Source organism: Endozoicomonas numazuensis, from assembly GCF_000722635.1.
In the GTDB taxonomy this organism is placed as follows: Bacteria; Pseudomonadota; Gammaproteobacteria; order Pseudomonadales; family Endozoicomonadaceae; genus Endozoicomonas_A; species Endozoicomonas_A numazuensis.
Genome location: NZ_JOKH01000002.1, coordinates 999,482 through 1,043,069 on the forward strand (window position 1 = coordinate 999,482; position 43,588 = coordinate 1,043,069).

General features: G+C 46.7%; 32 protein-coding genes. 18 read left to right on the plus strand and 14 right to left on the minus strand.

Annotated features, from left to right (window positions below; translation table 11 throughout):
• Positions 1-300 (plus strand): RNA-guided endonuclease InsQ/TnpB family protein (locus tag GZ78_RS28315; protein WP_236631535.1); only part of this gene is annotated, 300 nt, incomplete at its 5' end.
• A 490-nt stretch (positions 301-790) separates the two neighbouring features.
• On the opposite strand, the gene GZ78_RS11745 is transcribed toward GZ78_RS28315, so the two are convergent.
• On the minus strand, positions 791-1,780 hold the full coding sequence (locus GZ78_RS11745; RefSeq protein ID WP_034835642.1) for a protein kinase domain-containing protein: 990 nt from the start codon (positions 1,778-1,780) through the stop codon (positions 791-793).
• Positions 1,781-2,170: 390 nt separating this feature from the next.
• On the opposite strand from GZ78_RS11745, the gene GZ78_RS11750 reads away from it, so the two are divergent.
• From GZ78_RS11750 to GZ78_RS11765, 4 genes are all read left to right on the plus strand, one after another.
• Positions 2,171-3,334: a phosphoglycerate kinase gene (locus GZ78_RS11750; protein ID WP_034835645.1), complete on the plus strand. Its 1,164-nt coding sequence runs from the start codon at positions 2,171-2,173 to the stop codon at positions 3,332-3,334.
• 122 nt (positions 3,335-3,456) lie between these two features.
• Complete coding sequence (modA, locus tag GZ78_RS11755) at positions 3,457-4,440, plus strand: molybdate ABC transporter substrate-binding protein (protein WP_034835648.1); 984 nt, start codon at positions 3,457-3,459, stop codon at positions 4,438-4,440.
• Positions 4,441-4,678: 238 nt separating this feature from the next.
• A complete protein-coding gene (locus GZ78_RS27425) occupies positions 4,679-5,323 on the plus strand; it encodes a transcription termination/antitermination NusG family protein (protein ID WP_051786080.1) in 645 nt (214 codons plus the stop codon).
• Complete coding sequence (locus tag GZ78_RS11765) at positions 5,323-6,360, plus strand: alpha/beta hydrolase (RefSeq protein WP_051786081.1); 1,038 nt, start codon at positions 5,323-5,325, stop codon at positions 6,358-6,360. The genes GZ78_RS27425 and GZ78_RS11765 overlap by 1 nt, the downstream gene beginning before the upstream one ends.
• Here GZ78_RS11765 and GZ78_RS11770 read toward each other — a convergent pair.
• A complete protein-coding gene (locus GZ78_RS11770; protein WP_201772704.1) occupies positions 6,352-6,915 on the minus strand; it encodes a flavodoxin family protein in 564 nt (187 codons plus the stop codon). The two genes, GZ78_RS11765 and GZ78_RS11770, sit on opposite strands and share 9 nt — an antisense overlap.
• Before the next feature lie 14 nt (positions 6,916-6,929).
• A complete protein-coding gene (locus GZ78_RS11775) occupies positions 6,930-7,340 on the minus strand; it encodes a VOC family protein (protein WP_034835652.1) in 411 nt (136 codons plus the stop codon).
• Between the two features lie 112 nt (positions 7,341-7,452).
• On the opposite strand from GZ78_RS11775, the gene GZ78_RS11780 reads away from it, so the two are divergent.
• On the plus strand, positions 7,453-8,082 hold the full coding sequence (locus tag GZ78_RS11780; protein ID WP_034835655.1) for a helix-turn-helix transcriptional regulator: 630 nt from the start codon (positions 7,453-7,455) through the stop codon (positions 8,080-8,082).
• On the opposite strand, the gene dsbB is transcribed toward GZ78_RS11780, so the two are convergent.
• On the minus strand, positions 8,066-8,620 hold the full coding sequence (gene dsbB, locus GZ78_RS11785) for a disulfide bond formation protein DsbB (protein ID WP_051786082.1): 555 nt from the start codon (positions 8,618-8,620) through the stop codon (positions 8,066-8,068). The genes GZ78_RS11780 and dsbB overlap by 17 nt on opposite strands.
• Positions 8,621-8,920: 300 nt before the next feature.
• Positions 8,921-9,529, minus strand: a complete 609-nt coding sequence (locus GZ78_RS11790) for a thioredoxin domain-containing protein (RefSeq protein ID WP_161787367.1) — start codon at positions 9,527-9,529, stop codon at positions 8,921-8,923.
• A gap of 146 nt (positions 9,530-9,675) precedes the next feature.
• Between GZ78_RS11790 and nfo the strand changes: the two genes are divergently transcribed.
• Entirely contained in the window at positions 9,676-10,515 is an 840-nt protein-coding gene (gene nfo / locus GZ78_RS11795; RefSeq protein WP_034835660.1) for a deoxyribonuclease IV, read from the plus strand.
• Positions 10,516-10,554: 39 nt separating this feature from the next.
• Here nfo and serA read toward each other — a convergent pair whose 3' ends face one another.
• Together serA and GZ78_RS11805 are read right to left on the minus strand one after the other, a co-directional pair.
• Complete coding sequence (serA, locus tag GZ78_RS11800; protein ID WP_034835663.1) at positions 10,555-11,784, minus strand: phosphoglycerate dehydrogenase; 1,230 nt, start codon at positions 11,782-11,784, stop codon at positions 10,555-10,557.
• Between the two features lie 445 nt (positions 11,785-12,229).
• The gene (locus GZ78_RS11805) at positions 12,230-12,490 is read right to left on the minus strand and encodes a DUF4404 family protein (RefSeq protein ID WP_034835666.1); all 261 of its coding nucleotides are present in this window, start codon (positions 12,488-12,490) and stop codon (positions 12,230-12,232) included.
• Positions 12,491-12,642: 152 nt separating this feature from the next.
• Between GZ78_RS11805 and GZ78_RS11810 the strand changes: the two genes are divergently transcribed.
• Together GZ78_RS11810 and GZ78_RS11815 are read left to right on the plus strand one after the other, a co-directional pair.
• On the plus strand, positions 12,643-13,305 hold the full coding sequence (locus GZ78_RS11810; RefSeq protein ID WP_034836560.1) for a fumarylacetoacetate hydrolase family protein: 663 nt from the start codon (positions 12,643-12,645) through the stop codon (positions 13,303-13,305).
• Positions 13,306-13,374: 69 nt separating this feature from the next.
• Positions 13,375-13,767, plus strand: a complete 393-nt coding sequence (locus tag GZ78_RS11815; protein ID WP_034835668.1) for a response regulator — start codon at positions 13,375-13,377, stop codon at positions 13,765-13,767.
• A gap of 10 nt (positions 13,768-13,777) precedes the next feature.
• Here GZ78_RS11815 and GZ78_RS11820 read toward each other — a convergent pair whose 3' ends face one another.
• The 3 genes from GZ78_RS11820 to GZ78_RS11830 form a co-directional block, all read right to left on the minus strand.
• Positions 13,778-14,176 carry an acyl-CoA thioesterase gene (locus GZ78_RS11820; protein ID WP_034836565.1) on the minus strand — a complete coding sequence of 133 codons (399 nt, stop codon included), beginning with the start codon at positions 14,174-14,176 and terminating at the stop codon, positions 13,778-13,780.
• A gap of 75 nt (positions 14,177-14,251) precedes the next feature.
• The gene (locus GZ78_RS11825) at positions 14,252-15,634 is read right to left on the minus strand and encodes a TRAP transporter large permease (RefSeq protein WP_034835671.1); all 1,383 of its coding nucleotides are present in this window, start codon (positions 15,632-15,634) and stop codon (positions 14,252-14,254) included.
• Positions 15,627-16,145 carry a TRAP transporter small permease subunit gene (locus GZ78_RS11830; protein WP_034836568.1) on the minus strand — a complete coding sequence of 173 codons (519 nt, stop codon included), beginning with the start codon at positions 16,143-16,145 and terminating at the stop codon, positions 15,627-15,629. Before GZ78_RS11830 ends, GZ78_RS11825 begins: the two co-directional genes overlap by 8 nt.
• Before the next feature lie 387 nt (positions 16,146-16,532).
• Here GZ78_RS11830 and GZ78_RS11835 point away from each other — a divergent pair, with 387 nt between their 5' ends.
• Complete coding sequence (locus GZ78_RS11835; RefSeq protein ID WP_407919775.1) at positions 16,533-17,453, plus strand: PstS family phosphate ABC transporter substrate-binding protein; 921 nt, start codon at positions 16,533-16,535, stop codon at positions 17,451-17,453.
• Positions 17,454-17,500: 47 nt separating this feature from the next.
• Here GZ78_RS11835 and GZ78_RS11840 read toward each other — a convergent pair whose 3' ends face one another.
• Both GZ78_RS11840 and GZ78_RS11845 read right to left on the minus strand, forming a co-directional pair.
• Positions 17,501-18,463: a hypothetical protein gene (locus tag GZ78_RS11840; protein ID WP_034835676.1), complete on the minus strand. Its 963-nt coding sequence runs from the start codon at positions 18,461-18,463 to the stop codon at positions 17,501-17,503.
• 298 nt (positions 18,464-18,761) lie between these two features.
• Entirely contained in the window at positions 18,762-20,084 is a 1,323-nt protein-coding gene (locus GZ78_RS11845; RefSeq protein ID WP_034835679.1) for a Na+/H+ antiporter family protein, read from the minus strand.
• Positions 20,085-20,314: 230 nt separating this feature from the next.
• Here GZ78_RS11845 and GZ78_RS28890 point away from each other — a divergent pair, with 230 nt between their 5' ends.
• The 5 genes from GZ78_RS28890 (at position 20,315) to phoU (ending at position 26,453) form a co-directional block, all read left to right on the plus strand.
• Positions 20,315-20,527: a hypothetical protein gene (locus GZ78_RS28890; protein ID WP_152558673.1), complete on the plus strand. Its 213-nt coding sequence runs from the start codon at positions 20,315-20,317 to the stop codon at positions 20,525-20,527.
• Between the two features lie 105 nt (positions 20,528-20,632).
• Entirely contained in the window at positions 20,633-22,906 is a 2,274-nt protein-coding gene (locus tag GZ78_RS11850) for an ABC transporter permease subunit (protein ID WP_034835682.1), read from the plus strand.
• 15 nt (positions 22,907-22,921) lie between these two features.
• The gene (gene pstA / locus GZ78_RS11855) at positions 22,922-24,586 is read left to right on the plus strand and encodes a phosphate ABC transporter permease PstA (RefSeq protein ID WP_034835684.1); all 1,665 of its coding nucleotides are present in this window, start codon (positions 22,922-22,924) and stop codon (positions 24,584-24,586) included.
• A gap of 210 nt (positions 24,587-24,796) precedes the next feature.
• On the plus strand, positions 24,797-25,693 hold the full coding sequence (pstB, locus tag GZ78_RS11865; protein WP_407919776.1) for a phosphate ABC transporter ATP-binding protein PstB: 897 nt from the start codon (positions 24,797-24,799) through the stop codon (positions 25,691-25,693).
• A gap of 34 nt (positions 25,694-25,727) precedes the next feature.
• Positions 25,728-26,453 carry a phosphate signaling complex protein PhoU gene (gene phoU, locus GZ78_RS11870; RefSeq protein ID WP_034835690.1) on the plus strand — a complete coding sequence of 242 codons (726 nt, stop codon included), beginning with the start codon at positions 25,728-25,730 and terminating at the stop codon, positions 26,451-26,453.
• On the opposite strand, the gene GZ78_RS11875 is transcribed toward phoU, so the two are convergent.
• Both GZ78_RS11875 and GZ78_RS11880 read right to left on the minus strand, forming a co-directional pair.
• Positions 26,454-27,275: a hypothetical protein gene (locus GZ78_RS11875; protein WP_034835692.1), complete on the minus strand. Its 822-nt coding sequence runs from the start codon at positions 27,273-27,275 to the stop codon at positions 26,454-26,456.
• 9 nt (positions 27,276-27,284) lie between these two features.
• Entirely contained in the window at positions 27,285-28,103 is an 819-nt protein-coding gene (locus GZ78_RS11880; RefSeq protein ID WP_034835695.1) for a hypothetical protein, read from the minus strand.
• Between the two features lie 204 nt (positions 28,104-28,307).
• Here GZ78_RS11880 and GZ78_RS11885 point away from each other — a divergent pair, with 204 nt between their 5' ends.
• The 3 genes from GZ78_RS11885 to GZ78_RS11895 form a co-directional block, all read left to right on the plus strand.
• Positions 28,308-30,485, plus strand: coding sequence for a type I secretion system permease/ATPase (locus tag GZ78_RS11885; RefSeq protein WP_051786085.1), 2,178 nt, complete (start codon positions 28,308-28,310; stop codon positions 30,483-30,485).
• An 87-nt stretch (positions 30,486-30,572) separates the two neighbouring features.
• Positions 30,573-32,123 carry an HlyD family type I secretion periplasmic adaptor subunit gene (locus GZ78_RS11890; RefSeq protein ID WP_081869805.1) on the plus strand — a complete coding sequence of 517 codons (1,551 nt, stop codon included), beginning with the start codon at positions 30,573-30,575 and terminating at the stop codon, positions 32,121-32,123.
• 293 nt (positions 32,124-32,416) lie between these two features.
• Positions 32,417-43,588: retention module-containing protein (locus tag GZ78_RS11895; RefSeq protein ID WP_034835697.1), on the plus strand; the 11,172-nt coding region annotated here is incomplete at its 3' end.

The window sequence follows — 43,588 nt, forward strand, 5'->3', positions numbered from 1 at the left end:
AATCACAAACTGGCCCGGGCTGTGAACGACGCAGGTTTCGGAATGTTGCGCCAGTTCATTGAATACAAGGCCGAATTACGGCAGCGCGAAGTGGTCATTGCTGACAGGTTCTTCCCGTCCAGCAAGACATGCAGTGGCTGTGGCCATAAAAATGATGCTGTGGTTCTTGGTGTCCAGTGGTGGGACTGCCCAAGCTGTAAAGCCCACCATAACCGAGACTTCAACGCCTCAGTTAATTTAGATAGATATGGTCGAGACACGTTACAGCTCGACCTTAAACCCTACACAAGAGTGGCGTAAGACATACTTCGGTATGCAGCCGTGTTGACGGTGTAGATAAACCCAGATAATCAGTGATTGTCGTAGGTTTTTAGTAGCGGTTCCAGTGGGCGTAAACTTTTCAAATACGGAGATCTGTTTAAACCGGAGGGCATCCAAAGGTCCCTTAAAAAGACGGGAATGTTATCACTGTTTGTTCCCGAACAATGCCGAAAGGGCACGTGCAAAAAGAACAGTGACCTTCCCTTCAGTTTTGTAATTCAAACCCACTGGAACTTCAAACCAACTTCTGATCTTGTAACCTTCGGATATGTTCACACTGGAATGAATGTCATCAAAAAGATTGAAAACATTGATACTCTGGAAGGAAGCAGGCTCAGTAAAAGCGTATTTGTTACTGATAGCGGTCTTTTAAGAGATATCACTCGAGAATAATTGACCAGGTCACTCTGATCGCCAAGAATAACCTAGATTGAAGAGTTAGCAGCAACTGATTAGAAACAGCCTGTAATTAAGGCAAATAGTTTTGTATCTCAGGGCGATCAACATTGAACCAGGGATGGGCTTTCAGGTAACCGGCAGGTGGTCTCTTACCCGGATCAATACTCAGAAGATTTAACAACAGGGTTTTGGCCTGAGGATCCGTGACATTACCCATAACTTTTCTAACGATTTCAAAATCGATCCAGCCAAGCAACTCGTTCTTATCCTCAAAGTAATAGGCTTGGACACCATCGTCCTCTTCCAGATACAAGGTCATGGGAAACTGGGTTTTATTGGCCAATTCAGGAAGGATGTCTTTACCGGTGAGTACGTGATACATCACACAACCGAAAGACCACATGTCAGAAGCAGGACTCCAGCCAGCACCGGTCCACTGATCAGGTGATCGATACTCAGGAGTATCACCGGCTTGATGAAAGATGTTCTCCTCCGTCAATTCCATTAACTCACCAAAATCACAGATGCGAGCTCTCAACTGAGCATCTACCAGGATATTCTGAGGTTTAATATCTCTGTGGATAAGATTTTGGTCGTGAAGATATTTAAGACCCTCTACAACCTGTTTAAGGAGCAATTTTTGTTTCTTCTTTCTAGATAATAAAGCCGCATCTTCATGAGAAGAGTTCAGCTTGGACCATCTGCCCAGATCAACACCGCCAAACTCCAGAATAATCGACTCACACCAACGTGCATCACCTGTGTGGCCAAGTTTGTTAATGATATTGGGATGACTGAGGTGACCCAATGCTTCAGCTTCACGCTTTAGCACCTGCATGTATCGGGGTCCAAGAAGCGTGTCGTTATGAGCTCTTTTTTCGACCAGCAATTGTCTGGTTTCAGGATCTATTTTCAAGATGGCTCGACCACAGCCTCCACGACCCAGAATCAAACCAGATGAATCATTCGAGCCCGATGAGACACCACTGGCCGCTGACAACCTACTGACAGAAAGAGGACTGATTGAATCCTTGCTTGAACTGATTTCACTGGCCAACATAAGCTCCCCCTCCCAGTTTTTCAGAAATGATTGCTGAGAAACTTATCAATCATTCCTGCCAGACTCCACTCGACCATGGTCTGTCCGACTTTGGTATACCTTCCTTTCAGCTCTGTTGATCAACGATTGTTCCATGAAACTCTTGTTGTTCTGCGTTCACTCCTGAAAACCCTATTGACTCACGTCATATTGCCCGAAAGGTACGTACCGACCGTCATATTTTTGTGCTATTGTCCGTCCGAATTCTACCCTTCAGTACTGCTGTTTATTCAAAACGGCAGTCGAGCTTCGTTGAACTGTGCTCGGAAGCTGAATGAGAACAGTGCTCAAACCTGAGTTCAGTTGAACTGAGCAATCCATTCTCTGTCAGCCTCCTATGGAGAGACTCTGATGAACGTATTGAAAATGACCGACCTGGATCTTGCTGGCAAACGTGTCCTGATCCGTGAAGACCTGAACGTTCCAGTCAAAGACGGCAAAGTCACCAGCGATGCCCGTATCCTTGCATCCCTGCCTACCATCAAACGTGCTCTGGAAGCCGGTGCCAAAGTCATGGCTACGTCTCACCTGGGTCGTCCTACTGAAGGAGAGTATGATGAACAGTTCTCCCTGAAGCCCGTTGCTGATTACATCGGCAACCTGCTGGGCAAAGACGTTCGTCTGGTCAAGGACTGGGTTGACGGTGACTTTGAGGTTACCGAAGGTGAACTGGTCATTCTTGAAAACGTCCGTTTCAACAAGGGTGAAAAGAAAGACGACGAAGCACTGTCCAGAAAAATGGCGGCACTGTGCGATATTTATGTCATGGATGCTTTCGGTACGGCTCACCGTGCTCAGGCCTCTACCCATGGTGTTGGTAAATTCGCCGAGATTGCCTGCGCCGGCCCTCTTCTCGCTGGTGAACTGGACGCTTTGGGCAAAGCACTGGGTAATCCTGAGCGCCCCATGTGCGCTATCGTGGGTGGCTCCAAGGTTTCCACCAAACTGACGGTTCTGGAGTCTCTGTCCGACATCTGCGACCAGCTGATTGTAGGTGGCGGTATCGCTAATACCTTCCTGGCCGCCGCGGGTTACAATGTCGGCAAGTCCCTGTATGAAGCAGACCTGATTTCCAATGCCAAGGCACTGATGGAAAAGGTGGACGTGCCTATGCCTGTAGACGTCTTGTGCGGCAAGCAGTTTGACGAGAATGAGCCCGCTATCATCAAGCTGGTATCTGAAGTAGAAGACGATGACATGATCTTCGACGTTGGCCCTGAAACCCAGAAGCTGTTCAACGAAGTTCTGAAATCCTCCAAAACCGTTCTGTGGAATGGCCCGGTGGGCGTCTTTGAATTTGACCAGTTTGGTGAAGGCACTCGCTCACTGTCTCTGGCCATTGCAGAATCTAACGCCTTCTCTATCGCAGGCGGTGGTGACACTCTGGCTGCCATCGACAAGTACGGCATTAAAGATCGTGTGTCTTATATTTCTACTGGCGGCGGTGCTTTCCTGGAGTTTGTTGAAGGCAAAAAACTGCCGGCTGTAGCTATGCTGGAAGAAGCCTGCAAATAGCCATAAGCCCAAACTAAATGCTCTTCGGGCAGTCAGATACCTTCTGACTGCCTTTCCTACAACCTTGTCCAGCCTGAACTAAGCTCTGTAACTCATTATTCATTGAGTTGTGGAGAAGAATCTTGTCTCACCTTCGCTTTTTTGAACCACTGAAACCTATCTCGGAATATAAAGCTATTTCTGGCTCATCCATTCTGGCGGGTATTTTCGGATGCCTGTTATTCCTCAGTACCCAAGCCAACGCAGACACTATAAAGGTGGCTGTCGCAGCAAACTTCCATCACGTACTGGAAAGCCTGAAAGAATCGTTCCAATCTCAGCACGGCCACACTCTGGATTTGCACTACGGGGCTTCAGGAGACCTGAAAAGCCAGATCAGTAACGACAATACCGCCCAACAATTTGACGTATTTCTTTCTGCTGATAACGTAAAAACGGCAGCACTGGAACAGGAAGGTAAGGTTTTAGAAAGCTCCCGAAAAATCTATGCACAGGGGTTGCTGGCATTCTGGCACGGTCAGGGGAGCTTCGTTAACCCTAACGAGATAAAAGCCTACATTACTGAAAACAGCCCTTCTGCTATTCACATCGCTGACCCTGAAGACGCCCCTTATGGCCATGCTGCTAAATCTGTTCTCCAACAATATGGCCTTTATCAATCACTCAAAGATCAGGAAAAGTTGATAGTCAGTGATCACGTCAGCGAAACATGGACAAATGTACAAAATTCTTCTGATGCGGGTTTTGTACCCGTTTCCCTTGTAATAGAAACGGATGAAAATGGCCAAGTGATCTTTTTTCCTGTCGGTGTAACGATCGTCCCACAATCACTCTATACACCGTTGCTTCAAGAGCTGGTCATTTTAAAGGCTACCGAGCATGAAGCTGCAGCAAAAACTCTGGTCGACTATCTGCTTTCTGATGAAATTCAGCGCTTTATTGCGGCCAATGGCTATCAAAAAGCACCTGTTGAAACAGAGGGCTCAGGCGACGTACCCAGCTCTTCAGCATCTGCCCATGATCACGAATCCTTCTTCATAGAAGTCATGGCTGTATTATGGCTAATTAAGGCAGGGGTTCTGGCAATCAACGCCTTTATTCTTTAAGCCTGACTTAACATAAAACCAAGTTTAAATAATGTTAATTCATGTTCTGAATGTTTAGCGGTGCATAGTTCGACCATGGGATTTATAATAAGGGTCTTTGAATTGAAATTGCGATGTAACTGCTCAAATCGTAGTCAATGATTCAGATAGTCCTCTACAAATGTGAAACCCAAAAGGTCTCGTCTTTGGCTATCACTACTTTTGTACTACGCAGCAGAAAAGCATTCAGGGAATATGTATGCAGAATGAAGAGTGCTTGCAAGAGGGATGGTACCTGCTCAAAACCAAGCCACGTCAGGAGCAGAGAGCCGAGGAAAACCTCGAAATTCAGGGATTTGATGTTTACTGCCCGTTCGTCAAAGTACGTAGCAAGGGCCTGTTAAAGGAAGAAGTTCTCTTTCCCAGCTATGTATTTCTCTATCTGGATCTCAAGGATCTGGATCGATACCACAAAATCCGCTCGACCCGGGGTGTGAATGAGATTGTTTACTTTAACCGCATCACCCGCCAGCTCCATAAAGACGGTCGCCTGAGCAAAAAACAGGAGCAGGATGTACAGGCTTTGTTACCCAAGCCTATCCCCAATGGTCATGAGGTGATCAAGGATATCCGGTTAATTGTCGAAACTCTCAATAGCAATGCTGAAGGCACAAGCACGGCCTCCGATAAAGTTGTCAGCTTCAACAGAGGGGATAAAGTGATCATGAACCATCCTCTCTATCAGGAGCTGGAGATGACCTTTATGGCAGACCTGGGTTCAAAGCGGGGCCTGATTCTGGTGCAATACATTAAGAAGCAGCGAAGCCCTGAAGGCGAGACAGTTTGTGAAGTCATTTCCCAGAAGGAAATGAAAGTCAGACTTGAGGATCTGGAAAAAGCCTGATGAGAGGCAAACCTGATTCTATGATGAAAAACAGCCTTGAGCCTAACGCTCGAACAGAGTCTCTTATGCTGAACCCCAAAAGCCTGAAGGAGCAGCTCCAACCTCTGGCATTTCCTCTGGAACACCAGGTCTCGACGACCTGCCAGAATGCCGACATCAAAGAATACCTGAGCTTCTATGGTATCGATTTTGAAACCGGATCAGATGATGTTCGCCATTTTATGGGCTCGATCGACAGCTGTGACTACAGGATTTCCTGTCATCTGTTTGAGAAGAAAAATGCCAAAGGCACTTTTTTTCTGCTGCATGGTTACTATGACCATGTTGGGCTCTATGCTCGCATTATCCGCTTTCTTCTGGATCAGGGTTTTAATGTTCTGGCCTATGATCTGCCTGGTCATGGGCTTTCTAGCGGTAAGCCAGCCACTATCCCTGATTTTTCTGTCTATACCCTGATTCTTGAAGACCTACTGGTGCATTGTGAAGGTCACTTACCCAAACCGTGGCATGCTTATGGCCAAAGTACAGGGTGTGCGATCCTTACAGACTGCCTCATCAATCGAGAAGCTCATCACAAGCCCAGCCCTTTCCAACAGGTTATCTTGTCTGCTCCTCTCGTCAGGCCCTGGATGTGGAATCTGGGGCGGTTGCAGCTGCAACTGGCAAAACTGTTTATTTCCAAGCTGCCTCGTAATTACACAGAAAACTCTCGGAAAAAATCTTTTCTAACGCTTTCACACAACGACCCGCTTTCACCCGACATCCTGCCCACACAATGGGTTCTGGCCATGGATCGCTGGATCAGGCGTATAGAGTCCAGCAAAGTCAAATCACCTGTCAGCCCACTGATTGTGCAAGGTACTTTCGACCGGACTGTCGATGCCAAACACAATATTCCTGTGCTTGAAAAGCTCTATAGCAAGCCCAGCGTTTATTATCTTGAGGACGCCCGACACCATTTGCCTAATGAGCTGGACGAAACCATTGAAGATTACCTCAGCTGGCTGACCAGCAAGCTGAATACCCAATCAGCTTGAGACCAGTTTTTCTGCCAGACTGGCAACACGAACTCCCAGTGCTTTACCCGTTTCATAATCAGCAACACTTAGCTCCCCCTGAACAGACTGGGTAATCAGACCACTGCTGGCCCCCAGTCTGTTGATATGCTCAGAACGCAGCGCATCAACCGCTACCCAGTGCATACCATGCTGAGCAGCCAGTGTCTGAATGTATTGAATAGTCGACATCTGTTCACCACTGGGACTACCCCCCACCGTAAATCCGGATGCTACTTTATCGAGCCACTCCCTTCTGTACCAAAGTTCACTGGTAGCGTCCGCAAAAGCCTTGAATTGTGCAGCCACACCACCCATGTAAGTAGGCGAACCAAACACAATGCCTCTGGATTCTGTTAACAAAGACATAACTTCATCATTTGTATAGCGACCTTCATGAATATCTTTGCCAGAGATTTTCACGGATACCGCATGTGCGCCTGCTACAGAGTCAACCCCTTCTGCAATAGCCCCTGCAAGCTGCTCAGTAGAACCTGAAGCAGAATAATAAATAACAGCTATTTGATTATTTTTCACAACTCTGCCCTGATTCAGTAATTATTTCTTTTAGCAACATCATCAGTTGTATATTCAATAAACTCCCATTCCATTCCGTTGCCATCGTAGTAGTAATGGCGTCTGCGGAATTCTCCTTCTTCCTGAAATTCCGGGATCAACTCATACCCTTCTTCCTTGAGCCTTTGATCCAACTCATCGAGCTGATCAACCACAAAGCCAATATGATTCACACCATAGTGGGTGTAGTTTGGCTTGCTGGCCTCACCTTCCGGGTATTCATTCAAAGCCATATAAGTTGTGTCATTGCCAAAATGCACCCAGCGGCGACCCCGAAACTCTCCTCCTCCTCTCACCCGAAAGTCAGGAAAGGCAGCACCAAGAATGCGAGTGGCTTCATCAATTGAGGGGACAGTGACATTGGCATGCTCAAGATAAGCGTTCATACCTTTCTCCAAATATATAAAGTTTTTTATTTACATATTTAGGCTATGGCAGACGCTTTGATTTGTAAAGCATTTTGTTTACTAATAAAAACAACCTCCTTATACTGAAGCCATGAAAAGTAAAAAAGCCCAAAACAGAATTCTCCAACTCCTCAAGACTGAAGGCGCAAAAACAGCAGTAGAGTTGGGCAAAACGCTAGACATCACCAGCATGGGTGCCAGGCAACATCTCGAACGAATGGAGAAAGAAGGCCTGATATCCAGTGAGGAAGTCAGTAAAGGGGTCGGTCGCCCCAAAAAACTCTGGCAGTTAACAGAAGAGGCTCAATCGCATTTTCCCGATCGTCATGATCAGCTCACCGTGGATATGCTAATTTCTATCAAGGATGTGTTTGGTGATCAGGGTCTGGATCAGCTGATAGAGCACCGGTCAAAAGAAACGTCCCGGCAGTATCATGAAACTCTCGACCGTCACATGGACCTGGAAGACAAGGTCAAAGCGTTGGTCAAAGTCCGCTCCAAAGAAGGGTACATGGCGGATTATGAAATCTCTGAGAATGGCTTCATCTTTTTTGAAAACCACTGCCCAATATGCTCAGCCGCTTCGGCTTGTCAGGGGTTTTGCCGATCAGAGTTGGAAATATTTGAAGAACTTTTTGCAGGAATGGCAAAGGTTGAGCGCCTGGAACATATACTCCAGGGCGCCCGGAGGTGTGCTTACTCGATTATTTCGATTTCCTGAAGAGACTGATCAGACAAAGCATGTAAGCCACAACGTAAACACCAAAGATAAATGTCATCCAATGGGCCATGTTCAAACCCAAAAACAGCCAACCATCCTGCCCACAAAAACCGGAAGGCAGAAACATTTGAGGCCACCACTCATACAGAGGCAAATCAAACGGGAAAGTAGGCAGTGCCTTACAAGTCATGAACAGATCTTCGGATGAGTAGTACCCCAGCATTTTTATCGAGGCATCCAGACCATAGGCAGCACCGGCAATCCAGATGATGTAACCCACTCCTCTTACCAGCTTGTTTCGTGGTGCCACCAGCATGACCAGAGCGGCCACACCAATCAGTAACACGGCCAGTCGCTGATAAACACAGAGCTCGCAGGGGTCCAGATACATCACATACTGAAAGTAAAAGGCCACTGACTCGAGAAATACAGCCGTCAACAGCATGATCAGCCAGGTAGTTCTGGCATTCTGCCAGTCACGAATAGCCCCTAGAGGGTCCGTTCTTATATCAGTCCAAAGGTGGGATAGTTTCGTCAAAACAGTGCTTCTCCAAAAGCCTGTATATTGTTCTAAATGTATCTTGAACTCTAGGAGCCTGACCAAGAATAGACAACCCGGCCTAAAGCCCAGAAAGAACGGCCATCTTTTCCACTTAATTCGATTAAATAGGTCAACTATTCGCACGAATTGAGTGAAAAAGCTGCCTCGTTCTTCTGAACTTTATGCTCGGACGCAATTCTCGGTCAGGCTCCTAGTCAGAGTCCGTCAGCTAAAGATACTGTATGCACCGAATGAGTGTAAGACAGATTACAAGAAGCTGACGGAGTTCAATCATGCTCACAGGGTCAGCAAGTAGTCTATCAGTGAATAGAACTGATCAAATGAACGAATACTGCTCATATTGACCAGATATTGGCCATTAACAACAAAACTGGGGACCGATGGCAAAGTTTCTTCATACATCTTCCAGTTCTTCAGCCGAGCCTGTACAACAGGGTCTTTTAATCGCTTCTGAAATTCTTCCCTGCTCAGACCACTTTGAGACAGTGTTTTAAAAAACGCTTCTTCATTTTCCCACTCGCCCGGGTTACCTTTCTGAACGGCTTCAAATAATCCATCTTTTACCAGCTCAGCATGGGCAGTGCCTTTTACAACGGCAAGGGCCTCGCTGGCTCGATCACCAAACTCTGCCACATAGGCAATATGCTTCTGTCTGAAGGAGACATCTTTCTTCTCCATTCGCTGCTTTACACTGTCGATCATTTCCTGATCCCAGCGATAGCAATTGTGGCAATAAACAGAAAAAACCTCGGCCAGAGTAGGCTGAGTGGATTTCTCAAAGGAAGCAGGTAAACGAGTAAAATCCTTTCCCTCTACAAAGTTTGTGGCAAAGACAGTCATAGGCATAGCCAGCAATAACAAAATCAGGGCTAATGGTTTTTTCACGAAGAGATTTCCTGTGCACTCAAAACTACCTGCGATCGACATCTCCCTGAGGTAAAATTGACCTTTCAACCCAGGCGATTGATTCACATATTCATCACCCATCCTCCATCAGTTTTCTCGATGGCTGTATAAGGACTTAGACCTAAATGAAATACATTGGCGCTCACGTGAGCGCAGCCGGCGGTGTAGAAAATGCGCCCCTGAATGCCCACAAGTTGGGTGCCACCGCTTTTGCGCTATTCACTAAAAATCAAAGACAGTGGAAAGCGAAGCCTCTAACCCAGAAAAGCATTAACCTTTTCAGGGAGCGCTGTGAAAAATACGGGTATAAGCCTGAGCAGATTCTTCCTCACGACAGCTACCTGATCAATCTGGGACATCCGGAACAGGAAGCCCTGCAGAAATCCCGTGACGCCTTCGTTGAGGAGATGCAGCGTTGCATGCAACTGGGCCTGGATAGACTTAACTTCCACCCGGGAAGTCACTTGAGAAAAATGGATATTTCAGAATGTCTGTCCTGCATTGCAGAATCGATCAACCTGGTTCTGGATCAAAGTGAAGGCGTTATTGCTGTTATCGAAAATACCGCTGGGCAGGGCAGTAATCTGGGCTGGCGCTTCGAAGAACTGGCAGAAATTATTGATCAGGTTGAAGACAAGCATCGAGTAGGGGTTTGCCTGGATACCTGCCACACTTTTGCCGCCGGATATGACTTGAGAACACAGGAAAGCTGTCAGAAAACCTTCACAGAATTTGAAAGCACAGTCGGCTTCCAATACCTGAAAGGTATGCACCTGAATGACTCCAAGTGTGAGCTGGGATCAAGAAAAGATCGGCATCATAGCTTGGGTCAAGGTGAAATTGGCTGGGAAGTTTTCCGTTATATCATGAAAGATGAGCGCTTCAATGGCATTCCCATGGTGTTGGAAACCATCGATGAAACAATCTGGCCGGACGAGATTGAAGCTTTGAAAATGATGCAGTAAAAACATACTGGCCGGACTGATGCCCGGCCAGTATCAGGATCAGTAAAGAATCCGGCAGCGAATAGTACCGTCAATTTCTTTAAGCTTCTCCAATGCAATCTCACTGTGATCGGCATCGACGTCAATGACCACATAACCTACAGACTCATTGGTTTGCAGGAACTGGCCGCTGATATTGATATTGTTTTCAGAAAAAACTCTGTTAACCGACCCCAGAACTCCCGGAATATTCTGGTGAATATGAAGGATACGATGCTTGTCTGGATGACCTGGCAAAGAGACTTCAGGAAAATTAACAGACGACAACGTAGTACCATTGTCGCTATACATGATGAACTTCTCGGCAACTTCACGACCGATATTTTCCTGAGCTTCCTGAGTACTTCCTCCCACATGCGGGGTCAGAATTACATTATCCAGGCCGCGCAGAGGGCTGATAAACTCATCGTTGTTCGAGCGAGGCTCTTCCGGGAAAACATCAATAGCAGCCCCCAGCAACTTGCCGGTTTCAATCATGGAAGCCAGGGATTGAATTTCGACAACCGTTCCGCGAGAAGCATTGATCAGAACACTGCCTTGTTTCATAGCTGCAAACTGTTCTTCACCAAACATCCATTTAGTTGCGGGTGTTTCCGGCACATGCAGACTGACCACGTCAGACATGGCTAGCAGATCATTCAGGCTGCCCACTTGCTTGGCATTACCTATGGAGAGCTTGGTCACCACATCGTAATAATAGACGTCCATCCCCAAGGATTCTGCTAGAACACTCAGCTGACTGCCAATGCTGCCATAACCTACAATACCCAGCTTTTTACCACGAATTTCATAGGAGTTGGCTGCACTCTTCTGCCAGCCACCACGGTGGGCTACCGCATTCTTTTCAGGAACCCCCCGCAGCAAGAGAATCGCTTCAGCCAGAACCAGCTCAGCAACTGAGCGAGTATTGGAATAAGGCGCATTAAAAACCGGAATACCCCGAGAAGTCGCTGCAATCAGTTCAACCTGGTTGGTACCGATACAAAAACAACCTACTGCAATGAGCTTTTCAGCCGCAGCGAAAATATCTTCTGTCAGTTGGGTTCGGGATCGAATGCCTACAAAGTGCGCTTCGGAAATCCGACGCTTCAGCTCGTCTTCCGGTAGGGACTTGGACACATAATCAATGTTGGTGTAACCGGAAGCTTCAAGCACTTCCACAGCAGACTGATGAACCCCCTCCAGAAGAAGGAATCGAATCTTACTCTTGTCCAGGGAAATAGAAGGCATAACAATAGCTCAGATGTCTTATTATCTACCGTGAAAAGTATTTAACCCAAAAGGAGGCAAAATACTTTTCCTGGCTTGGCTTGCTGAACAATCTTTTATCAACTGACTCGGATTGTTTCTCTCGCTCAAGGCCGACTTGCTCATGTAGCTCTCATGAGCTTCCATGACTTTTCTGCCGTACTGCATAGCTGGCAAAGTTGTTTTTTTTATTCACCATGAAGGCTCTTCACATCGATGCCTGAAAGAAACACCACCCATGGCTGAATACAACCGGAGTCACTCTATAGCGCTGGAATAGTTATAGTAGCTAGTTTTATAACCTACCGGGCTGGGGATAATAGCATACAAAAAAGAAACACCCTTACCTTAAACGGATAAACCCTGTATTTATTGTCTAATGACCACTACAGGGCTTAAACCTCGGGAATAGAGCAGTTATGATGTGTCAGACACCTATACTCGATAGCGTCGTCAGAATCTGTTTGATAGCTTGAGACAGCGCAGGATGCTCTTCAGAAAACTTGATCGCTTCCTGCTCAAGCTGCTCATTATAATCTTGCAGGGGAATGTCGCCCTCTGCCTGAGCCAGAGCCAGTTGCAGCTCATCAGTAATCTGCTTGAGACTACCTGCAGTACAATCATCCACAGGCTGACCTTCAAGCAGGTCATGCAGGTTCTGGATATTGATGTGGAGTTCTTCGGACATGGCGTGCTCCTGTGGTCAAGTAAGTCTGGAAGACGAATGTCTGTACTGTGAATGATAGCTGCAGCAGGAGCACCCGGCTGATAAATACTTATGATGTGTCAGGCCATGAGCAAAATACAAATACAAGAAAAAACAATCAAGAAGGAAGCCTTATGAAGTACAGGCACCATTGGCTAAGTGGCGACCGTATTGATCTGCCTACGGGAAAAGTCGTTTGCGTTGGTCGTAACTATGCTGAGCACATCAGGGAACTGAATAACCCTCTGCCCGATGACCCGGTTTTGTTTATCAAACCTTCAACATCACTGGCCTCACTGGAAACCCCCTTTGCTATTCCTGCTAACCGTGGTGAAGTTCATTATGAGACAGAAATTGCAATCCTGATTGATAGTCGTCTCCAGAATGCCAGCGAAAGTGAAAGCATCTGTGCAATCAAAGCTATGGGCCTGGCGCTTGATCTGACACTTCGTGATGTCCAGTCTCGCCTGAAAGCCAAGGGATTACCCTGGGAAGTAGCCAAAGCATTTGATGGCAGCTGCCCGGTTTCCGGCTTTATTGCAAAAGAGCACTTGCCTGACTTTGATGACATTCAGTTCAGTCTTAAAGTCAATGGTAAAACCCGTCAGGAAGACACTTCAGCCCATATGCTGACTTCTATCCCTGGCCTGATCAATTACATAAGCCGCCACTTTACATTGGAACCAGGAGACATAGTTCTCACTGGCACACCCGCTGGAGTAGGTCCCGTTAAGCAAGGAGATCAGCTGGAACTCTCTATTTCTGACCGATTTACTCTGACCACATCCTGTCTATAACTCTAAAGAACTCAGTATTTCTTCAGATATTGATAGTAGAGAAATCAGACCACAGGCAAGGGACAGCCAGTGTTAGCCAAGGAAGCTTACAACCTTCATATTCTGGTCGTTGAAGACAACAAAGTTAATCAGATGGTAGCCAGAAAGCTGCTGGAAAAGCTGGGATGTACCTGCAAGGTCGCCGAAAACGGTCTGGAAGCACTGGAAGTCCTGGAGACCTCCGAAGCCTTCGACCTGATTCTTATGGACTGTATGATGCCTGTCATGGATGGCCTGGAAGCCACTGAAAAAATCAGGGCTTCTGGTCAGAGTTATGCCAGTATTCCTATTGTCGCTTTCACCGCCAACGCCATGGAGTCCGATCAAATCGCCTGTAAGTCTGCTGGTATGAACGACTTTCTGGTCAAGCCGGTTACCCTGACTCTCTTATCAGAAAAACTGGCTCTCTGGATCAGGGATTAAAACGTCCTCCCTAATATTCGGCGCTCTGAATACGACGCGTTCTGCCTTGTGGGTCTATTGCCACAAAAACCATACTGGTTTCAGTCAGCTTGGCACTGCCCTGTTTATCTTCTACCCAGGCCTCTACGACCACTCGAATTGACGTTTTACCTACTTCTGTCACCCGGGTAAACAATGAAAGGATATCGCCCACTTTCACGGGGCGCATAAAACTCATACTGCCAATACTGACAGTAACTACACGACCTCGGGCAATCTTTCTGGCCATAATTTCTCCAGCCTGATCAACCTGCATGGCAACCCAGCCACCAAAAACATCACCTGTCGTATTAACTGACTGATAATCAGCCAGTACTTTCAGAGTCAGTTCGCCCTGAGGCCCGGGAGCGAGATCATTATCCAGTTCCATATTGCTCTCCAGCACTTATTGTTTTTATTGTTCTGCCTTTCAGGAGCCTGATATTCAATCAGACGTCTGGTATTTCTAACCGTATAGTTTTTCCGGAAGCCATGTAGCCAATTCCGGCCAGACTGCTAATGCACACAGTAAAAGCAGCTGAATCATCACAAAAGGCACAACGCCTTTATAAATATCTGTTGTCCTGACTTCAGGAGGAGCGACGCCTCTGAGATAAAAAAGCGCAAATCCAAAGGGTGGAGTCAGAAAAGATGTCTGCAAATTCACTGCAATCATGATGCCAAGCCAGACAGGATCGAGCCCCATAGCCAGTAGAACCGGCCCTACCATAGGAACAATCACAAACGTAATTTCAATAAAGTCCAGAATAAATCCCAGTAGGAACATCACAAGCATAACCACCAGCACGGCCGTAAATGTCCCGCCTGGCATGCTCGTGAAGAGTTCATGAATCAGCTCTTCTCCACCAAAACCTCTAAAGACCAGCGAGAAAACTGAAGCCCCGATTAAAATCAAAAACACCATACAGGTGACTTTTGTCGTATTAGAAAGGGTTTCTGACAACGTTTCGATATTAAGCTGTCGCTTAACTGCTGCCAGCAATAAAGCACCAATAGCCCCTACACCCGCAGCTTCTGTTGGTGTTGCAGCCCCTGCCAGAATCGATCCCAGAACCGCACCAATCAAGAGTAAAGGAGGTAACAAATTCATAAGCAGAGAGCCGTGGTCGCCCTCATCATAGGCCTGGATATCTTCATCGGACAGACCCGGTGCAGCCTCAGGGTTTCTCCAGGCTACGATCATCAGGTAAATGGAGTAAGCCGCTACCAACATCAGACCGGGAATAATTGCCCCCACAAAAAGGTCACCCACTGAAACCGTTTTTGGTGAGAATATGCCCATTTTCAGCTGAGCCTGTTGGTATGCAGTAGATAAAACATCACCCAGCAAAACCAGAGCAATAGATGGCGGAATAATTTGTCCCAGACTTCCGGTTGCACAGATGGTTCCAGTGGCCAGAGAAGTGGAATAACCTCGTTTCAGCATGGTCGGTAAAGACAGCAGCCCCATGGTCACAACCGTTGCTCCGACAATACCAGTACTCGCCGCCAGTAACATACCCACAAGTGTGACAGAAAGTCCGAGGCCACCTCTCATCTTGCCAAACAGACGAGTCATACTCTCCAAAAGGCCTTCGGCAACCCTGGACTTTTCCAGCATGCAACCCATGAAGACAAACAGAGGCACAGCCATCAGTGTCTGATTGGTGACGATACCAAACAAGCGGCTGGGTAATGCATTGAGAAAAGAAGGGTCAAAGAATCCGGTCAGTGCACCCACGCTGGCAAAAGCTAACGCCGTACCTGCAAGAGAAAAAGCTACAGGATAGCCTGCCAGCAAAACCAGGCAGACGGTCACAAACATAAAAATCGGGATGTACTCAGCCATTTTCCGGGGACTCCTTTCCAGACAGAATGAGTACTGATCTCAAAAACTCTGCCACCCCCTGCAACAGCATAGTGGCGACAAACACCAGTATCAGACTTTTCAAAAGATACACCAGCGGTAGTCCGCCTGGATCTGATGATGTTTCCATAATCTCCCAGGATCGGGAAACATAATCAAAGCTCATCACACCAATAAACAGGCAGACTGGAAACAGCAGAAACAGAGTACCCAGGCAATTTACCCACGCTCGCTGTCTGATATTCATGCGATTGTAAAGAACATCCACCCTGACATGGCTGCCCTGCTTAAGCGTGTAGCTGCTGGCCCCAAGAAAAATCAGCGCATGGAAATACATCGCCAGCTCCTGAAGCGCAATAGAGCCGGAGTTAAACCAGTAGCGAAGAAGAACTACGAGACAAACACTGACGACCAGCAGGAGGTTAACTCCACTCAGAAGACGCCCTAATTTCTCTGTTAATCCGTCAATACCGGCGACTGCTGTTATTATCATTTTCCAGCCGGTGGTCATTTCTATCCTGCCTGTTATATCGTTTTATTATTTTGTTGCGAAAAATCTTGCCATTTTTTGGCAAAAGATCTTTTCTTCAGAGGCTGTAGTGATGAATTATAACGACAGCTTGAAAACAGTTATACCCTGTTCTGATAATTCATCAGCTATCTTCAAACAGCCGATGAGCGGAAAACAAAGTATCCCATTACAGATATTACGGATAAACAGCTTTCATTGTCGTTCATATAATTGTCATATTTCCGCCTTATAGTTTTTGCCAGTAGACAAATGCCTATAGCAGCACAAAAAATAGCTAAAAGAATCCCTTCAGGAGATACATGGATGAAGCTTAAAGCTCTAATAACAACAATCGCTCTTGCTACTGGAATGCAGGCTGCCTCTGCCAGTCAGATTGACGCAGAGATCCCAACCTACAAGAAAGCCAGTGGCGTTTCAGGAAACCTGTCCAGTGTCGGTTCTGACACTCTAGCCAACCTGATGACGCTCTGGGCAGAAGATTTCAAGCGTGAATACCCTAACGTGAATGTTCAGATTCAGGCGGCAGGTTCTTCAACTGCACCACCTGCTCTGACTGAAGGAACATCTAACATCGGCCCCATGAGCCGCAAGATGAAAGACAAGGAACTGGAAGCTTTTGAGAAAAAGCATGGCTACAAGCCTACCCCTGTTCCTGTTGCCATTGACGCACTGGCTGTATTCGTTAACAAGGATAACCCTATTAAGGGTTTGACCATGGCTGACGTTGACGCAATTTTTTCTTCCACTCGTAAGTGCGGTGGCGACCAGAGCATCAACACTTGGGGCGGCACTGGCCTGGACGGAGCCTGGAAAAACCGTTCAATCCAGCTGTACGGTCGTAACTCTGTTTCCGGCACCTACGGTTACTTCAAGAAAAAAGCTCTGTGTAAAGGCGACTTTCGTAACAATGTAAATGAACAGCCCGGTTCTGCCTCTGTCGTTCAGTCTGTCAGTGCTTCCGTCAATGGTATTGGCTATTCTGGCATCGGTTACAAGACTTCCAGCGTTCGCACCGTACCTCTGGCCAAAAAGTCAGGTCAGCCATTTGTTGAAGCAACCCCAGCCAATGCTGTGAACAACACATACCCACTGGCTCGCTTCCTGTTCGTGTACGTAAACAAACAACCCAATAAGAAACTGCCTCCTCTGGAAGCTGAATTCCTGAAGATGGTTCTATCTCAGCAAGGTCAGGAAGTGGTTGTTAAAGACGGTTATATCCCACTGCCTTCCAAGGTTGTTGATAAGTATCTGTCAGAACTCGATCTGTAAGTACAGATTCAAGAGTCGATCGCACGGGGCCATTTGGCCCCGTTTTTTTATTTCTGATCCGGCCCCAACCTCTGCCTGAGATTCCTCGCAAAGTACCACCAGAGATCAAACGGTAATACATTGATTAAATGAGCAGCCAGATGCTCTGGTAAATGATCCGTTTGTTGCTGTGTGGCAGCAGTAAGCTGCGACAAAAAATGACTGACTCCATTTTGAATAGAAACCTGACTCTGCTCAGAACCACCAGCCATTGAGAGAGCATCTAACAACGATTCAGAAAGCTCGTCGGTTAGAATCTGTTGTCCCTGAATCAACCGAGGTGCCATAGCCTCAATCTCTGAGTTAGAAGCACGCTCCAGAATATAAAGAAAATTCACCAACTGTTGAAAGGAAAAAAACTCAACCAGTTCATGGGTATACTGCTCAAATACCAGGTCATTTATAGTTTGATCAAGGCTGGCCGTGGGTTCACTAAAGTGAATCACAAAACCTAATGTCACCAGATAAGCCTGAATGTAGTCCGCTTCTTGTTCGACATGATATTCATCCATGGAAAAGTCAAAATCATTGGTTTGTGCATACAGTAGAAATGCCACCAGCAGCCTGGATAACATTCCATCAGCACTACTTTCTGTACTAATCATCAGAGACAAACGCTTCAAGGCAGACTTTCCCAGCAAGCTGAACAGTAACTCTTGCTTGAGACGCTCCTGCTCCGCTTTCATCGCTCGATATTTTCTTTTTTCTTCTTCTGTGGAAAAAAAATGTTCTTCCGGAGGCTCGTCGTCCCCACCCGTCAGCCCTAATGACTTTCGAGCCTGAGTTGGGCTGAATGTGCTGCGCCACCTTAGTGCTGAGGGCCTACTCCCACCCTCAGGCTCACGACTGCCCGATCGACTTGATGAACTGTTAGGAACACTATTTGGCCATTGATGAATTAATGTACTGTTTTGAAAACTATCCGATGCGCTGAAGGAAAAAGCATTAAGAGACAAAGCCCATTGAGACATCCATATATCTGCAGAAACCAATCCACAATAAAAAATGCCACATAGACAAGAAGCCCGACGGAACACTCTGGTTAAGAGATTTTCCAATGCACTACCCCATTAATTTAAAATTAACGCTCCACAGTCGTGGTAGTGTAGATCAGCTATCAGGCCGTTCTTTTTCACTTGAAATTTATTCGAGATAGCAGAGTGAAATCTGAGAAGACTTTCTTTTTGCCTTTACTCTTCACAGTAAAACGCTCTTTGTTAAGTAGATTTTCACTGTGAAGATGGCACAATTTTTTTCCGCAAAATGCATTCAGAGAATCATGGCGGCAATCCAGCCAAAAATAATCATCGGAATGTTGTAGTGCAGAAAGGTTGGAATAACAGAGTCCCAAATATGATCATGTTGATCATCCACATTCAGACCTGCAGTAGGACCAATGGTAGATTCAGAAACCGGGGAGCCAGCATCACCCACCGCACCTGAAGCCCCCACAAGACAAGCAATGGCCAGCGATGTAAAACCAAGCTCCATACCCAGCGGCACATAAAGAGTGGCAATGATCGGTACCGTTGAAAATGAAGAACCGATCCCCATCGTAATCAGCAGCCCAACCAAAAGCATAAGAATAGCGGCAAGCCCTTGACTGCCTCCTACAATAGTCTGTATCTGAGCCACCAGTTCGGGAATATCGCCTGTAGATCGGAGTACTTCAGCAAAGCCTGCGGCAGATATCATGATAAAGCCAAAAACGGCCATCATTCTCAGACCTTCATTGAATACTTCATCGGCTTCCCGCCAGCAGACCACTCTCCCCACCACCATGGTAATAAAGCCAAGTGCAGCACCCAGCACCATTGACCCCGTCATTAGCTGGCTGACCAGCACAAGAACAATGGCAATCAGAGAGGTAATGATGGCGGATTTGCTCAACTGAATATCTTGCTCATGAATCAGCAGTGTTTCTTCTACCCGATACTTTCTTGGCTTCCTGTAGCTGAAAAAAACAGCTATCAGTAATCCCAGAAACATACCAAATACAGGTATAGCCATGGCTAACGGCATCTGACTCATTTCAATATCCAGGCCATTGGCCAGAAGATTGCCACCTAGAATCTGATGCAGATACATACTGCCAAAGCCAATAGGTAAAAGCATGTATGTAGCTGTAAGACCGAAAGTGAGAAGGCAGGCTACCTGACGACGATCGATCTCCATAGCGCTGAATACCGACAACAGAGGTGGGATCAGTATAGGAATAAAAGCGATATGGATAGGCACCAGGTTTTGAGAAGAAAATGCCATCAGCACAATTGCCAGAAACAAACTGTATTTCAGTTTTAAATTATTATGCGAGCTGTTGCTGCTTTTTACTTTACGGATGATCTTACCCGCCATCCATTCAGGTATCCCTGAACGAGCAATCGCTACGGCAAAAGCCCCTAACATAGCGTAACTGATGGCAATGCCGACACCACCACCCAAACCTCTGGAAAATGCCTCCAGAGTCTGGATGATATCCAGTCCTCCAATCACTCCTCCGGCCATGGCACCCACAAAGAGTGCGAGAACCACATTGACGCGTAACAAACTCAACGCGAGCATGACGACAACCGCCAGAATCACTGCGTTCATAAAATTCCCAAATTGTATTCTATCGTTTTTACCGCCAGCCACTATCAACAATGGATCATGGGCTATAACGGTACAAGATGATTGTAGTTAATAGATTTATTTTTCCTGCAAATCGAGAACAGGCTAAACAAGTATTAAAGCAGAGATAAATCCCTGAAAAAGCAATCAGGAATCAATGATGGGAGTGATGATGAGGATGCAGAGGGGCAACAGCAATTTGGGACGGCAGTATGAGCGATGGATTACTCATCGTCGATAATATCGATATTTTTGATTGCATTATTACAGCTTCCGGATGGACTCAACTATCAGAGCCAAAAATTTTATCAAACTGCATTGAAAAAGCGAGCCAGAGTATTTACATCTTTTCGCGCTTCCTACTAAATACAGCTAGGCTAAACAGCCATGTATCACTTAATGAACTCATCACGCCAGAAGATTAAATCATTTAAATAGGAATTTGCTGTTACCTGTTTTTTTTCAGTTCTGTCATATTTCTGTAACACATACATTTTAAGGTACGCTCAAGAATCTCTGCGACCAGTGCCATGTACCAACCAATAATAGAAGACAGCCCTGGTGTCGATTACAACACCCCGGCTCATAAACGTTATCAGTCACTTCGCTTTCTCAAAGATTACCTGACCCGTTGGGGTGTAGCTGTAGGTGGTCTCGGTGTTATTGCTGCTATTCTGCTGATTTTTATCTACCTTCTTTACGAAGTTGCACCTTTATTTAAAAGTGCTGAAATAGAACAAACCAGTACCTGGGCACAAACGATTACCGAGAAACAGCGTCCACTCTATCAAAGTATGGAAGAACAAGCTGAGCTGGCTTTTTCCATCACAACCGATGGTGCTCTGACTTTTTCTTCAACCCGAACCGGAGAGCAGAAATATCGTTATTCCCTGCCCCTTCCTGCCGGGAGTTCTGTTACTACCATTACCAGCGACCCATCGGATGGAAATCTGCTTGCGGCGGGTCTGAGCAATGGCCAGGTCATTATCTTCAAGCACGCTTATCGTATTACCTGGCCTGATGATAAAAGACTGATAACACCTAAGGTGACTTACCCCTATGGTGAGTCAGCCATTGACCTGGTGCCAGATAGTCAGCCAGTTTCACACCTGAGCATCAGTGACACTGAAGACCAGCTGCTGATCACCGGGCTGGGTGACAATCGGTTGAACATGACTGCTTTTACCAAGGAAGCAGATTTCCTGACTGAAGAAGTCACTCTGGAGGAAGAGAGTGTCACCCTGCCTGAAGTGGATGGACGCATTCGAGACGTTCTGATCGCGCCCGATCAACACTGGCTCTATGTACAATCAGGGTCAGAGAGTCTGACTCTGATTGATATTAGTAACATTAATCAGCCTCATGTAATGTCAGAAACCGACCTGACCACCAGCTCCGCAAAAGTTACGACCATGACTTTCCTGCTCGGAGGCGCGTCTCTAATGATCGGCGATGACACTGGCATGATCAGTCAATGGTTCATGGTTAGAAACGAACAAAATGAATGGTCTCTGCAAAGAATTCGTGAGTTCGAGCTGGCTGGAGAACCCATCACCCAGATCGTACCCGAACATCGCCGCAAGGGCTTTCTGGCTGCAGATGACAAGGGTAATGTTGGTATTTTCTACACTACTGCCAACAGGACGCTACTGACTGAAAGACTGACCGATGGGCCTGTTGAACAACTGGTCATTTCTCCTCGCAGTAATTACATGCTGATCAGTAGCAATGGCTCTACCGAGTTCTGGAGTGTTGAAAATGAGCACCCGGAAGTCTCCATGTCTGCACTCTGGGGCGAGGTCTGGTATGAAGGCTATGAGCAGCCAGAGTATATTTGGCAGTCATCCGCTTCAAACAATGATTTTGAGCCAAAGCTTAGCCTGACCCCTCTGGCCTTTGGTACTCTCAAGGCAGCCTTTTACGCCATGCTGCTGGCGACACCTCTGGCGATTGCCGGAGCCATTTATACGGCCTACTTCATGGCTCCCGCCATGCGTCGCAAGGTAAAGCCTGTTATTGAATTAATGGAAGCACTGCCCACCGTAATTCTGGGTTTCCTGGCCGGCCTTTGGTTGGCGCCTTTGATCGAGAGCAGCCTGGCAGGAATATTTGCTCTATTGTTGATTGTTCCCATAGGCATACTGTTGTTTGCTTTTGCCTGGGACTCAATGCCCAGCAGAATTCGCCATGCTATCCCTGAAGGCTGGCAAGCAGCCCTGCTGATCCCTGTTGTCCTGATCAGTGCCGCTATTGCCATGAATCTCAATGGTACGATTGAGGCCACTCTCTTTAACGGTGACCTGAGAGCCTGGCTAACTTCAGAACTTGGTATACCTTATGACCAACGTAATGCTCTGGTTGTGGGTCTGGCTATGGGATTTGCGGTTATACCCACTATTTTCTCTATCGCAGAAGACGCCATTTTCAGTGTCCCCAAGCATCTAAGCTATGGCTCTCTGGCACTGGGAGCGACCCCTTGGCAGACACTGATGCGAGTTGTGTTGCTGACAGCAAGCCCAGGTATTTTCTCTGCCGTAATGATCGGAATGGGCCGTGCTGTAGGTGAAACCATGATTGTACTTATGGCCACCGGTAATACCCCCATCATGGATGCCAATATTTTTGAAGGTATGAGAACCCTGGCAGCCAACATTGCTGTCGAAATGCCGGAGTCAGAAGTAGGCAGCAGCCACTATCGAATTCTGTTCCTTGCCGCACTGGTGCTGTTTTTGTTCACCTTTGTTGTTAACACCGCTGCCGAGATAGTTCGTCATCGACTGCGCAAGAAGTACAGTTCGCTTTAAGGAAGGAGCCAGAATATGAACAATAAAATAAGTAACTGGTACAAAACTGGCTCTCCCTGGGTTTGGCTGAATGCCGGAGCTGTAGCCATCAGCGTTATCCTTGTCGTTGGTCTTTTGAGCTTGATTGCTATACGAGGCCTGGGGCACTTCTGGCCGGGGCAAATTCTGGTAGCAGACTATGCCCCACCGAATCAGGAAAGCAGACTGATCGCCGGGGAAATTTCAGATACCGAATCAGTCTCTGCATCCCGACTGGAAGCTGCAGGCCTGCCGGTTCCGAAAGGTATGGAAACACTTACCCGTGATCTTCTGAAAGTGGGTAACAGAGATGTTTCAGGCTCAGATTTTGCCTGGGTCATAGACCTCTGGCTGGAGAACCGCCGTTATCCCGAAAACATTGTCGCCCTGGAGCGACGTGAGTGGGGTAACTTCTACGGTTATCTGACCAGCATCAAACAGAATGGAAACATTGTTACTGAAGGCGATGCTGTATGGCCCGAGTTCCAGAAAAGACTGGATAGAGCTCTGTCTATTTACGATGAAATCTACGCCATTGAAAAGCACGAAATAGGTTCTGTTAATTCCAGGCTTGAGCGCCTGCGTCTGGAACAACGAGGCCTCGAACTGAACGAAACAGCGACCCCTCAGGCACTGGCCGACATAGAGGCTCAGCGCAAGGTATACCAGGCTGAATATAAGGTTATGGAAGCCAAACTGGGTGATCTTTATGTTGCTTTCAACCGAGATAGTCTGGTTGCCACGACCGTTGATGGCATAGAGATTGAGCAGTCTTTTGGTAAAATAGTCCGGGCGTATAAGCCTAACGCTATGACACTGCCTCAAAAGATGCTCTTCTATCTCGACAAGGTGGCCGAATTTATTACCGACGACCCCAGAGAAGCGAACACTGAAGGGGGAGTCTTTCCAGCCATTTTTGGTACCGTCATGATGGTTATTCTTATGTCCATCATTGTGACGCCTTTTGGTGTAATTGCTGCCGTTTATCTCCGTGAATATGCCAACCAGGGCTGGTTAACCCGAACCATTCGGGTTGCTGTAAATAACCTGGCAGGTGTTCCTTCCATTGTTTACGGTGTATTCGGTCTCGGTTTCTTTATTTATTTTGCCGGTAGCCAGATCGACCAAGTGTTCTTTCAGGAAGCGCTCCCAGCACCCACTTTCGGTACTCCGGGGTTACTCTGGGCATCCATTACCCTGGCCTTATTAACACTGCCAGTTGTTATTGTTGCAACTGAAGAAGGCCTGTCACGAATTCCCAGCTCTGTCCGCGAAGGCAGTCTGGCTCTGGGAGCTACCAAAGCAGAAACTCTCTGGCGAGTGGTTCTGCCTATGGCCAGCCCTGCCATGATGACAGGATTGATTCTTGCTGTTGCCCGTGCCGCCGGTGAGGTAGCACCTCTCATGCTGGTAGGTGTTGTGAAGCTGGCTCCCAGTTTGCCCCTGGATGGAAACTATCCATTCTTGCATCTGGATCAGAAATTCATGCACCTGGGCTTCCATATTTACGATGTGGGCTTCCAGAGTCCAAACGTAGAAGCGGCTCGACCTTTGGTTTATGCCACAGCGCTTTTACTGGTTGTTGTTATTGCTGTGCTTAACCTGTCAGCAGTCGCTATTCGCAACCACTTGCGTGAAAAATACAAGAGCCTTGAGGCTTAAGATTAATACGGTGCAGACTCAGAGAAATAAAGCTGTAACAACACTGAATCATGATCAGTTCCATGGTGGAACCGTCAGATTCAGCAGAAATGACTCAGTGACTGATAAAGAAAAAAACACGAGTCAGAAAAAAACAGCCTTGAGCGGTAAAAAAAAAGTTTCCCTGAGTGTGCCAGGAAGGTTTAATTACGTATTAAAGGTAACATCATGCTGGATGAGGCACTGGACTTGAATACTCCTACCCGGACAGAGAATGAACAGAGGAGAGCGGCTCCCGAAGAGACCAGCTCAACACCGGCGTTTAATCTCGATAGTCTGGGACGCAGTCGTCGCAAACTTAGTCTTGAGCAGGAAGAAAGCTGCCTCGACGTCAGAAATTTAAACCTGTTTTATAGTGAGAAGCAGGCGCTGCACGATATATCGCTGATGATTCCCAAACGCAGGGTAACGGCTTTCATTGGCCCATCAGGCTGTGGTAAATCAACGCTGTTACGCAGCATGAACAGAATGAACGACTTGGTTGAAGGCTGCCGTGTAGAAGGCGAAATTCAACTGGATGACCAGAATATTTATCAGAAAGGGGTCAACGTTGCTGACCTTCGTCGCCGGATTGGCATGGTATTCCAGAAGCCGAACCCTTTCCCAAAAAGTATTTATGAAAACGTTGCTTACGGGCTGCGTATTCAGGGAATAAACAAGAAACGTGTACTGGATGAAGTGGTAGAGTGGGCTCTACGCAGTGCAGCCCTCTGGGATGAAGTCAAAGACCGACTGCATGAAAGTGCTCTGGGCATGTCCGGCGGTCAGCAGCAACGTCTGGTCATTGCGAGGACCATTGCCGTTGAGCCTGAAGTTCTCCTGTTGGACGAACCGGCTTCCGCTCTGGACCCCATTTCGACTCTAAAAATTGAAGAACTTATTAACAAGCTCAAGTCCAAGTTCACCATTGTCATTGTTACCCACAACATGCAACAGGCTGCTCGTGTCTCAGACTACACAGCGTTTATGTATATGGGTAAGCTTATTGAATTCGGTGATACAGATACGCTGTTCACGAACCCACAACAAAAACAAACTGAAGATTATATAACCGGCCGTTACGGCTGAATGCCCATAGCCAATAAAAGCACCTGGAAAACCCATGGATACCAAAAGCGAACTTCTTAGCCATCATATTTCCCAGCAATTTAACCATGAGCTGGAGGAATTACGAAACAATCTCCTCTCCATGGGGGGGCAGGTTGAAAAGCAGGTATCCGATGCTATAAACGCGCTGATCAGTGCTGACAGTGAAGGGGCTGCTGTGGTCTGTGAAAAAGACACAGAGATCAACTTCATGGAACTGGCTATTGATGAGGAATGCTCTCGCATTCTGGCCAGACGTCAGCCTGCAGCCAGTGATCTCCGCCTGGTAATTTCCTGCTCCAAGGCTGCTACTGACCTGGAAAGGATTGGCGACGAGGCCGCTAAAATAGCCCGATTTGCTATCAGTCTCAGTGAGCAGGGAGAAGCTCCCAAAGGCTATATCGAAACCCGTCATATTGGTAATCATGTACGACAGATGGTTCAGGATGCACTGAATGCTTTTGCCCGTTTTGACGCCGATTTGGCTCTGGCTGTTGCCAAGGAAGATAAAACTGTAGACCGTGAGTACAAGAGTGCAACACGGGAATTGGTTACTTATATGATGGAAGATCCGAGATCCATTACCCGGGTTCTGAATATCATGTGGGTATTGAGATCCCTTGAGCGAATTGGCGATCATGCCCGTAATCTGGCGGAATATGTTATCTACCTGGTAAAAGGTACTGATGTACGACACATTGGTATTAAAAGAATTCAGGAAGAAGTTTTTGACAAGGTTTGATCAGGGAATTCTCAGCATTGCATTGAATACAGGCCCGAGCCGCTCCGGATTCGGGTCCTTCATGCAAGCAAATTGACGTGTAATTTCATCCGCCCGATCCGGTGCTACTTTTTCTGCAAGCAATCTCACCAGCACAGGTGTCATGACCATACATTCGTTGGCCGTATGACTCAAAGCATTAGAGAGACTTAAATCTGTCAATCTCATTTTCGGGCTGAAGTCTCTTTTATAATAAGCGACCAGCTGAACAGCAAATAAATCCTGCATTGCACCTTCGGTACTGGAAAGCTCTCTTGCCAGCACATTAGCTACACCTTGATTTAATGCAATTCTGTTCAGAAGATCCTCCAACGTATGTCCTATGTCTTCTGTACCATAGGCATTGCCTGTTTTTTCCAAACAAATCATATGAACATAACGCATCACTTCGGATAACTTGTGGATGCGATGCCCAGCATCCCCAACACACATAGCATGAATACACTCATTAAGCGCTTTTGTGGCTCTGAGCTCAACTTCTTCTATAGATAAGGGATTAACTGTAGTCTCTATGGATTTGGGTTTTAGCTGAATGTTTGGTTTTCTCTTTTCATCCAGACGAAAACTGACATATTGATTTGGTTCTCTTTCATGGGCTTGCCTATCTAAAATATTTTTTTCTTTTCTGGAACGAGTAAGCGCATGCTTATGTTCAAAGATTGGTGTTGTACCTTTTCTCTTTTTGACCAGCATACCTCTAAAACTTGCCCAGTCTTTTTTTAACCCATCTACAGTGAAATGAGTTCGAGCAAAAGTTTTAATGGCTCTGGTAACAGCACTCATAGGCTTGACTCAATCTTTCATATGAAGTCTATTGAAAACAGTCTGCCCTATAGGCAAGAGCTCTTTTTCACTAGCAGATACTCCATTAATCTGTTTTTGTAATGCCTGTTTTTCATCGGGAAGTAAACTGCCCGTCATTTCATAATAAAGCTCTAAAGTATTATGCAAGAAATTACAGCCTCTAACACCCAAACAATTTATAGCAAGAGGTTGAGCTTCAACCTCACTCCCTTTTTTAGCACGGACTTTAATCACATTCAGTTGAGCCGAAGCGCGAATAAATTTATAAAAAAATCCTTTTTCGCTTAATAGAGTTTTTATTTTCTCCTGATCATCCGCAGTCAGCTCAACCTCATCAAAAAGATCGCGCGTTGCCTGACCCATATCTTCTGGCCCAGGCTTGCACCCTTTTGCTATGTAAAGGGCTTTAAATACTGAGGAGTGCAACTCCAGAAGATTCTTCATTAATTCATTCGTTAATGTTTTGGCTTCTTCAGAGGAAAGATCCTGAATACCAGCTCCTCTTTCTACCAGTTTTTCCAGAAAGCTGGTCATTTGCGACCTCGCCTTCTCTTCATGTTTTTCAAGGTGCCAGTTATACAGTTTGACAGCCACACTCCAGGGTGATGCTTTTCTTTTATGAACAGACTTGTTAAATGACAACTCGGTATTGGGCGACCTAGCTACTTTGTCCAAAGCTGTAGTCAAAGCTTCAAGAACATAAACCAGCTTACCAAAAACAGCGCCATATAATTTTTCACAGCTTTTTTTAAAGCCAGCAAGACTTATATGATCCGAAACAAAAGATTTAACCCCTTCAAAACTCACTCAACACCTCCATGTCAAAAAAGCATCATATTGCCTACCCAATGTAATTTTATAAAATCAAGCGACAGATATCAGACACTCTTTAATTGCTTTCTTATTAATCATTTAAGACCAGTAAACTGCGCTAATCTTATTTTCATAAACCTTTCTACAGAATAAGCAGTAACTCTGTATTTTTATTTTTTTGTTTCAGTGGCAGGGACCATGAATTACAGTGCAGCTGCAGACGATGCGACAGAAGAGTGGGGGATACCCGAGAGTGACCAGCAGGAATTTGACCCATTGCTGGAATGTCTCAGTATTTTAACCAAACATTATGGCAAGCCTTTTTCCCACGACTCTCTTCGTGCTGGATTACCGCTTGAAAATGGCAAGCTTACCGCAGATCTATTCTCCCGGGCTGCCGAGAGAGCAGGCCTTGCCTCTAAAACCCATAAAAGAGAATTGAAAGATATTTCTCCTTTGGTTACCCCCACGGTTATCTTTCTCAAACAACGTAAAGCCTGCATTCTGATTGATATTGATCATGAAGAAGGCAAAGCTCGTGTGATTCTTCCTGAAGCAGGAGATGGTGTTAAGCGAATCAACATCTCTGACCTGGAAGAACACTATACCGGATATACTATCTATGTCCGGGAAAAGCATCGTTATGACAAACGGACTCCAACAACCCTCAATATTCGCTCAAGACACTGGTTCTGGGGCACTATTCTGGGCTCCTGGAGAATCTACCGTGATGTTTTACTGGCTTCTTTGTTGATTAATATTTTTGTGGTTGCCAGTCCACTGTTTGTTATGAACGTTTATGACAGAGTGGTTCCCAATCAGGCTTTTGACACACTCTGGGTATTAGCTATCGGAGCCATTATTGTCTTCAGTTTTGACTTCATTCTGAAAATGATTCGAAGTTATTTTATTGATCTTGCTGGTAAAAAATCAGACATATTGCTCTCTTCCAGAATTATGGAGCGTGTGCTGGGGCTTAGTATGTCAGCCAAGCCGGTTTCGGTGGGTTCTTTTGCCAAGAGCCTTCAGGAGTTTGAGAGTATCAGGGAATTTATCACTTCATCGACGATTATTGCCCTGGTTGATCTGCCTTTCACCCTGATCATTTTGATGGTTATTTTTATTCTGGGTGGCCCACTGGCTTACATTCCTCTTTTCTGTATGGCACTGATCGCTGCCTACAGTTTTGCTATTCAGGGGCCTCTTAAACGCTCGGTTGAAAAGACCCTTCGCTCCAATTCACAGAAAAATGCCACCCTGATTGAAAGCCTTTCAGGCATGGAAGCGCTGAAGATTGCCCAGGCAGAGAGTGAAATTCAGTACAAATGGGAAAAAGCGGTTGGCCACATAGCCACCTGGAGTATCAAAACCAAGTTACTGAGTTCATCTGCCTCTACCATCAGCGCCTATGTTCAGCAGATGTGTAACATCGCTCTGGTGGCCTATGGTGTCTTCCTGATTTCTGAAGGCGACCTCAGCATGGGCGGCCTGATTGCCACGGTTATGCTGTCAGGTCGTTGCCTGGCCCCCATGGCTCAGGTAGCTGGCCTTGCTACTCGCTACAATCAAGCAAAATCAGCACTCGATGGGCTTAACCAGATCATGGACATGCCCGTTGAGCGTCCAGCAGACCGTGATTATGTCCACCGCCCTGAGTTGACTGGCAGCATTGAGTTTGACGGGGTTAATTTCACCTACCCTGGCCAGGAAATTCAGGCTCTCAGAAACATCAATCTGAGAATCAATTCAGGTGAGAAAGTTGCCATCATCGGCCGCATTGGTTCTGGAAAAACGACCATTGAGAAACTGATTCTTGGTCTCTATGAACCTGATGAAGGAGCCATCAGAGTCGATGGCATTGACCTTCGACAAATTAATCCTTCGGATTTACGCAGCAGTATTGGCTGTGTTTCTCAGGATATCACCCTGTTCTATGGCAGCATCAAGGAGAACATCACTCTGGGTGCCAGCTTTGTCGAAGATACTGCACTGCTGAAAGCTGCTGAACTTTCAGGCGTTACCGAGTTCGCTAACAAACACCCTAACGGTTTGGACATGATCGTGGGCGAAAGAGGCCAGAACCTTTCAGGAGGCCAACGTCAAAGTATCGCTTTGGCCAGAGCTTTACTGATGGATCCACCCATATTGATTCTGGATGAGCCTTCCAGCTCAATGGATAACACCACAGAATTGAGAGTAAAAGAGCAACTTAAAAAGCAGTGCAAGGATAAAACCATTGTTCTGGTCACTCATAAAGCCTCCATGCTGGAGTTGGTTGATCGCTTGATCGTGGTTGATAACGGAAAAATTGTCGCGGACGGACCCAAGGATCAGGTCCACGCTGCTCTTAAACAGGGCAAATTAAAAATCGAATAACCTGGCTGAGATTGATAGAACCTATTCATAGAATAAAGCTGTCATCCAACTGCCAACGATACAGAATGAATTGAACAGGATCGTGCAATGAGTGAGTACAAGGACGATAAAACACCTTCTGAGACACCTGAAGAGCAGCCTCAAAACCCTTCGGATTATGACAGCCCGGTGCCCGACAATTCTGATGAACCAGCAGATGAATCAGCAAATGAAAAAGCCCTGACAGGTGAACAGGTGCTAGATGATCCGGAAGAGCTCGACAGACAGCTCCAGGACGCCGAAAACGAAAAAGACCTTAAGAGTAACACCTCTCCTCTGGAAGAAAATATCAGCCCGGAAGACCTTGAGTATATGTCTGACACCAGCGCTGCTGTGCTGATGAAAACGCCCAGAGGCGGTAGGCTGCTGATTTACACCATGTTATTAGCCATAGGCTCTGCCATCATCTGGGCCAGTGTAGCTCCGCTGGATGAAATCACTCGAGGCATGGGAAAAGTCATTCCTTCTACTCATCTTCAGGTCATTCAAAATCTGGAAGGTGGTATTTTGGAAGAGCTTTTTGTCAGAGAAGGTGAGCTGGTCAAGGAAGGACAACCTCTTCTGCAACTGGATGACACCCGCTTCAAATCCACTTTCAGGGAAAGCGCTGTTGAGTATTACAGTGAACTGGCCAAAGCAGCCAGATTAAAAGCTGAACTTTCTGGCACTCCCTTAAAATTCCCTCCTGAATTAAGTGATCATCAATCCTATGTTGATCGAGAAGTCCAGATTTTTCAGAGACGGGAAGCAGGCCTTAAAGCTGAGCTTGATATATCGAACAAGCAAGCTTCTCAAGCCAAGCATGAACTGGCGGCTTCCGAAGCACAGCTGGAGTTCTTGGCCACCAGTCTGGAGCTGGGTGAAGAGGAATTGGAACTGACTACACCATTGGCCGAGCAGGGTGTCGTTTCTCATGTTGAAATGATTCAGCTCAAGCAGAGAGTCAATGACTTGGCCTCCGAGAAAAGAATGACAGAGCTCTCTATTCCGAAACTCAACGCTGCTTATCAGGAGGCCCTCGCACGTAAGCGAGAGCTCACTATCAAATTCCGTGAAGAAGTCGTTCAGGAATTGAAAGATGCTGAAGTCCGCCTTGATCAACTTTCTGAAACCCAGACCAATCTGGAAGATCAGGTTGTCAGAACATTACTTCGCTCCCCTGTGGAAGGCATTGTCAAAAAGATCAATGTGAAGACTGTAGGTGGGGTTGTTCAGCCAGGGATGGATGTCATGGAAATTGTCCCTGTAGAGGACACCTTATTGGTTGAAGCTCAGATTGCTCCCAAAGATATTGGATTCCTCAGAGAGGGCATGAAATCAGTAGTCAAGCTGACCGCTTATGACTTCGCCGTTTATGGTGGGCTTGAAGGCCTGGTAGAACATATCAGTGCAGATACTATCAAAGACGAAAAAGGTGAAAGTTTTTACATCGTTCGCATCAGAACCCATGAGAACCAACTGGGTAGCCCTGAACAGCCACTGGAAATTATCCCGGGAATGAAAGCCAACATAGATATCATCACCGGGGAAAAAACCCTGATGGAATATCTGATGAAGCCCATTCTAAGAGCCAGACAAAACGCCCTGACCGAACGATGAGAGCTTGTCAAAATCCATCTGGGTATTATTTTTTTAGAATATTTAAGAATTAAAATTAAATATTTAAATTACCTTATGAAATAAATCATCTAACCACATGATTTTATTTCATTTTCTTATATATCTTTCTCCTCCTCTCTGCATAGCTTATGACTAAGCTTTCTAATAGATGTGCTTTTTTATCAAGTAATGGTGTGAGAAGGAGTTCTCCCCTACCTGTAACCTGACGTCCCCCTGCTCAGGCTTTCACTACTGAACTCCTCTTTGCACAACAAGGAAGTGGGCAAGGGAATATGCATTCAGACTCTGATGGTTCCAGGCCAGTCATCGGCCATATTCAGGAAACCGATGGCTCCGTAGTCGTCATCACTCCCGATGGCAGCAAGCGCATTCTTCAGGAAGGAGATCCACTCTATCTCAATGACAGGGTGATTTCAGAGTCCAGTGGTTTAACCTCTATTCGCCTTCTTAATAATGAAGTCATTCAACTGGGTGGCCAGTCGCAGCTTGTAATGCAGCGGAGTATGCTCCAGGCAACCCCTACTGACATCCCTGAGCCATCCGAAGTCGAACAGATTCAGACTGCCATTGCTGATGGAGCAGACCCTGTTGAAGTATCTGAACCATCCTCAGCTGGGGATAGTGATAATCCCTCACGGGATCAATCTCCAGATGTGATCAGTAATTCTCTTGGAAAAGCCGCCATTCTGGAAAGAGACGCTCAGGAAAAGGAACAACAAGACCAATCAGTATCTGAGCAGTTATCAGAGTCTTCTGAAGAACTTAAATCACAGATTGCACAAGAAGAAGATGAAGAGATAAAAAGTGCTCTGGCTGTCAATTATGCGCCCACTGCTCATAACATGACCATGGGGAGCAGTGAGAACGGAACAGAACTGGAGGGTAAGCTCCATGTTTACGACGCCAATACTGGCGAAGTCTTAACCTACAGTCTGGTGACATCCCCCTCCTCCGGACAACTGTTTCTTAACAATGATGGCAGCTTCCGCTTCCTCACAGGCAGTGATTTCGAATACCTTGCTGCAGGTGAACAATCAGTCGTTACTTTTATCTTTGAAGTCACAGACAGTCGTGGTGCCCGCTCTCAAGCTTCCGTTGATATCACCATCAAAGGTGTGAATGATACACCGGAAGTGGCCGGACCGATCTCGGCCGATATTATTCAAAATGATGATGAGACCATCATTGACCTGCTCTCCCGCTCTTCTGATAAGGATCTTTCAGACACTCTCTCTGTCACTCAATTACGTCTCACCGAAGGTAATGAAGCGGGTGTCAGTATAGGTCTGGACAGCAACAGTCTGAGCATTGACCCTGAAACCTACAACTATCTGGCTGAAGGCGAATCAGAAACTCTGACCTACGAATACCAGGTAACGGGTTCCCAGGGAGAGTCCGTTCCTCAATCCGTGACCATCACCCTCTCCGGAACCAATGATCAGCCCCAGGTCAGGGAAGCGATAATCAAGACCTCTGACCAGAACAGCAATGACTTTAATGTTGATTTGTTAGCAGGTGTATTTGACATAGATGCCACAGATACCCTCAATGTTGTTTCTCTGAGGCTCACTGCTGGAGACCCTGCTGGTATCACTATTGCTGATGATGGCAACAGTCTTTCGGTAGATACTTCTGCCTACGAGCACTTGGCAGAAGGTGAATCTGACGAGATTGAATACAGCTATGAAATCGATGATGGTCACGGAGGGGTTGTCAGTCAGAGTGCATCTATTTCTATTGAGGGCGTGAATGATAATCCGGAAGACCTTGATCTCGACGGGACCCAAATTGATGAAAACCACGATGGTGCTGTCGTAGGCTCTTTATCCACCACAGACAAAAATCTTTCTGACACTCACAGTTACAGCGTCGATGACAATCGATTTGAAGTGGTTGATGGTGATCTCAAACTAAAAGATGACGTCGCTCTGAATTATGAAACAGAAGGGTCCATTGATGTCGAGGTAACAACAACCGACGTTCATGGCGCCGCCTATTCAGAGAGTTTTACCGTTAAAGTCAACGACATCAACGAAGCGCCGGTCTCCTCAGACAGTTCTGCCACTATTGATGAAGATTCTCTCTATCGTTTCTCTCTGAACGACTTTCCTTATAACGATGAAGATAACGGCGATCAACTTGAAACCGTTGTCATTGAATCACTACCAGCCAACGGATCGCTTGAGCTCAATGGTACTCCGATATCTGAAGGTGACGCCATTAGCCGGCCGGATATTTCTGCTGGCTTGCTGACCTTCCTTCCTGAATCTAATGAAAGCTCAGAAAACTACACCCACTTTAACTTTCGGGTAAATGATGGTGAGCTGTCTTCTGATATTCAAACGTTTACCTTCGATGTTACCCCTATTGCAGACACCCCCTCGTTCAGCCTTAATGCTTCTGAAGTCATTTCATCATCAAGCTTTGATTACGAAATCAGCATTCAGGAAGATACCCCCATACCTCTGAATCTCAGCAGTGCTCTTACTGATACTGATGGCTCGGAAACCTACCAGTTAATTCTTTCTGGGGCACCAGCCGGAAGCATTCTTACCGATGGTAACCAGAGTATCACTGCGAATGGCAGCGACATTGATATCAGTAGCTGGCAACAAGATACTCTGAGACTAACGCCTTCAGAAAACAGCCATTTAGACTTCACTCTGACTTTCACAGCCACTGCTTCTGAATCTGCCAACAATGATCAATCCATAATCAGCAAAACGCTCCATGTTGACCTGAGTGGGACTGTCACAGAAGACGACGCAGTTACATTAACTACCAGTGGCAATCTGACCGTTACCGATATTGATGACAACGAATCAGAATTCCAAGCGGATACGCTTTCAGGAAATCATGGACAGTTATCAATAGTTGCTGATGGTAGATGGACCTATAGCGCAGATAACAACCAAAGCGCCATTCAGGAACTGGGTCAGGGCGATTCACTGACTGACAGCTTTACCATTCTGACAGCTGATGGCACAGAACATACGGTATCAGCAACTATTCGAGGTACCAATGATGCCCCCGTTGTCACTGCGGGAGGTACCCTCACTTACACAGAAAATGATGGTGCACAGGCAGTAGACGCTCACATCACTCTGGCCGATATAGATTCAGTCACCATTGATAGCGCCACAATCAGCATTAGCAGTAACTTCAGTGCAGCTGAAGACAGCCTGGCCTTTACGGATCATAACGGTATTTCAGGACACTGGGATTCATTAACCGGCTCAATCACTCTTTCAGGTACTGCAACCGTTGCCCAATACCAGGAAGCACTGAGAACAGTCACCTACTCCAACAGTTCTGAGTCACCCAGCACCGCAGATCGTACCATCAGCTTCAGTGTTGATGACGGCCATGACAGCAGCAATATAGCCACTAGCACCATTACGGTTACTGCTGTAAATGATGCTCCGGATACAGAAGATATCCTGGTCACATCAGACGAAGATGCACCTTATATCTTTACTACTTCTGATTTCACATTCTCAGACCCGGATGCCAGACAAACACTGCAAAGCATAAAGATCACCCAGTTACCCTCAGCAGGTGAACTGCTCTACAACGGATCGGCCGTCACTGCAGATATGGAAGTGACAAAAAATGATCTGCTGGCCGGTCGCTTACGATTTGAACCAGCTGAAAACGAAAATGGCAACTTGTATGCTTCATTCGAATTTCAGGTCAGTGATGGCGAACTCTTCTCATCTTCAGCAACTTTCGATTTCAGCATTATACCGGTCAATGATGACCCAACGGTGAGCGCTGCCATTGCCGAAAGCTTTGTCGAAGACTCAGCTTCAGTCGACATCAACCTGCTTGATTATGCCGCAGATGTTGATACAGGCGATACTCTCTCTGTTACACAGGTCACTTTATCCTCTGGTAATGATTCTGGCATCACCATCAACGGCAACACACTGACCGTCGACCCTGATGCCTATGACTATCTTCCAGACGGGGTCACTGAAACTATTGTCTACAGCTATGACATTGAAGACGGCAATGGAGGTTCAGTTTCCCAGACAGCCACTCTGGTCATCACCGGCACAAACGACAGCGCACAAATAACAGGTCTTGATACTGCAACTGTTACTGAAGGCAGTCATGCCAACACTCTGACGACATCAGGCTCTCTCACTGCTTCTGATGCAGATCAGGGGGAATCACAGTTTGAACCTGAAACACTGACCGGGAATTATGGTGATCTGGTCATAGGTGCAAACGGTCAGTGGACTTACACAGCTGACAACACTCTTCTGGCTATTCAAGGTCTGGATGACGGCGATACGTTGAGTGAAACCTTCACGGTAACCACAGCAGGCGGTGATACTCACAACATTGATATGACTATCGCTGGCACCAACGATGCTCCGGTCATTGGTGCGGGAATGAGCGATCAGACTGCAACCGAAGAACAGGCCTTCAGTTATCAGCTTCCTTCAGAAGCTTTTTCCGATATAGACGGCGACAGCCTGACTTACTCCGCCACATTGAATGACGGCAGTCCTTTACCTTCATGGGTAACGTTTAATCCTTCAACGGGTACCTTCTCCGGAACACCAGATGATCCGGACCTTGGACAGATCATCGTTAAAGTCACCGCCAGCGATGGAGACCTCAGTACTTCAGGCCAATTCAAGATAAACGTTGCGGCTGTCAATGATCCACCCGAGCTTCAGTCATCGCCTCTGGTTGACGACATCATCACAGCCCTGGACTTTAATACCGGTGCGGGTCTGTTAGCCAATGATCTGTCTACTGAAGGCAATGATGCCAGCTTTTCCGGCAGCGTAAACTGGGTCTCAGGACATGACAACACCGGCAGTGCGTTCAATATGGATGGCTCAGAGGGTCATGCTGAACTGCAGGGCTTGAGTACAGGTGGTGCCATGACCATCTCTGCCTGGGTTCAATTCGACAGTTTTGATGAGTACTGGTCCAGAATTCTGGATTTTGGTAACGGACAAAGTGACAACAATATTGTACTGGGTCATACCGGCAGTAATAGTGGTATCGGATTTCATATTTATTCTGGTGGCGCTGATGATCCGAAAGGCACACTTGAGATCAATAACTTTTTCACCGCAGGTGAATGGGTTCACATCACTGCCACCGTTGAAGCCGATGGCACCATGTCCATCTACAGAAACGGTGAACTGGCTGGACAAGCTGATGGTGTGGTTCCAGAGGAAATGGTACGTACTGGAAACTTCCTGGGCAAGAGTCACTGGCCAGAAGACGGTTATCTGGACGGTAGCATTGATGAACTGGTTATTGCCAACGGAGCGGTTAGTGCAGATCAAGCCAAGGCCATTTATCAGGCTGACACAGTCAACAACTTACTGTCCGACAGCTTTCATGTAGAAGAACACAGCATCTCTGGTACTGAGATTGGTACTGTCAGTGCTACCGACGTAGATAATCCAAACCTGAGTTATTCACTGACTGACGACGCAAGTGGACGCTTTACTATTGATTCCGATACAGGAATGATCACCGTTGCCACTTCTGACAGCACCCTTCTAGATCATGAAACCGCTGGCAGTCATAACATATCGGTTCAGGTCAGCGATGGATCTCTTACAGATACTCGTACCTATACCATCTATCTGACTGACACCAATGACACCCCTGATGCTCAGGATGAAACCGTATCAACATTGGAAGACAGCAGTTACACCTTCACCAGCAGTGACTTCAACTTTAGTGATGCCGATCAAGATGACTCTCTCAGCCAGATCCGCATTGAAAACCTGCCAGAAAACGGTGAGCTATTGCTGAACGGCGTATCTGTTTCACAGGCTGACACTGTTTCAAAGGAAGATATAGAATCAGGTCTTCTCACTTTCAAGCCTGCTCTGAATGCCAACGGTGATGGCTATGACAGCTTTAGCTTTTCCGTTGCAGACCAGCAGAATGTCTTCTCTCTGTCCAAGAATGTAATGACGGTAGACGTCACTGCGGTCAATGATACTCCGGTTGTCAGCGCAGGCATTAGCCATACGGTTAACGAAGATCAAACCATCACTCTGACAGAAGCTCAACTTCTGGTTAACGCTTCAGACATAGATGGAGACACCCTATCTGTCAGTAATGTCAGAGTTGATAATGGCAGCGTTGGTGTCACAGATAATGGCAACGGAACCTGGACGATCACCCCTGTTGTTCATTGGTCAGGTACCAGTCAGTTGTCATTTGATATTTCTGATGGAAACGAATCCGTTACGAATACCTTATCACTTGCCATTACACCGGATGCAGATGCGCCCTCACTCCTTTTCAACAACAGTGCCCAAAATGCCACTGTTAGCGCTAATGAAGACACCAGTATTGCCCTGAATCTTGCGGCTGATCTGACAGATACAGACGGTTCTGAAACCCTGGATGTGCTCATTGAAGGTCTGCCCACCGGAGCAGAGATCACTGACGGTTCCGAGATAGTCACGTCCACCGGCGGTCCAATCAATATTTCCAGCTGGAACCTTGCCAACTTGTCGGTTACGCCCATTGATCATCATGAAACGGACTTCTCGATCAGTGTCACAGCTACAGCAACAGAGCTGTCAGGTGGGAGTACTTCTTCTACAACCCGCGAGATCCTGATTGATATCCAGCCTCAAAATGATTCAGCGATCATCACCGGTATCCACACGGGCTCAGTCACTGAAGATGACTTCAGTACTTATGGCCCATTGGGCCAGAGGGAATTGATCGCTGCAGGCGACCTGGATATACAGGAACATGACGCAGGCGAAGCTGCCTTTCAGGCAGAAACAGTATCAGGCTCTTATGGTGATTTAACCATCAACAGTAATGGTCAGTGGGAATACATCGCAGATTCACGACAATCTGAAATTCAAGCGTTAGGGGTCACAGAAACACTACAGGATACTCTCACCGTTCAATCCTTGGACGGCACCACTCATGACATCACCATTACGATTCAGGGTGCCAATGATCAGGGTGACGGAGCACCTTTATTTCTAGGCTCGCTGGCTGAAGATAACACTCTGGTCATTAACGAATCATCCATACTGAATGCCGTTTCTGATATTGATGGCGATACGCTCACGGTCACTGCTATTCAACTGCCCGTTGGAGGGCATTCCATCGTCAATAACAACGATGGCACATGGACTCTGACACCTGCACAAGACTTCAATGGCATGCTGGAAATGCTCTATGTGGTCAGTGATGGCACGTTGGGCTATGAAGTGAATAACCTTGTTCGGGTCAACATTACATCGGTTGCTGATACTGCTGTTATCTCAGGTGATGATACAGCGTCTCTGACAGAAGATACTGTAGCCACACTCACTGCCAGCGGCTCCCTGAGTGTTATCGATCCAGATGCAGGAGAAGCAGTATTTAGCAGTGAAACCATCAATGGCAATTATGGCGATCTCGCAATCGACAGTGATGGAAACTGGAGTTATTCAGCTGATAACTCTCAGGCGCCTATTCAGCAGTTGGGTGATGGAGACAGTCTCTCCGAAACATTCACAGTACAAACTGCCGATGGCACCACAAAAGATATCACCATCACTCTGAATGGCACCAATGATGCTCCAACCGTTTCCTCAGCCATTGATCTGGGCAACATTGATGAAGACACCAGCTTAACCATTACAGAAGCCCAACTGCTCGCGAATGCTTCAGATATAGACGGCGACAGCCTTTCAGTAAACAGTTTAGTCGTGGCTGACAGCAATCATGGATCAGTGACAGACAATGGTAATGGCACCTGGACCTTCACACCCGCAGCCAACTTCAACGGCGATAATATTTCTTTTAACTTTATCGTCAGTGACGGTCACTCTGGAGGAGATAGCAACGGAACTGCTGTCGTTGATATTAATGCTTTAGCAGATAACCCTGTCATTTCTCCTGATACTAGCGAGACAACCATTAGCAGTTGGGGTTTTGAAGACACCGTTATAGGCTCAGACTGGCAGGATGTTAACGCATCACCAGAAGGGTGGAGCAGCGCAGCAGGACTCTTCGAATTTCAGCGCAATGGTGCTGACAGTAATACTGCTTTTGAAGGCAATCAATGGCTTGAACTGGATACAGATCAGACTCTTGATACCATCAGCTATCAAGCAGATACCAGTGACGGGCAACCCTTCCTCTTTGAGTTTGCTACTAAAGAGCGCCGGGCTGATACAACCGATGACTTTGAAATTTACTGGAATGGGGAACAGATAGCCACAATAACTCCTACCGACCGCTGGACAGTACACCGCATTGAGCTTCCTCCAACAGGAGAAGACACAACCAGCCTTGAAATCAGGGAACTCTCCGGTGCAAATGACTTTGAAGGTTCATTGCTGGATGACTTAAAGGTTCTTAAAGTCGGTATTACTCCCAGTGACGACCCTGCTTATGATTTCAGTATCACCAGCCTCGAAGATACCGGTATTCCTCTGAACCTTGGCACAGTCACCAGTGGTGGAACAGAGTCAATCACCACCCATTTGGCTGGTATTCCTACAGGCAGTGTACTGACAGATGGAACCCATACGGTAAATGCTGATGGCAGCAATATTGATGTATCAACCTGGAACCTAAGCGCACTTTCCCTGACACCTCCTGCTCACAGCCATACTGACTTCACGATTACCATTGCCTCTACTGCGACTGAAGGGAATGGTGACTCTGCCAGCAGCAGTAGCAGTCTCAGAGTTGAACTCCTCGCTGAGAATGATTCACCTACAGCGATTAATCTTGATTCTCTCTCAGTGTCTGAGAACTCGGCAGGCGCTGTAGTTGGCAGTCTCAGCACATCGGATGCTGACTCGGATGACAGTCACAGTTATTCAGTCAACGATAATCGTTTTGAAATCGTCAATGGCCAGCTCAAGCTCAAAGACGGTGTCAGCCTTGATTATGAAACAGAAGACAGTATTACTCTGAATGTCACTACTGAAGACACTGAAGGGGTGGCTTACACAGAAAACTTCACTCTGTCAGTAGCTGATACAAATGACGCTCCGGTTACTGCAGGTTCCACCAGCCACTCTGTAGATGAAGACAACAGTCTGACAATCACTAAAGCGGAACTGCTGGCAAATACAACGGATGCAGATGGTGACAACTTATCAGTGAGCAATGTTCAGGTAACCAGTGGTCAGGTATCTGTAACTGACAATGGCAACAATACCTGGACTTTAACACCTTCAGCTGAATGGTCAGGTAACGGTCAGCTGTCTTTCGATATTTCAGATGGCACCGTCACAGTGTCGGGTCAGGCTGATATGACAGTCACTGCAGTCGCAGATACTCCAGATATCTCGATTACAGGCACAACGGTTATCAGCTCCATGGACTTTAACGGCGGATTGGCTTCGGGCTGGACCTCCGAACACAGTACTGAAATCCACAACGATGGCGGACCTGTTGGCAACTCCAACAGTGGTACGAATGTAGCTGAGCTGGATGGAGAAGGCTCAGGCACTCCCGATGCCTATTACTACTCGGTTGATACCAGTCAGGGTCACGATCATCAGATCTCACTCTGGGTGAAACAGCGCGAAAGCTATGATGGAACTGACGAAATAGAGATCGTCTGGAATGGACAGGTATTACAGACCATTGATCCAGGCACCAGCTGGCAAGAAGTCACTATTAATCTTCCCTATACTGATCAGGCATCAACTCAACTAGCTGTAAGGGAGGTGGCTGGACAGAATAATGGTGTAGGCCCACTTCTGGATCAGATCACCATCAGCCGATTGGGAGCCGATGACAGTACAGACCCTGCCTACGACAAAATGATCTCCAGCCAGGAAGATACTCGAATTGCTCTGGATCTAGGCTCATCTCTGAATGACTCTGACGGTTCTGAGAGCCTTTCAGTCAGTCTGAGCGGCATTCCTTCAGGATTTGCACTGACTGATGGAACCAACAGCCTGACAACCGATGGAAGTACTGTTGATGCCTCCAGCTGGAATCTTTCCAATCTCACTATTACCCCAGTTGCCAACTACGACTCTGATTTCACCATTACTGTGACGTCTACTGCAACTGAAACCAGCAATAACGATTCTGCCACTCACACCCAGACCATTCGTATTGATATGCAGCCTGTCAGTGACGCTGCAATCATTACTGGAGATGACAGTGGTTCTGTTACTGAAGACGCAGCCGCCACACTTTCGACATCAGGCAGCTTAAGCGTGTCTGATGTTGATGGCAGCGCATCCTTTGTTGCCGAAACGGTGAATGGAAGTTATGGCTCTCTAACCATCAGTACCGATGGTAACTGGACTTATTCTTCTGATAACGACCAAAGCAGTATTCAATCTCTGGATGACGGTGAGCAGCTGACTGATTCCATCACAATCAGCTCAAACGATGGGACAACCCACACCGTAGAGATCACAATTCAGGGCACCAATGATGCGCCATTACTCGCCAACGCCGTTACCGATCAATCAGTCAATGAAGACTCATCTTTCAGCTTTACAGTCCCTGAGAATACGTTCTCGCATGGTGATGGAGATACTTTAACTTTCACGGCAACCCAGACTGATGGATCAGCTTTACCTGAGTGGTTGAACTTTAATACTTCAACGAGAGTTTTCTCAGGTACACCTGATAATGACGACGTCGCTACCCTTAACCTGAAAGTCACGGCTACCGACGAAGACGGCGAAACAATTGATGCCAGTTTCAGCCTGATAGTCAACAACATAAACGATGCTCCGTCGCCTGTCTTTGCTGAAGACAATGGACTGGTGTCCATTGAAGCAGAGCATTTCAGCAGTCAGGTCAATCGGAGCGGCAACGCCTGGGCAGTAGAAAATGATGCTTCAGCATCCGGTGGCCAGCAAGTCAGTACTGCCAACAATGGTGCCGACGGCTTCGATACGGATTACACCGGCATAAGCTCTGAGCTGACCTACGATATTCAGTTTGAGAGTGCAGGCACCTATTACGTCTGGGTGAGAGGTGATGCACCTGATGGGAACAGTGACAGTGTTCATATTGGTTTGAATGGTGAAGCGGTGAGTACCGGCTCTCAAATTGGTTTCAATGACGGCAGCCATGACTGGGCTGGCGACAGAATAAACAGCGCTGGTCGCATTACTATTGAAGTCGATGCTCCCGGAACTCATCAGCTGAATCTATGGATGCGCGAAGATGGCACTGCAGTCGACAAAATTGTCATCAGTGATGATGTCGATTACGTACCTTCTGGTTCAGGCCCTGCCGAATCAGATTATGTCGGACTTTCAGATCAAACCGCTACAGAAGAAGCAGCTTTCAGTTACACACTGCCTGCTAATGCCTTCTCTGATGATGACGGCGACTCATTAACGTTCAGCACCAGCCTTGCCAATGGTGACCCTCTGCCAGCCTGGTTGACATTTGATACTGGAACCCGAACCTTCAGTGGTATTCCTGACGACCCTGATGTGGGCAGTCTG

Coding starts and splice junctions, on each gene's coding strand:
- GZ78_RS11750 (WP_034835645.1), top strand. CDS start 2,171: ATGAACGTATTGAAAATGACCGACCTGGATCTTGCTGGCAAACGTGTC.
- serA (WP_034835663.1), bottom strand. CDS start 11,784: ATGCCTTCTATTTCCCTGGACAAGAGTAAGATTCGATTCCTTCTTCTG.
- GZ78_RS28890 (WP_152558673.1), top strand. CDS start 20,315: ATGAGCGATGGATTACTCATCGTCGATAATATCGATATTTTTGATTGC.
- GZ78_RS11765 (WP_051786081.1), top strand. CDS start 5,323: ATGAGAGGCAAACCTGATTCTATGATGAAAAACAGCCTTGAGCCTAAC.
- GZ78_RS11875 (WP_034835692.1), bottom strand. CDS start 27,275: ATGAGTGCTGTTACCAGAGCCATTAAAACTTTTGCTCGAACTCATTTC.
- GZ78_RS11885 (WP_051786085.1), top strand. CDS start 28,308: ATGAATTACAGTGCAGCTGCAGACGATGCGACAGAAGAGTGGGGGATA.
- GZ78_RS11845 (WP_034835679.1), bottom strand. CDS start 20,084: ATGAACGCAGTGATTCTGGCGGTTGTCGTCATGCTCGCGTTGAGTTTG.
- GZ78_RS11890 (WP_081869805.1), top strand. CDS start 30,573: ATGAGTGAGTACAAGGACGATAAAACACCTTCTGAGACACCTGAAGAG.
- GZ78_RS11830 (WP_034836568.1), bottom strand. CDS start 16,145: ATGATAATAACAGCAGTCGCCGGTATTGACGGATTAACAGAGAAATTA.
- GZ78_RS11810 (WP_034836560.1), top strand. CDS start 12,643: ATGAAGTACAGGCACCATTGGCTAAGTGGCGACCGTATTGATCTGCCT.
- GZ78_RS11835 (WP_407919775.1), top strand. CDS start 16,533: ATGCAGGCTGCCTCTGCCAGTCAGATTGACGCAGAGATCCCAACCTAC.
- GZ78_RS11825 (WP_034835671.1), bottom strand. CDS start 15,634: ATGGCTGAGTACATCCCGATTTTTATGTTTGTGACCGTCTGCCTGGTT.
- GZ78_RS11745 (WP_034835642.1), bottom strand. CDS start 1,780: ATGTTGGCCAGTGAAATCAGTTCAAGCAAGGATTCAATCAGTCCTCTT.
- GZ78_RS11775 (WP_034835652.1), bottom strand. CDS start 7,340: ATGAACGCTTATCTTGAGCATGCCAATGTCACTGTCCCCTCAATTGAT.
- pstA (WP_034835684.1), top strand. CDS start 22,922: ATGAACAATAAAATAAGTAACTGGTACAAAACTGGCTCTCCCTGGGTT.
- GZ78_RS11840 (WP_034835676.1), bottom strand. CDS start 18,463: ATGTCTCAATGGGCTTTGTCTCTTAATGCTTTTTCCTTCAGCGCATCG.
- GZ78_RS11805 (WP_034835666.1), bottom strand. CDS start 12,490: ATGTCCGAAGAACTCCACATCAATATCCAGAACCTGCATGACCTGCTT.
- GZ78_RS11820 (WP_034836565.1), bottom strand. CDS start 14,176: ATGGAACTGGATAATGATCTCGCTCCCGGGCCTCAGGGCGAACTGACT.
- GZ78_RS27425 (WP_051786080.1), top strand. CDS start 4,679: ATGCAGAATGAAGAGTGCTTGCAAGAGGGATGGTACCTGCTCAAAACC.
- GZ78_RS11780 (WP_034835655.1), top strand. CDS start 7,453: ATGAAAAGTAAAAAAGCCCAAAACAGAATTCTCCAACTCCTCAAGACT.
- phoU (WP_034835690.1), top strand. CDS start 25,728: ATGGATACCAAAAGCGAACTTCTTAGCCATCATATTTCCCAGCAATTT.
- nfo (WP_034835660.1), top strand. CDS start 9,676: ATGAAATACATTGGCGCTCACGTGAGCGCAGCCGGCGGTGTAGAAAAT.
- GZ78_RS11850 (WP_034835682.1), top strand. CDS start 20,633: ATGTACCAACCAATAATAGAAGACAGCCCTGGTGTCGATTACAACACC.